At 64.4% G+C, this 45937-nt stretch carries 46 protein-coding genes and 1 riboswitch (1 of these 47 running past the window's edge); of the genes, 32 read left to right on the top strand and 14 right to left on the bottom strand.

What is annotated here, in order from left to right; genetic code table 11:
* From E1809_RS10495 to alr, 5 genes are all read right to left on the bottom strand, one after another.
* The coding region (locus tag E1809_RS10495) for a helix-turn-helix domain-containing protein (RefSeq protein WP_133204173.1) at positions 1-244 on the bottom strand (244 nt) is incomplete at its 3' end.
* 128 nt (positions 245-372) lie between these two features.
* Positions 373-1608 (bottom strand): MFS transporter, encoded by a 1236-nt coding sequence (locus E1809_RS10490; RefSeq protein ID WP_133204172.1) that lies wholly within the window; start codon positions 1606-1608, stop codon positions 373-375.
* A 23-nt stretch (positions 1609-1631) separates the two neighbouring features.
* Positions 1632-2009 (bottom strand): VOC family protein, encoded by a 378-nt coding sequence (locus E1809_RS10485; protein ID WP_133204171.1) that lies wholly within the window; start codon positions 2007-2009, stop codon positions 1632-1634.
* 52 nt (positions 2010-2061) lie between these two features.
* On the bottom strand, positions 2062-3675 hold the full coding sequence (locus E1809_RS10480) for a PucR family transcriptional regulator (RefSeq protein ID WP_133204170.1): 1614 nt from the start codon (positions 3673-3675) through the stop codon (positions 2062-2064).
* Positions 3665-4888 (bottom strand): alanine racemase, encoded by a 1224-nt coding sequence (gene alr / locus E1809_RS10475; RefSeq protein ID WP_133204169.1) that lies wholly within the window; start codon positions 4886-4888, stop codon positions 3665-3667. The genes E1809_RS10480 and alr overlap by 11 nt, the downstream gene beginning before the upstream one ends.
* Before the next feature lie 203 nt (positions 4889-5091).
* On the opposite strand from alr, the gene E1809_RS10470 reads away from it, so the two are divergent.
* Both E1809_RS10470 and E1809_RS10465 read left to right on the top strand, forming a co-directional pair.
* On the top strand, positions 5092-6522 hold the full coding sequence (locus E1809_RS10470) for an amino acid permease (RefSeq protein ID WP_235835545.1): 1431 nt from the start codon (positions 5092-5094) through the stop codon (positions 6520-6522).
* Positions 6519-8234 (top strand): flavin monoamine oxidase family protein, encoded by a 1716-nt coding sequence (locus E1809_RS10465; RefSeq protein ID WP_205754156.1) that lies wholly within the window; start codon positions 6519-6521, stop codon positions 8232-8234. The genes E1809_RS10470 and E1809_RS10465 overlap by 4 nt, the downstream gene beginning before the upstream one ends.
* Positions 8235-8247: 13 nt before the next feature.
* On the opposite strand, the gene E1809_RS10460 is transcribed toward E1809_RS10465, so the two are convergent.
* The 3 genes from E1809_RS10460 to purU are packed head-to-tail and all read right to left on the bottom strand — an operon-like array spanning position 8248 to position 10267.
* Complete coding sequence (locus E1809_RS10460; RefSeq protein WP_133204168.1) at positions 8248-8769, bottom strand: gamma carbonic anhydrase family protein; 522 nt, start codon at positions 8767-8769, stop codon at positions 8248-8250.
* Between the two features lie 40 nt (positions 8770-8809).
* On the bottom strand, positions 8810-9379 hold the full coding sequence (locus E1809_RS10455; RefSeq protein WP_133204167.1) for a class I SAM-dependent methyltransferase: 570 nt from the start codon (positions 9377-9379) through the stop codon (positions 8810-8812).
* Between the two features lie 27 nt (positions 9380-9406).
* Positions 9407-10267 (bottom strand): formyltetrahydrofolate deformylase, encoded by an 861-nt coding sequence (purU, locus tag E1809_RS10450; protein WP_133204166.1) that lies wholly within the window; start codon positions 10265-10267, stop codon positions 9407-9409.
* Positions 10268-10302: 35 nt separating this feature from the next.
* A riboswitch (ZMP/ZTP riboswitch) is annotated at positions 10303-10388 on the top strand.
* Positions 10389-10494: 106 nt separating this feature from the next.
* Between purU and glyA the strand changes: the two genes are divergently transcribed.
* From glyA to E1809_RS10385, 13 genes are all read left to right on the top strand, one after another.
* Entirely contained in the window at positions 10495-11793 is a 1299-nt protein-coding gene (gene glyA / locus E1809_RS10445) for a serine hydroxymethyltransferase (RefSeq protein ID WP_133204165.1), read from the top strand.
* A gap of 129 nt (positions 11794-11922) precedes the next feature.
* Positions 11923-12819 (top strand): bifunctional methylenetetrahydrofolate dehydrogenase/methenyltetrahydrofolate cyclohydrolase, encoded by an 897-nt coding sequence (locus tag E1809_RS10440; RefSeq protein WP_133204164.1) that lies wholly within the window; start codon positions 11923-11925, stop codon positions 12817-12819.
* Between the two features lie 99 nt (positions 12820-12918).
* Positions 12919-14043, top strand: coding sequence for a sensor histidine kinase (locus E1809_RS10435; protein WP_133204163.1), 1125 nt, complete (start codon positions 12919-12921; stop codon positions 14041-14043).
* Entirely contained in the window at positions 14040-14705 is a 666-nt protein-coding gene (locus tag E1809_RS10430) for a response regulator transcription factor (protein WP_133204162.1), read from the top strand. The genes E1809_RS10435 and E1809_RS10430 overlap by 4 nt, the downstream gene beginning before the upstream one ends.
* A 134-nt stretch (positions 14706-14839) precedes the next feature.
* The gene (locus E1809_RS10425) at positions 14840-15136 is read left to right on the top strand and encodes an SHOCT domain-containing protein (RefSeq protein WP_133204160.1); all 297 of its coding nucleotides are present in this window, start codon (positions 14840-14842) and stop codon (positions 15134-15136) included.
* 131 nt (positions 15137-15267) lie between these two features.
* The gene (locus E1809_RS10420; protein WP_133204159.1) at positions 15268-16197 is read left to right on the top strand and encodes an ABC transporter ATP-binding protein; all 930 of its coding nucleotides are present in this window, start codon (positions 15268-15270) and stop codon (positions 16195-16197) included.
* A 21-nt stretch (positions 16198-16218) separates the two neighbouring features.
* A complete protein-coding gene (locus tag E1809_RS10415; RefSeq protein ID WP_205754155.1) occupies positions 16219-17073 on the top strand; it encodes an ABC transporter permease in 855 nt (284 codons plus the stop codon).
* Positions 17070-17915, top strand: coding sequence for an ABC transporter permease (locus tag E1809_RS10410; protein ID WP_133204158.1), 846 nt, complete (start codon positions 17070-17072; stop codon positions 17913-17915). Before E1809_RS10415 ends, E1809_RS10410 begins: the two co-directional genes overlap by 4 nt.
* A gap of 67 nt (positions 17916-17982) precedes the next feature.
* The gene (locus E1809_RS10405; RefSeq protein ID WP_133204157.1) at positions 17983-18555 is read left to right on the top strand and encodes a hypothetical protein; all 573 of its coding nucleotides are present in this window, start codon (positions 17983-17985) and stop codon (positions 18553-18555) included.
* Positions 18556-18565: 10 nt separating this feature from the next.
* Positions 18566-19399, top strand: coding sequence for an exodeoxyribonuclease III (locus E1809_RS10400; protein ID WP_133204156.1), 834 nt, complete (start codon positions 18566-18568; stop codon positions 19397-19399).
* A gap of 19 nt (positions 19400-19418) precedes the next feature.
* The gene (gene trpS / locus E1809_RS10395) at positions 19419-20510 is read left to right on the top strand and encodes a tryptophan--tRNA ligase (RefSeq protein WP_133204155.1); all 1092 of its coding nucleotides are present in this window, start codon (positions 19419-19421) and stop codon (positions 20508-20510) included.
* A gap of 3 nt (positions 20511-20513) precedes the next feature.
* On the top strand, positions 20514-21281 hold the full coding sequence (locus E1809_RS10390; RefSeq protein WP_133204154.1) for a 2'-5' RNA ligase family protein: 768 nt from the start codon (positions 20514-20516) through the stop codon (positions 21279-21281).
* Between the two features lie 133 nt (positions 21282-21414).
* Positions 21415-22329: a YihY/virulence factor BrkB family protein gene (locus E1809_RS10385; protein ID WP_165962267.1), complete on the top strand. Its 915-nt coding sequence runs from the start codon at positions 21415-21417 to the stop codon at positions 22327-22329.
* Here E1809_RS10385 and E1809_RS10380 read toward each other — a convergent pair.
* Positions 22326-23090, bottom strand: a complete 765-nt coding sequence (locus E1809_RS10380) for an alpha/beta hydrolase family protein (protein WP_133204152.1) — start codon at positions 23088-23090, stop codon at positions 22326-22328. The two genes, E1809_RS10385 and E1809_RS10380, sit on opposite strands and share 4 nt — an antisense overlap.
* On the opposite strand from E1809_RS10380, the gene E1809_RS27720 reads away from it, so the two are divergent.
* A complete protein-coding gene (locus E1809_RS27720) occupies positions 23077-23211 on the top strand; it encodes a hypothetical protein (RefSeq protein WP_268908673.1) in 135 nt (44 codons plus the stop codon). The genes E1809_RS10380 and E1809_RS27720 overlap by 14 nt on opposite strands.
* Before the next feature lie 10 nt (positions 23212-23221).
* Here the strand turns inward: E1809_RS27720 and E1809_RS10375 are convergent, their stop codons facing one another.
* The 4 genes from E1809_RS10375 to sdhC form a co-directional block, all read right to left on the bottom strand.
* On the bottom strand, positions 23222-24004 hold the full coding sequence (locus tag E1809_RS10375; RefSeq protein ID WP_133204151.1) for a succinate dehydrogenase iron-sulfur subunit: 783 nt from the start codon (positions 24002-24004) through the stop codon (positions 23222-23224).
* Positions 24004-25803 (bottom strand): succinate dehydrogenase flavoprotein subunit, encoded by a 1800-nt coding sequence (gene sdhA, locus E1809_RS10370; protein WP_133204150.1) that lies wholly within the window; start codon positions 25801-25803, stop codon positions 24004-24006. The genes E1809_RS10375 and sdhA overlap by 1 nt, the downstream gene beginning before the upstream one ends.
* 94 nt (positions 25804-25897) lie before the next feature.
* Positions 25898-26377, bottom strand: a complete 480-nt coding sequence (locus E1809_RS10365) for a succinate dehydrogenase hydrophobic membrane anchor subunit (RefSeq protein ID WP_133204148.1) — start codon at positions 26375-26377, stop codon at positions 25898-25900.
* A 3-nt stretch (positions 26378-26380) separates the two neighbouring features.
* Positions 26381-26761: a succinate dehydrogenase, cytochrome b556 subunit gene (gene sdhC, locus E1809_RS10360; RefSeq protein ID WP_133204147.1), complete on the bottom strand. Its 381-nt coding sequence runs from the start codon at positions 26759-26761 to the stop codon at positions 26381-26383.
* A gap of 238 nt (positions 26762-26999) precedes the next feature.
* Between sdhC and E1809_RS10355 the strand changes: the two genes are divergently transcribed.
* From E1809_RS10355 to E1809_RS10335, 5 genes are all read left to right on the top strand, one after another.
* Complete coding sequence (locus E1809_RS10355; protein ID WP_133204146.1) at positions 27000-28133, top strand: mannose-1-phosphate guanylyltransferase; 1134 nt, start codon at positions 27000-27002, stop codon at positions 28131-28133.
* A gap of 70 nt (positions 28134-28203) precedes the next feature.
* Positions 28204-29403, top strand: coding sequence for an amidohydrolase (locus tag E1809_RS10350; RefSeq protein ID WP_133204145.1), 1200 nt, complete (start codon positions 28204-28206; stop codon positions 29401-29403).
* 83 nt (positions 29404-29486) lie between these two features.
* Positions 29487-29921 carry a MarR family winged helix-turn-helix transcriptional regulator gene (locus E1809_RS10345; RefSeq protein WP_133204144.1) on the top strand — a complete coding sequence of 145 codons (435 nt, stop codon included), beginning with the start codon at positions 29487-29489 and terminating at the stop codon, positions 29919-29921.
* A 47-nt stretch (positions 29922-29968) separates the two neighbouring features.
* Positions 29969-30400, top strand: a complete 432-nt coding sequence (locus E1809_RS10340) for an organic hydroperoxide resistance protein (protein ID WP_133204143.1) — start codon at positions 29969-29971, stop codon at positions 30398-30400.
* Positions 30397-31416, top strand: a complete 1020-nt coding sequence (locus tag E1809_RS10335) for an NADP-dependent oxidoreductase (protein WP_133204142.1) — start codon at positions 30397-30399, stop codon at positions 31414-31416. Before E1809_RS10340 ends, E1809_RS10335 begins: the two co-directional genes overlap by 4 nt.
* 176 nt (positions 31417-31592) lie before the next feature.
* Here the strand turns inward: E1809_RS10335 and ltrA are convergent, their stop codons facing one another.
* Positions 31593-33071, bottom strand: coding sequence for a group II intron reverse transcriptase/maturase (ltrA, locus tag E1809_RS10330; protein ID WP_133204141.1), 1479 nt, complete (start codon positions 33069-33071; stop codon positions 31593-31595).
* A gap of 728 nt (positions 33072-33799) precedes the next feature.
* Here ltrA and E1809_RS10325 point away from each other — a divergent pair.
* The 11 genes from E1809_RS10325 to eno form a co-directional block, all read left to right on the top strand.
* Positions 33800-34909 (top strand): BMP family lipoprotein, encoded by a 1110-nt coding sequence (locus tag E1809_RS10325; RefSeq protein WP_133204140.1) that lies wholly within the window; start codon positions 33800-33802, stop codon positions 34907-34909.
* A gap of 173 nt (positions 34910-35082) precedes the next feature.
* Positions 35083-36633 (top strand): ABC transporter ATP-binding protein, encoded by a 1551-nt coding sequence (locus tag E1809_RS10320; RefSeq protein WP_133204139.1) that lies wholly within the window; start codon positions 35083-35085, stop codon positions 36631-36633.
* Positions 36626-37978, top strand: a complete 1353-nt coding sequence (locus tag E1809_RS10315; protein WP_235835543.1) for an ABC transporter permease — start codon at positions 36626-36628, stop codon at positions 37976-37978. The genes E1809_RS10320 and E1809_RS10315 overlap by 8 nt, the downstream gene beginning before the upstream one ends.
* A complete protein-coding gene (locus E1809_RS27060; protein WP_235835542.1) occupies positions 37975-39483 on the top strand; it encodes an ABC transporter permease in 1509 nt (502 codons plus the stop codon). Before E1809_RS10315 ends, E1809_RS27060 begins: the two co-directional genes overlap by 4 nt.
* A 2-nt stretch (positions 39484-39485) precedes the next feature.
* Complete coding sequence (locus E1809_RS10305; protein ID WP_133204138.1) at positions 39486-39905, top strand: cytidine deaminase; 420 nt, start codon at positions 39486-39488, stop codon at positions 39903-39905.
* Positions 39902-41212 (top strand): thymidine phosphorylase, encoded by a 1311-nt coding sequence (locus tag E1809_RS10300; RefSeq protein ID WP_133204137.1) that lies wholly within the window; start codon positions 39902-39904, stop codon positions 41210-41212. The genes E1809_RS10305 and E1809_RS10300 overlap by 4 nt, the downstream gene beginning before the upstream one ends.
* A 63-nt stretch (positions 41213-41275) precedes the next feature.
* Positions 41276-41929 (top strand): DedA family protein, encoded by a 654-nt coding sequence (locus tag E1809_RS10295; RefSeq protein ID WP_133204136.1) that lies wholly within the window; start codon positions 41276-41278, stop codon positions 41927-41929.
* Positions 41930-42151: 222 nt separating this feature from the next.
* The gene (locus E1809_RS10290; RefSeq protein WP_133204183.1) at positions 42152-42856 is read left to right on the top strand and encodes a DedA family protein; all 705 of its coding nucleotides are present in this window, start codon (positions 42152-42154) and stop codon (positions 42854-42856) included.
* A 28-nt stretch (positions 42857-42884) separates the two neighbouring features.
* Entirely contained in the window at positions 42885-44036 is a 1152-nt protein-coding gene (locus E1809_RS10285; RefSeq protein ID WP_133204135.1) for an adenosine deaminase, read from the top strand.
* Between the two features lie 79 nt (positions 44037-44115).
* Positions 44116-44751, top strand: a complete 636-nt coding sequence (locus tag E1809_RS10280; protein ID WP_133204134.1) for a MazG nucleotide pyrophosphohydrolase domain-containing protein — start codon at positions 44116-44118, stop codon at positions 44749-44751.
* Positions 44752-44883: 132 nt separating this feature from the next.
* A protein-coding gene (gene eno / locus E1809_RS10275; RefSeq protein WP_133204133.1) for a phosphopyruvate hydratase crosses the window boundary here: on the top strand, positions 44884-45937 show its 5' portion. Its footprint extends 227 nt past the window's final position; 1054 of the gene's 1281 nt are visible here — the first part of the coding sequence; the start codon lies at positions 44884-44886; the stop codon falls past the right edge of the window.

Here is a 45937-nt window from a genome sequence, read left to right as displayed (position 1 = left end):
GGTCCTGATCATGCAGCCCGGCAATCCCTGCGGACTCGTACCGGCTGCGCCACCCTATGACCGTCGTCCGTGTCGCCCCGACACGCTCGGCGATCACGGTGTTCGACAGCCCCTCCGCGGCCAGCAGCACGATCCGCGCCCGCTGGGCGAGTCCCGCCCGTCCCGCCGAGGACCTGGACAGACGATTCAACGCCTCAAAATCACCATCACGAAGACCCAGGGCAGCAGCAGGACGATTGGCCATAACCAATCCTCCCAAACACCCAAACGTCTAGCTATTAACGACACGCGACACTAGTTAAGGGTCGAGTTTTTGGCCTCAACACCTAGATAGATGCCCCAAAACACCTAGACGACCTTCCAAACGTGAGTTCAGTGCTGGTGAAGCCTACGCAGGACGAGGGTGAGGCTGGCGGAGGCCAGTACGTTGGCGGCGAGGATTACGATGATGGCCGCGACCGGGCTGATGCTGTAGGCGGCGCCGAGGATGCCGCCGGCGGCGAGGAGGCCGAGCCCGCGGACGAGGGCGAGCCAGCCGAAGGCGACCGGGCGGGAGTCGGAGGGGACAAGTTCTGTCACGACGGCTTTGACGGTGGAGTCCAGGACACCGTTGACGATGCCCCAGACGGCTGCGCCGGCCCAGACGAGGGCCACAGTGTTGGCGAAGGAGATCGCGGCGATGGCCGCGGCGGCGGGAACCGCGAGGAGGACGAGGGGACCGCGGCGGTCGTAGAGGCGTCCGACAATGAGGCCGCTGAGGCCGTCCACTGCCATGGCGACGGCGAACACGACCGGGACCAGGGCATCGCTGAGGAGGCCAGCGGTCTGGGCGTGGAAGGCCATGAGCGGGAAGGGCGCGACCCCGCACGACAGGACGGCCACGGCCGCGGTGTACTGCCAGAACCGTGCTGGCAGCTGCACGCGGGTTTCCTTCGCCTGTGGACTGTGGGTCCGTTCGCTGGTGGTGGCGGTTGGGGCGCCGTGTTCGTAGGCGGCCGGATTCGGTACGCGGGTCCTGAGCCAGAACAGCATGGCAAGGACTAGCACGCCCGGGACGGCGAGTATGCCGAACGCGAGCCTGTAGTCGCCTTCGTGCCAGGCCAGGACCGCGGCCAGGAGCAGGGGTCCGAGCATGGCACCGGTCTGGTCCAGGGCTTGGTGGACCCCGAACGCGGATCCGCGCCCGGTGCTGGTCGAGGCATGGGAGAGGAGGGTGTCCTTGGCCGGTGAGCGGACGGCTTTGCCGAGCCGTTCGGTGCCGTAGAGGAGCAAGGCCGGGGCGATGAGGCCGGTTGTTCCGATCAGGGGAACGCTCAGGACGGTGAGGGCGTAGCCGGTGATGGTCCAGGCCCAGTAATGCTGGGTGCGGCGGACGGCGAGGCCGGAGAGGACGCGGAGCCCGTAGCCGATGAACTCGCCGGCTCCGGCAACCAGGCCGACGACGGTGGCGCCCGCGCCCAGGGTGCCCAGGTACGGTCCGATGATGCTGCGGGCGCCTTCGTAGACCATGTCCGCGAGCAGGCTCACGATGCCGAAGGCGACAACAAAGGGCCAGGGGCGCAGCAGGGGCGGGCGTTCCTTAGGGGTGGCGGATTGGCCGTTGGGCATGTGGGGGAGCACCGACGTCCGGCCTAGGCCTCCAGCCGCTTGCGCAGCAGGCAGAACTCGTTCCCCTCCGGGTCGGCGAGGACGTGCCATGGTTCGTCGCCGGTTTGGCCGACGTCGGCAGGGCGGGCGCCGAGGGCGAGCAAACGTTCCAGCTCGGCGTCCTGGTCCCGATCGACTGGGTTGACATCGATGTGGAGGGGGAGCCTGCCGGTCCGCGGATTGGTGCTCGGGCTCAGGAAGATGGTGGGCTGCAGGCCTCCGAACCCGGCGTCGGACGGACCGATCTCGATCGCGCCCTGGTCCCGGTCGAGCTCTACGTAGCCGAGGACTCCGCACCAGAAGCGCGCGAGGAGCTCCGGGTCGGCGCAGTTGAGGACAAGTTCGCTGATGCGGGATGCCATGCAGCCCAGTGTACGGAGAAGCCAGCACCGACGTGGCCGACTCGCGGAAGCCTCAGGAAACCTCGGAAATCCCGGCCACTACGTCGTCGGCATACTGCAACGCGATCCAGAGTTCCGCGCGCACTTGGGCCTGGTTGAGGTCGGCTCCGAGAAGTTCGGCCACTAGTCCGATCTGGCGGCGGACGCTATTGCGGTGGAGTCCCAGCACCTTGGCGGACGCGTCCCAGCTCCCGTTCTCACTGAGCCAGCCACGGAGCACAGCGAGCAATGCATCGCGACGATCCGCCTCCAAGGAAAGCACGGGTTCGAGGAGCCTTGCCGCCAGCATGGTCCCGGCTTCGCGTCCCAGGAGGCCGGTGACCGACCACGTCACTTCGTCGACCCGGGCACTGCGGCCACTCGACTGGACACGCGACCGGAGCGACGTCACCCGCTGATGGGCTGCGGCAAGCCCGGTCAGCTCCGTGGGATCGCCGATGACCAGCCGCCAGCCGAGCTTTTCGACATCCGCCAACAACGCGTCGTCCACCTTGAGCCTGGTGATCGCCGCGAATCCGTAGTCCGTGATTTCCACGAGCTTGGTGTCGAAGAGGCGCCGCCACTGCAGGACCTCCCGCACCGGGCCGTCGTCGGCAGGCCAGTCAGGGGAGTCCACTTTGATGCCTTGGACCACGCGCAGGGGAGCGGATCGCGTCGAAGAAAGGCTTTGGGCCAGGAGGTCCTTAAGCCCGTTGATGTGCCGGGTCCCGCCGCTCGCGAGGGTTTCAGGATGCAGGAGGAGGGCCGTGGCCAGTTGGCTCGGCGCGAGCGAGCCGCTGGTCCGTTGTCGCACCAGCAACTCGAGGAGGCCCACCACCGACTGGACCACGATGTTCTGCGCCGGAGCCAGCGCGGTGTCCGACCCCAGGACCAGTGCGCCGAGGTTCGCATCCTTGGTGCTTCGCAGCGGGTGGCCGAAGACCATCGCCGAGCCGGGCTGCTCAAAACCGTCCATCTCAACCCGCGGACCCCTCCCGGAAAGGAGCCGTTCCAACATCGGTTCCAGCAGTGAGTGCTCGACGCCGCTGCTGCCGCCGGCTGCGTGGGCGCGCGCACGGACGCGCCCGTCCGCCCCGATGAGCAGCGCCCAGACCGGAACTTTCTGGACGAGCGCGGCAAGGAGTTCGTGTTCCGGGCGCGGCGACAGGACGGCCCGCATCAGTTGGCGGTTGGTCTCCGCGAGTTGGCGGAACACCCTTGCGTTGTCCGATTCCAGGAGCTGGGAGAACTCAAGGCCGATCGCTGCGAACGGGATCGATTCCGGGATGCCGATCAAGGTGAGCTCGTGCCGCCGGCACGCGGCAACGAGTTCCGGCGGAACGGCGTCGAAATACGGCTTGATTCCAAAGCCCAAGGCGGCCACCTTGGCCCCCACCAGCCGCTTGACGTAAGCATCCACCCTGGCCGGCGTTCCGCCGTCGCCCAGGAAGGGGAGCCCGGCAGTCAGCAGGAACTCCCCTTCCGGGAGATAGGGGGTGGGGTCGTCCAGTTCGCTTGGTTCCACCCAGCGCAGCAGTTCTCCGCCGCTGCCGCCGTCGTGGAGCATGTCCAGTTCCGGCGGCAGTTGCGTGAGGAACTGATCGAGGGTGACGAAGCTCAAGCGCCCTGGACTCGGCTCAGTGGACATGGCTCGGGGCCTCCTCCTGGTAGTCGGGGCACTCGTACGCGCTGCTTTGGTAGACGCGTGGCAGGCGGGGCGCGATCCGACTAATGATCTCGTCACCGTGGCTGCCGATCGCCGCGCCCCAATCGTCGGCGCTCGCCGCTCCGCTGGCCGGATCCCCGAACAGGACTGCGATATCTCCGACGTCGATTCCGGCGGCGTCCGGCCCGAGGTCCACCATGAATTGGTCCATGCACACCTTTCCGATCACGGGGACTTTCCGTCCGGCGATCTGGACCAGGCTCCGTCCGCTGATGCCTTTCGGAATACCGTCCGCGTAGCCGAGCGGAATGAGGCCCAGGTATCGCGGTTCGTGGGTAATGGCTTGGTGTTCGTAGCTGACGCCGGTTCCGGCGGGGACCTTCTTGACCATGACAAGAGGCGCCGTGACCGTCAGCGCCGGGCGGAGCCCGAAGTCCGCCGGGTTCAGGTGGTCCGCGGGAGCGAGCCCGTAGATTGCCAGGCCGGCCCGGACCATGTCGAAGTGGAACTCGGGCCGGTCCAGGATATTGGCCGAGCTTGAAACATGCCGCAATTGTGGCTCGAGGCCGGCGGCATGGGCTTCACGTACCGCGTCCTCGAATTCGGCGACGGCGGCGGCGTTGCCCGGGTGGGCGGGAACATCGGCCCACGCCAAATGGGTCCAGATGCCGCGGACCTTCAGCGTTCCGTCCTTTTCGGCCGCGCGGGCCTTGGCTACCAGCCCTGCCCAATCCTCCTTGCGAGCGCCGCCGCGGCTCAGCCCGCTGTCCAGTTCCAAGTGCACGACGGCGGGCCTGCCCACGTGCCTCGCGATACCGGCCAGCACCTCAAGTTGACGGACGCTCCCAAGCGACACATCGACGTCGTGCTCGAGCGCTTCCCGAATGGTCGCGCTCGTCTGGGATGCCAGATATAGCCACGACAGGACCGGGACTGTGATACCCGCCCGCCGCAAGGCAACGGCTTCGCTCAACTGTGCGGTGCCGAGCCAGTCCGCGCCTGCTTCGAGGGCTGTGCGGGCAACGTCGATCAGGCCGCGGCCGTAGCCGTTTCCCTTGACGACGGCCATGAAATGCGGGGCGTCGGTGCGCTTCCTGAGGGCTTTGATGTTGTCTGAAATCGCAGACAGGTCAACGTTGACCTGTCCCGAAAGCGCCGCTTCGGGCGCTGTTTCAAATGGTGCAATACGTCTCATGGATGAACACTATAGGTCATTTTGCACACTTTGAGAGATGGCTCACAGGCTTACGGTGGACAGGGGAAACCGAAAACTACTCTGAAGGGACGTCAACGGTGACTGTGCCTACTTCCACCCGAACCGAAGCAACACGTGACACCCGGGCTATCAGCCGTCCGGGGCTCGGAGCCCAATTGCTGCGGCGCAAACCGATCGGACAAATGGTCAGCGAATCCGGCAGCGGCGAAGGCGGTACTCCGCTGGTCCGCAGCTTCGGAGTCCTGCAGCTCACGATGATCAGCGTCGGCGCCACATTGGGCACCGGCATCCTGGTGATCCTGGGCGAATCCGTTCCCTTGGCCGGCCCGGCTGTGTGGATCTCGTTCGTCGTGGCCGGCCTCGCGGCACTGCTGTCCGCGGTCTCCTACGCCGAGATGGCCGGCTTGGTGCCCGTCTCCGGTTCGAGCTACTCGTACTCCTACGCGACCATGGGCGAAGGCATGGCCTGGATCTGCGGCTGGTGCCTCGTCCTCGAATACGCGGTGTCCGTGGCCGCGGTGGCAGTCGGCGCGGGGCAGTACGTCAACGAAACCCTCGCTGCCTTCGGCCAGGTCCTGCCGGACGCGATGTCGCAACCGCCCGGCAGCGGCGGCGTCGTCAACATCCCGGCCATGGTCATCGTGGTCCTCGCCATGATCCTGCTGGTGCGCGGAGCCCGCGAGAGCGCTTGGATCAATACAGCGATCGTCACCGTCAAGATCGTCATCCTGCTGTTCTTCTGCGCAGTGGCCTTCACGGCTTTCAACGCCGGAAACTTCGATCCCCTCATGCCGATGGGCGCCGCCGGAGTCTCGGCAGCCGCATCACGGGTGTTCTTCTCGTACATCGGCTTCGACGCCGCCTCCACGGCCGGCGAAGAAGCACGCAACCCGAAGCGCGACCTTCCCCGGGCCATCCTGCTGTCCATGGTGATCGTCACCAGCATTTACGTCCTGGTTGCCGTCGCGGCCATCGGTGCCCGTCCCTGGGGCTGGTTCGGCGGCACGGAAGCTGCCCTCGTCCAGATCCTCGAAGAGACCACCCACCAGCCGTGGATTGCGCTCGTCTTCTCGGTGGGAGCAGTGCTCGCCATCGCCAGCATCGTATTGACTGTGCTGTACGGCCAGACCCGCATCCTGATGTCCATGTCCCGTGACGGACTCGTGCCCCGGGTCTTCGGTCGCGTCTCCCGCCGGACCGGCACTCCCGTTGCCGGAACGCTCATCGTGGGCACCGTCGTCGCACTCACCGCGGGCTTGGTCCCGCTCGGTGCGCTCGCCGACGCCACCAGCATCGGCACCCTCTTCGCCTTCGCACTCGTCAACGTCGCCGTCATTTACCTCCGGCGCAACCAACCGGCCCTCAAGCGGAGCTTCCGCGTGCCGCTGTACCCGGCCGCGCCAATCCTCGGCACGCTCATGTGTGCCTACCTCATGGCCAACCTCGGCGCCGACACCTGGGTGGTGTTCGGCGGCTGGATGCTCGTGGGGATCGCCCTGTACTTCGGCTATGGACGCCGGAATTCCAAAGTAGCGGCCCTGACAGAACAGGAATACCGTGAACTATCCGCAAGGGTCCCCGACCCGGAAACTGTGAAGGCAGAACTTTCATGACCATCGCCACCGAATTGCCCGCGGAACACACCCTCGACAGGGGAGCGGACCAGGCGACGCCGTCCGAGGCTCCCATCACTATGCTGAACCCGGACTTCCCGTTCAGCTACGACCACTACCTGGCCCACCCGGACGGCCTGGCCGTGGTCCCGCCGGAACTGTACGGAACCGAAGTCGCCGTCATCGGCGCCGGCCTTTCGGGACTCGTCACGGCCTATGAGCTGATGAAGCTCGGCCTTCGCCCGGTTGTCTACGAAGCGGACCAGATCGGCGGGCGGCTGCGCACTGCGAGCTTCCCCTCCGCGCCCGGAGTCGTCGCGGACCTTGGCGGCATGCGCTTCCCGGTTTCGGGTAAGGCTTTCTACCACTATGTGGACCTCCTCGGGCTCGACACCCGGGAATTTCCGAACCCGCTCGCACCGGCAACGTCGAGCACCGTGATCGAACTGGCAGGAGAGAAGCACTACGCGGCCACCGCCGCCGAGTTGCCTGAGTTCTTCCACGAAGTCGCAGCAGCGTGGAAAGCCGCGGTCAACGACGGCGCAGCGTTCCAGGAAATGCAAGAAGCCATCCGGGCCCGCGACACCGCCCGAATCAAGCAATTGTGGAACGAACTGCTCCCCAAGCTGGACGAACAGACCTTCTACGGCTTCATCGCGGCCAGCGAGTCCTTCAAGAAAGCCGGCTTCGCGCATCGCGAAGCATTCGGGCAGGTCGGTTTCGGCACCGGTGGCTGGGACACCGACTTCCCCAACTCCATCCTCGAAATCCTCCGCGTTGTCTACACCGACGCCGATGACCAGCACCGGCTCATCACCGGGGGAGCGCAGCGGCTACCGGAGGCACTCTGGAACCACGCGCCGTCGGGCATGGCTCACTGGCCCGAAGGCACCTCACTGGCATCCCTGCATTCCGGATCTCCGCGCGGAGCCGTGGACCGCATCCAGCGCGGGGCTGACGGCGACCTCCTGGTGCGTGAGCGCTGGGGCCGCGAGACCGGGTACCCGGCCGTCGTCACCACCTGCCAGTCCTGGTTGCTCTCAACCCGTATCCACACCGAGGAAGCGCTGTTCCCCGCCGAGCTGTGGACCGCGATCGAACGTTCGCACTACATGCAGTCCTCCAAGACGTTCGTCATGGTGGACCGGCCGTTCTGGAAGGACATCGACCCCGAAACGGGACGCGAAGTGCTGTCCATGACGCTGACGGACCGGCTCAACCGGGCAACGTACCTGCTCGACGACGGCCCTGACAAACCGGCCGTCATCCTGCTTTCCTACACGTGGAACGACGACGCCTTGAAGTGGCTCGCACTCAGCGCCGAAGAACGCGTCAAGCTCATGTTGCACTCGCTCGAACAGATCTACCCCGGCGTGGACATCGCGAGCCACATCATCGGCCAACCGATCACGGTGTCCTGGGAAGCCGATCCCAACTTCATGGGTGCCTTCAAAGCCAACCTGCCCGGGCACTACCGCTACCAACAGCGCCTGTTCACCCACTTCAAGCAGGACAGGCTCCCCGAGGGCCAGCGCGGCATCTTCCTCGCCGGCGACGACGTCTCCTTCACCGCCGGCTGGGCGGAAGGGGCAGTCACCACGGGACTCAACGCCGTCTGGGGCGTCGTGAACCACCTCGGCGGATCGTCGGTCCCGGGCAACCCCGGCCCCGGCGAACTATTGGACGAGTTGGGGCCGATCATCCTGGACTGAGGTTCTCCTGACGCTACCCCGCGTGCATTTCCCGGTGCGCCGCGGCGAGTTCGCGGTAGTGTGCGGCGTTGCGCTTGACGCCGTCGAACTCTTCCTCGCTCAGCTCGCGGCGCACCTTGGCGGGCACCCCGGCCACGAGCGAGCGCGGCGGAATCACGGTGCCTTCAAGCACGACGGCGCCTGCCGCCACGAGCGAGCCCGTACCGATCACGGCGCCGTTCAGGATGGTCGCGCTCATGCCGATGAGGCAGTCGTCCTCCACCGTGCAGCCGTGCACGACGGCTGAGTGCCCGACGCTGACGCGCTCGCCTACGGTGCACGGGAACCCGGGATCGGCGTGGAGGACCACGTTGTCCTGCAGGTTCGAGCCGGCACCGACGCTGATCGCCGCGGTGTCGGCCCGGACGGACACGCCGTAGAACGCGCTGGCGCCTTCGCCGAGCGTGGCCTTGCCGATGATGGACGCCGTCGGCGCCACGAAGGCTGAGTCATGGATGACCGGAGTGTCCCCGGCAAAAGTGTGAATGGGAGCCATGGGGCAAGCCTAAAACACGCGTAGGGCAGATGACCGCAGGTCAGCCATTGTCTGGCGTCCGCAGGACCAGGAACTGATAATGCCGGTTTCCCGCTCCCGTCTCCTCGGGCCAGGTTTCAAAGTGTTCCACTACGCCGTGTTCGCCAAAAATCCGCCGTACGGTGTCGTCGCTGCGGAGGCTGAAGAACCTCCGCGGCTCGTCCAGGTCATCCGGGTTAAGCACTTCTTCATCGTCACCGGACCAGAGCCCGACGGCGATCGCCGCACCTGGTGCGGTGACCCGCACAAGTTCCCTGACGACGTCGTGGATCCCGCTGTTGGGGACATGAAGTAGCGTGCTCATGGTCCACGCAGCCGGAAACGCGTCGTCGGGAAACGGCAGGTCCCGGCCGCTCGCCACTGTGGCGTCAAGCCGCTTGGCCCGGGCCTCATAGATGCTTTCCTCGGAGAGGTCGACGCCGGTATAGTGCAGGCCCGCGCGAACGAATTCCACGCCCTCGATGCCCGTGCCGCAACCCAGCTCGAACAACGCATGGCGGTGTTCCTCCTTGAGGAGGCGGATGAACCATTCACGGCACCGCACGCGGTGCGTCCCTGGAATGCCTTCCATTGGCCCAGCGTAGTTTGGCAGGCCTGCCTAGTTGAAGACCACCGTGCGGGTGCCATCCAACAGGACGCGATGCTCAGCGTGCCATTGCACTGCCTTCGCGAGGGTCCTGCCTTCGACATCGCGGCCCATCTGCACGAACTGCTCGGCCGTGCGGGCATGGTCCACCCGAATGACTTCCTGCTCGATGATGGGACCCTCATCCAGATCGGCCGTGACGTAGTGCGCCGTGGCGCCAATGATCTTCACGCCGCGCGCATGTGCCTGGTGGTACGGCTTGGCGCCCTTGAAGGAGGGCAGGAAGGAATGGTGGATGTTGATGGCCTTGCCGCTGAGTTCGGTGCAGAGATCGTTGGACAGGACCTGCATGTAGCGTGCCAACACGGTCAATTCGACGCCGTGCTCACGGATCAGCTCGAGGAGTTTCCCTTCGGCCTGGGGCTTCGTGTCCGCAGTGACCGGGATGTGGTGGAAGGGGATGCCGTAGAAGTCGGCGAGGCCTTCCAAGTCCCTGTGGTTGGACACAATGGCCGGAACCTCGATGGGCAGGGTGCCGGAGCGTTGCTGGAAAAGGAGGTCGTTGAGGCAGTGTCCGTCCTTCGAGCCGAGGATCAGCGTGCGCACTTTCCCGGCCACGGGGTTGATTTCCCAGGTCATTCCGAATGCTTGCGCCACGGGTGCCAATGCTCCCCGCAGCTCTTCTTGGCTCGACGACGTCGTGGCTTCCACCCGCATGAAGAAGTTCCCGGTGCTCGGGCTGCCGTACTGCTGGGAATCGGCGATGTTGCAACCCGCTTCCAACAGGGCGCCCGCGACGGCGTGCACAATTCCGGGCCGGTCCGGGCAGGACAGGGTTACAACATAAGACGTAGGCAGGGTGGAATCAGTCACACGCCAAGCCTACCGTTGCCGACCTGCTGTACTGTTTAAGTCGTCGCGACTGGCGTTGGGTGGTGTACCACCAGGGAGCGGCACTGATGAAGACCACGGATCGTACGCCTGGGCCGAGGGTCACGTTTTACCGATGCTGTGCCATGCCTCGTAACCAAAGGGCATGGAAAAAACCCAGCCGGTAGCCTGACCTGTAGAAATACCCGTTGCCTATCCAGGAGATCTTCGTGACTACAACCACCATCACCTCCGCGACCATCAGCAACCAGCCGCTGTCCGAACTCGACCCCGAGATCGCAGCGGTTCTGGAACAGGAACTCGGCCGCCAGCGCGGCACCCTGGAAATGATCGCCTCCGAGAACTTCGCACCCCGCGCCGTCATGGAAGCGCAGGGCTCCGTCCTCACGAACAAGTACGCCGAAGGCTACCCGGGCAAGCGCTACTACGGTGGCTGTGAATACGTGGACGTTGCCGAGCAGTTGGCCATCGACCGGGTCAAGGCACTCTTCGGCGCCGAATACGCCAACGTCCAGCCGCACTCCGGCGCGCAGGCGAACGCCGCAGCCCTCTCCGCCCTCATCAACCCGGGCGACAAGATCCTCGGCCTGTCCCTGGCCCACGGTGGCCACCTGACCCACGGCATGAAGCTGAACTTCTCCGGCAAGCTGTACAAGGTCGCCGCGTACCAGGTCGAAGAAGACACCTTCCGCGTGGACATGGACAAGCTCCGCGAGCAGGCCATCGCTGAGAAGCCCCAGGTCATCATCGCCGGTTGGTCCGCCTACCCGCGCCACCTCGACTTCGCCGCCTTCCGCTCCATCGCCGACGAAGTCGGCGCACTGCTCTGGACCGACATGGCTCACTTCGCCGGACTCGTGGCAGCAGGCCTGCACCCGAGCCCGGTGCCGCACTCCGACGTCGTCACCTCCACGGTGCACAAGACGCTTTCAGGACCCCGCTCCGGCGTGATCCTGGCCAAGGAAGAGTGGGCCAAGAAGCTCAACTCCAACGTCTTCCCGGGCCAGCAGGGCGGCCCCCTCATGCACGTCATCGCTGCCAAGGCTGTCGCGTTCAAGATCGCAGCAGGCGAAGAGTTCAAAGAGCGCCAGGAGCGTGTCCTCGAAGGCGCCAAGATCATCGCTGACCGCCTCAACCAGGCCGACGTCGCCGAGGCCGGCGTCTCCGTCCTCACCGGCGGCACGGACGTGCACTTGGTCCTCGTTGACCTCCGCAACTCGCAGTTGGATGGCCAGCAGGCCGAAGACCTCCTGCACTCCGTTGGCATCACCGTGAACCGCAACGCCGTTCCGTTCGACCCCCGCCCGCCGATGGTCACCTCCGGCCTGCGTATCGGTACTCCGGCTCTCGCGACCCGTGGTTTCGGCGCTGCCGAGTTCACCGAGGTTGCCGAGATCATCGCCTCGGCGCTGAAGTCCGGTTCCGCTACCGACGTCGAAGCCCTCCAGGCCCGCGTCGACAAGCTTGCCGCCGACTTCCCGCTGTACCCGCAGCACGAGCAGTGGTAGGCCACAGGCCATAAGCACGTCCGGCCGGACCAACGTCCGGTCACTTCACTGGATCCGCCGCCGTCACCCGGCGGCGGATCCAGTCCCTTTCGCCGCCTCGCAGCTCACCCACGAGAAAGAACTGATGGAATGACAGCACAGTCCACCGCGCAGGTTCTTGACGGCAAGGCTACCGCCGCCGCCATCAAGTCCGAATTGACCGAACGCGTCTCCGCCCTGCGCGCCAAAGGAGTAACGCCCGGACTCGGTACGATCCTGGTCGGTTCCGATCCCGGAAGCACGTGGTACGTCGGCGGAAAGCACAAGGACTGCGCCGAGGTGGGAATCACGTCCATCCGCCGCGACCTGCCCGAGGACACCAGCCAGGAGGCCCTCCTCGAAGTGGTCCGCGAGCTTAACGAGAACCCGGAATGCACCGGATACATCGTCCAGTTGCCGTTGCCCAAGCACATTGACCAGGACGCGATCCTCGAGGCCATGGATCCGGAAAAGGATGCCGACGGCCTCCACCCGATGAACCTTGGCCGCTTGGTGGCGAACGTCGGCGGCGAGATGAAGTCTCCGCTGCCCTGTACGCCCAAAGGCTGTGTGGAGCTGCTGCGCCGACACGGAATCGAGCTCAAGGGCAAGCGTGTCCTCGTGGTTGGCCGCGGCGTCACCATCGGTCGTCCGATTGGCCTCCTGCTCACCCGCAAGGACGTCAATGCGACCGTTACCCTCGCCCACACCGGGACGGTGGACCTGCCCGCCGAACTCAAGCTGGCCGACGTCGTAATTGCCGCGGCCGGTGTGCCGCACATGATCAAGGCCGAAGACCTCAAGCCGGGCGCGATCGTACTCGACGTCGGTGTGAGCCGCGTCGACGACGGCAACGGCAAGGCTGTTGTCACCGGTGACGTGGATCCCGCGGTTGCCGGCGTCGCCTCGTGGCTGTCGCCCAACCCGGGTGGCGTCGGCCCGATGACGCGTGCCATGCTGCTCGCGAACGTGGTGGAAACGGCTGAACGCCAGGCCGGCATCGCCTAGGCTTCGAATTCACTGTGTAGGGCGCCTACTCCCGCGGGAGTAGGCGCCCTACACCGTTATACCGACGACGCCGCAGCCCGCCGCCGCTAGGCTCGGAGCATGCAGCGGCGTTTCCACGGTCCTCCGACGAGTTTCATCGTAATTGCGGTGGCGTTCGTCCAGATCATGGGAACGGTCTTCTCCGCGAGCCACCAGGCGGGCGCGAGACACCTGGATCCCTTGGCCTTCCTCCTGTTGCTGGCGGGACCGGCCGCCCTGGCCTTCCGCAAGGTCAGGCCCGTGGTCATGCTGCCGGCCACCCTGGCCGTTACAGCCCTCTACCTTTTCCTCGGCTACGCCTGGGGTCCGATTGCCCTCTCGCTCGCGTTGTCGATCATCCTGACCGCCGCCGCCGGCCTCCGTTGGCAAGCGTGGCTGGGGGCGGGCGTCGTTGCTGCCGCCGTCGTCCTCTGGTCCGTCCTCGCGGGCGACGAGGCCGGGATTGTGCGGTCCTCTGCCGTTGTCGCCTGGGCCGCGATCCTGGTGCTGATCGGCGAAGGATTCCGACGGCGGCGCGAACGGATCGCCGAATACCGCCGCCGGAGCGAGGCCGCCAAACAGGCCGAACGGGACGAATACCGGCTCACGCTGGCCCGGGACATCCACGACGTCGTGGCCCACTCCTTGTCCATGATCAACGTCCAGGCGTCCGTGGCCCTCCACTTGGGAACGAACGATCCCGAGAAGCTCCGCCCGGCGCTTGAAGCCATCAAGGCGGCGAGCAAGGATTCGCTGGCCGAAGTCCGGCAGCTTCTTGGCGTGCTTCGGGACGACGCTCCTCTGGCTCCCGCGGCCCCGCCGAGCCTGGCACGGATCGCCCAGCTCGTGGAGGATGCCCGGCGCAGCGGCTTGGACGTGCGTTTCGACGGCTTCGAAGAGTCTGTGCCCGTCGCAACGCCCCAGCAGGAAACGGCTTACCGCGTGGTCCAGGAAGCGCTCAGCAACGTGCGCAGGCACTCCGGTGCGGCGTCCGCCGTCGTACTCCTCCACCACGAGGGGAACGCGCTCAAGGTGAGGGTCGACGACGACGGGACAGGCATGCGAGGCGCGCCGCCGGGAAATGGCCTCAGGGGCATGCGCGAGCGCGTCGAGGCCCTCGGCGGAACCCTCGTCATTGTGCCGCTCGGTCCCGGTTTGCGCGTCGAGGCAAGCCTCCCGCTCAACCCCTCGGAAGGAGAGCCATGATCCGCCTGCTGCTCGCCGACGACCAGACCCTCATCCGCGCCGGATTCCGCGCCCTCCTGGACGCCGAACCTGACATGGAAGTAGTGGCCGAGGCCGGCACCGGCAAGGACGCCGTCCGCCTGGCAGAACGCGATGCACCGGACGTCATCCTGATGGACATCCGCATGCCGGACGGCGACGGGCTGGCCGCAACCCGCCAGATCCTCGCGAATCCCCGACTGGCCCACACGCGGATCATCATCCTGACCACATTCGAGCTGGACGAATACATCGCCGAAGCCGTCCGGGCCGGTGCCGCCGGATTCCTTGTCAAGGACACCGAACCGGAAGAACTGATCCGCGCCGTCCGGGTGGTGCACGACGGCGATGCCCTCCTCTCGCCGTCTGTGACGCGCCGCATCATGGCCCAGCTGGCCCTCCACAGCAAGGCTGCATTCCCGGCGGTACCGCTGGACCAGATCACCGAACGCGAGAGGGAAGTGCTGGCCTTGGTGGGCGAGGGATTGAACAATGCCGAGATCGCCGAGCGCTTGTTCATCACACCGCTGACGGCAAAGACACACGTTTCCCGCATCATGACCAAGCTCCTTGTCCGGGACCGGGCGCAATTGGTGGTCCTGGCCTATGAATCGGGCCTCGTCCGTCCCGGCTGGAGTAGCTAGCCCTGCGTCCGGGCCTCCCGCGGGAGTAGGCGGTGGCGGGCAAGAGACTCCCTGGGGCAGACGCCGCGATCCACCCCGAAAACCAGACTGGAACCAGGAGCCGAGATACGGCCTGTTGAGAGTTTGGACGAGACATGTTGACATCACTGAGCACCACCATCGCGGCCGCGGCAGCCCAATTGCCCGCCGACACTGTCGCCCACGGGAACGGCTTTGTCTTCTGGCCGTTCTTCCTCGTGTTCCCGCTGTTCTGGATCCTGGTCATCGGATTCTTCGTCTTCTTTGGACGCAGGATGTGGCGCCGGAACCGCAACTGGGCAGCCACCCAGGGCGCGGAAGGCGTGCTGCGGGAACGCTATGCGCGGGGCGAAATCGACGAAACCGAGTACCGCCAACGCCTCGAGGTGTTGCGAGCTCACACGGAGGCGTGAGTTTTTGCGGGATCGCGGGGTTTCTCCAGAAAATTGTGCAATGGCTCTTTCAGGTATTCCCGGGCTCAACTAGTGTGCTGTGGGTGCACAATGAAGCCACCCGCTCTTTCGCCACACCAAGCAGCTCCCAGATGAACCCAGCCGCAGTCATCACAGCCGAAAAACTCACCAAAACCTACGGTGACCTCACTGCCGTCGACGCCATCTCCTTCGAGGTTCCGGCGGGCGAGTCCTTCGGCCTGCTGGGTCCCAACGGCGCTGGCAAGTCGACCACCATGAAAATGATCGGCGGGGTGTCCCAGCGGACGTCCGGGAAGCTCAGCATCATGGGACTGGATCCCGAAACCCACGGTCCCGAAGTCCGCGCCCACCTGGGCGTTGTGCCCCAGCAGGACAACCTGGACGAGGAATTGAAAGTCCGGGAGAACCTGATTGTCTATGGCCGCTACTTCGGCTTGCCCTTGAGCTATTTGCGTCCCAAGGCCGATGAACTGCTGGAATTCGCCCAATTGAGCGACAAGGCCAAGTCCCGGGTCGATGCCCTCTCCGGCGGGATGAAACGCCGGCTGACGATCGCCCGCTCGCTGATCAACGAACCTAAGATCCTGCTCCTCGACGAGCCAACCACGGGGCTGGATCCGCAAGCCCGGCATATCCTGTGGGATCGTTTGTTCCGGCTCAAGGAGCAAGGAGTCACCCTCATCCTCACCACCCATTACATGGACGAAGCGGAACAGCTCTGCGACCGCCTGATCGTGGTGGACAAAGGCAAGATCATGGCCGAAGGTTCACCTTCCAGCCTCATCCGCGAATATTCCACGCGCGAAGTCCTGGAGTTGCGTTTCGGCTCGGAGCGCAACGCGACTATCGGGGCTGAACTCGGTGGCATCGGCGAACGAGTAGAGACCCTGCCTGACCGCGTGCTCATCTACGCGGACAACGGCGAATCGGCGCTTGAACAGGTTTCCGCGCGGCACCTGAGGCCATTGACCTCCCTGGTGCGGCGGTCCTCGCTGGAAGACGTCTTCCTGCGGCTGACCGGGCGGAGCCTTGTTGACTAGGGCCGGGGGTGAGGAGGGCCCATGACAGATAACCAGCTCCCGACGGCGGCAGGGACCTTGCGGGCACACGCGCCGGAGGTGTCGGCCGGCCGGGCGCGACGATGGGGATCGTTCTACTATGCCGAACAGGTCCTGCGGGTGATGCGTGGCTACGGCTGGTCTGTTTTCCTCTACAGCGTGGGCCAGCCCGTGGCATACCTCTTCGCGATGGGGATCGGCCTCGCGAGCCTCGTGGATGCGAACAACCTGGCGGCATTCGGCGGGGTGAACTACCTGACGTTCATCGCTCCCGCGTTGTTGGTTTCGTCCGCGGTCATGACGGCGTCGGGAGACTTCTCCTACCCGATCATGGATGGCTTCAAATGGCGCAGGGTTTTCTATGGTCCACACGCCTCGCCGCTCGTCCCGCAACAAATCGCCGCTGGCCACATCATGGCGAGCGCCTTGAAGTTCCTGCTCCAATCGGCCGTCTACTTCGCCATCGTGGCCATGTTCGGAGCATCGCCGAGTCCGTGGGGATGGGTGTCGGCAATAGTGGCCACAGTGGCGGGGCTGTCCTTTGGATTGCCGCTCATGGCCTATGCCTCAAGCATCACGAAGGACTCCGGCCAGTTCGCGCTGGTCCAAAGGTTCATCGTGGTGCCCCTGTTCCTGTTTTCGGGCACCTTCTTCCCCTTGGATTCGCTGCCGCTCGGGGTTCGCTGGATCGGTTGGATCTCCCCGGTGTGGCACGGCACGCAGCTGGGCCGCGTCTTCACCTACGGCTTGGAGGAAAGCCCGGTGCTCACCCTGGTCCACGTGGTTTTCCTCCTCGGAACGGCCGCCGCGGGGTGGACACTGACCCGGCGCCGGTTCGTCAGGAGGATGGGAGCATGAGCACCTTGTCTGAAGGGCAGGCCCAAGCCCGCAGTGCTACCGAGGCTGCGCGCGAACGTACCTTCGGCCCGCTGTACTCGCGCAATGCGCTGGCCGTGGTGGCCCGCGGGCTCATGGCGGCCAAGAGCAGCACGTGGCTGGTCCTGGTCTCGGGGTTCTTCGAACCGGTCCTGTATTTGGTCTCCATGGGCGTCGGCCTTGGACCGATCGTCGGCAACGTGGCCGGTCCCGGCGGGCAGCAAATCAGCTACGCGGCCTACATCGCGCCTGCCCTGCTGGCTGTATCCGCCATGAACGGCGCGATCTATGACTCCACCTGGAACGTCTTCTTCAAGATGAATTTCGCCAAGCTGTACCAAGGAATGCTGTACACCTCGCTGGGACCGCTCGATGTGGCGATCGGTGAGATCTTCCTCGCCCTGCTGCGCGGCCTTTTGTACGCGACAGGCTTCACGGCGGTCATGGCCGTCATGGGACTTGTCACTACGGTGTGGGCAATCCTCATCATTCCGGCGTCCGTGCTGATCGCCTTCGGCTTCGCGAGCTTCGGTATGGGGATCACCAGCTTCATGAAGACGTTCCAGCAAATGGACTGGATCAATTTCTTCCTGCTGCCGATGTTCTTGTTCAGTGCCACGTTCTACCCGCTTAGCGTCTACCCGCAGTACATTCAGTGGCTCATCCAGGCGTTGCCCTTGTGGCACGGGGTGGAGCTCCTCCGCCAGATCAGCATCGGCTCCTTCAGCGCGGCCACGGCCGTGCACGTGGCCTACTACCTCGTGATGATCGTCCTTGGAATCATGCTCACCACGGGGCGGCTGCGGAAGCTCTTCCTGAAATAGCGCAACCGGCTGTTCGCCCGGGGTGGAAGCGTCGGGACGGGCTCCGGGAGTTTGCGAGAATGGGTACATGCACTCTCTCGGCGACTCCACGTCATCTGTCAACTCGTCGGCTTCCGCGAGGAGCCCTTTCAAAGGCTTCCGGATCGGCGGCCTGGGCATGACTGTAGTGCTCATCGCATTCCTGGTCGCCGTGATCTTTGCGGCGAACAAGAACGACGTCGTTGGCTGGATCGTTGCCGTGGTGTCGTTTGGCTGGCTTGCGCTCGCGACCTTCGTGGTGTTCAGCATCCAGAAAGCCGCCAAGCGTGCGGGGGAGAAGCTCGACGAAGCGAGGAACGCGTTCAACGCGGCAACCGGCCGGGCGCCGTCGTCGTCGAGCGTGGACCACGGCGGCACGCGGGTGGTCGCCGAACGCAGCGAAGCGGATGAAATCCGCGACCTCAAACTCGACCACTCGTTCAAGATCGTGCAGGTCCAGATCCGCGTCGTGGAAGACGAACGCGCCAAGGGGGACTCCGCGGACCAGGACACCATCAACCGTGCATTGGAGACCATCGCCATCACCGCCAGCAACGCCCGGGACATGATCAAGTCATCCGGCGGAAACGACGAGCCCGTTTCGGGCACCATCATCGACTAGAGTAGGCGGGGTGAGTTCGGCATTGAAGAAGGATTTCCTTCGCATCGCAACCGTCAACGTCAACGGCATCCGTGCCGCCTACAAGAAGGGGATGGCCGAGTGGCTGGAGCCGCGCGACGTCGACATCCTGTGCTTGCAGGAAGTCCGTGCGCCTGACGACGTCGTCCAACAGCTGATCGGCGAGGGTTGGCACATCCTCCACGCCGAAGCCGAAGCGAAGGGCCGCGCCGGAGTGGCCATTGCCTCCCGCCAGGAACCGACCGCGACTCGCGTCGGCATCGGCGACGATTACTTTGCCACCACAGGACGCTGGGTCGAAGCCGATTACGCCGTGAAATCGGTCAACGGCTCGGATACCACCTTGACTGTGGTGAGCGCCTACGTGCATTCCGGTGAGGTGGACACACCCAAGCAAGTGGACAAGTACCGCTTCCTTGACGTGATGAGCACACGGCTTCCCGAACTCGCCAAGCACAGCGACCACGCGTTGGTGGTCGGCGACCTCAATGTGGGCCACACAGAGCTCGACATCAAGAATTGGAAGGGCAACACCAAGCGTGCTGGCTTCCTTCCTGAGGAGCGGGCTTACTTTGACCGCTTCTTCGGCGACGAGATCGGATGGAGGGATGTCCACAGGGGCCTGGCAGGAAATGTCGATGGCCCCTACACGTGGTGGTCTCAGCGCGGTAAGGCCTTTGATACAGATACAGGCTGGCGCATCGACTACCACATGGCTACTCCCGGACTCGCGGCTTCGGCATTCTCCGCTGTCGTCGACCGGGCGCCTTCGTGGGACACCCGCTTCTCCGACCACGCCCCGCTGGTAGTCGACTACCGGCTCTAAGCTCTCGAAAGTTGTCCTCATGACCAGTTCCCCCACGACTGAAACCGCCACGGCCCCAACCATGGCAACCTCCACCAAACTTGCCGCCGGCGCGAAACACCGCGTGTTGTCCGGCATGCAGCCCTCCGCCGACTCCCTGCACCTCGGCAATTACCTCGGTGCGCTGGTCAACTGGGTGCGCATGCAGGACGAATACGACGCCATTTTCTTCATCCCGGACCTGCACGCCATCACGGTTCCGCAGGACCCGGCCGAACTGGCCCGGCGCACGCGCGTCACCGCCGCGCAGTACATCGCCGGTGGCGTTGACATCAACAAGTGCACCCTGTTCGTCCAGTCCCAGGTTCCTGAACACGCGCAGCTTGCCTGGGTGCTGGGCTGCATCACGGGCTTCGGCGAGGCCTCGCGCATGATCCAGTTCAAGGACAAGTCCCTGCAACACGGCTCGGATCACGCCAGCGTCGGGCTCTTCACTTACCCCATCCTGCAGGCGGCCGATATCCTCCTGTACCAGCCGCATGGAGTGCCGGTGGGTGAAGACCAGCGGCAGCACATCGAACTCAGCCGCGATCTCGCCCAGCGTTTCAACAGCCGCTACGGCGAGACGTTCCAAGTACCGGAAGCCTTCATCCAGAAGGAATCGGCGAAGATCTACGATCTCCAGAACCCCACCGCCAAGATGTCCAAGTCCGCGGAATCACCCGCGGGCCTGATCAACCTGTTGGACGACCCCAAGGTCACCGCCAAGCGCATCAAGTCGGCGGTCACGGATACCGAAACGGAAATCCGATTCGACCGTGAGGCCAAGCCCGGTGTGTCCAACTTGCTGAGCATCTATTCGTCCATCAGTGGGCTGTCCGTGGACAAGATCGTCGCCGACTACCAAGGCAAGATGTACGGCCATTTGAAGGTGGACCTCGCGGAACTTGTTGCCAGCCATCTCGGGCCCATCAGGGACCGTGCCAATGAGCTGTTGGCGGATCCGGCCGAGTTGGACAGGCTCCTGGCCCACGGAGCGGACAAGGCCCGCGAAATCGCTTCGGCAACCCTGACCGATGTCTATGCCAAGGTTGGCTTCCTGCCTTACGGCGGACCACAAGGAATCCGCTAAGGCATGTGCGCTGCCGGCAAGCTCAGCGTCCAAGCCGGCTCCCGTTCAAGGGGAGCCGGCCAGGCCCCTGATTCCCGCCGGGGCGGAGCCGAGAGCCAGCCAGCCACTGCGGGCAGGACCCCGCAGGCGTGCAACGCAGCGCAGGCCGCTGACGAAAGCATGTGCGTGGGCATCATCCTCGGATTCCCGCCGGAAATAGCCCGGGAACTGCAGGAGTGGCGCGCTTCCTTCGGCGATCCCATGGCTGGGGTCATCCCCGCGCACATCACGCTGGTGACCACCACTCCGGCCCGCGATTGGGAAGCCGCGCGGAAGCACGTCCGTGACATAGCCCGACGCCAGGCGCCGTTCACCATCACCATTTCCGGCACGGGATCCTTCCGGCCCGTCTCGCCGGTGGTGTTCCTGAACGTCGAGGACGGCTTCGAAGAGTGCGTCGGCCTGCACGAACAACTGCAGAGCGGACCACTCGAACGGGAGCTCCCCTTCCCATACCATCCGCACGTGACGGTAGCGCACGACGTCGCCCCCGAGAGCCTCGACGAGGCCGAAACGGTCCTCAAGAACTACACCGCAACCTTCCCTGTGGTTAGCATGGGACTCTACGAGCATGACAGCAATGGCATCTGGCAGCTACGGGAAGAGCTGGACTTTGGCGGCGACACAGGGCAATCAGACACAAGGCAATCAGACACAAGGCAATCAGACACAGCACAATCAGTCACGGCGGAACGACCCTCGGCAAGCAGCGAAGCCACCCCTGCCGACTGATGGTGCGCAGCTGAGGCTGCAGCTCATCCAACGGCAGGTCGAATGGGGCAAGGCGCGCCGCTCGGGCAAGGGCGGTTCGAAGCTTCCCGCGTACATCAACCTTGCCCTCGCCCGGTTGAACTCATTCAGGCCGATGCGCGCCTTCAACCTCTATAACCTGCGCCACGGCCCGCTCATGAGCGCAGGCATCGGGTTCACGATGTTCTTCTCCGTCACCGGCCTGTTGACCACCGGATTTGCCATCACCGGGCTGGTCCTCAGCGGGGAACCGAAACTGGTGGACTCCATTGTCTCCAGCGTCGCCACTGTGGCTCCCGGCCTGCTGAAGGTCGACGGAGGCACCGGGCTAGTCGATCCCCACGAGTTGCTCAACCCTTCGGGGCTGGGGTGGACCGCGGTCATCGCCGCGGCTGTCACAGTATTTACGGCCTTGGGTTGGATTGCCGGCGTCCGGGAAGGCCTGCGGGGAGTTTTCGCCTTGGACGCGGTCCAGGAAAACCCCATCCTCACCAAGGCTTACGACGCCGGTACCCTCCTGCTGCTCGGCGTCGCCCTCGTCGGCAGCGCGGGTGCGTCCCTTGTGTTTGGCACGGCTGCCGGATGGATCATCGACCGCCTCGGCGTGCCCGACGCTGTTGGCGAACCCGTCACATGGCTGGTCCGGACCGCTGTGCCGCTCGTGCTGAACTGGGCTACGGCCGCCATCATGTTCCGTTTCGCCGGCCGCTTGAGGCTTGAGCGGCGGGCGTTCATTGAAGGCACAGTGCTTGCGGGAATCGGAACGACCGTCCTCCAGATTTTCAGCACGCAACTGCTGGCGAATGCCGGACGGAACCCCATCCTGGCGTCATTCGCGATCATCATCGGACTTCTGATCTGGTTCAACCTGGTGAGCCAGGTGTACCTGGTCACCGGGGCCTGGTCAGCCGTTCGCGAGGCGGATCAGCGCTCCGCCGCAACGCAACACAAGACCCTTGGCTCGCGGCCAGTCCAGCCGCGGCCGTTCACGAGCCGGCACACTTCCGACGGTTTGGGTACCTCGCACTAGCTGCCCAGGTATTGGTCCGCCCAGGCCGAGATTATCCTGGCCACCCGGGCGGCTTGTCCTTTGCCGGTCAACAGGTGGTCGCTGCCCTCGATCGAAACGAAGCTGCGGGGGTGCCTGGCCGTCTGGAAGATGGTGCTGGCGTTTTCGATCCCCACAGTGTTGTCCGTGGGGGAGTGGAGCACCATGAGCGGCTTGTGCAGGGTACGGATGCAATCGCTGAGGTCGGCGTTTTGGAGGTCCTCCACGAAGTGGCGGCGGATCTCAACACGCTTGCCACCAAGGTCCACCTCGGCGCTTCCTTCATTGAGGATCTTGTCCATCGCGGAATCGAAGACGTGCTCCACATGTTTGGGGGAGAAAGGAGCACCGACCGTTGCCACTGCGCGAAGGTCCGGTATGTTCCGTGCCGCGGCGAGGACGGCGGCTCCGCCGAAGGAATGCCCCACGAGCAGGGAAACCGTGCGTCCCTCGGCGCGCATGAACTCGGTAGCGCGGACGGTGTCGGCCACCTTGTGGCTGAACGAGCCCTGCGACCATTCGCCGCCCGAGCCGCCCAGGCCGACGTTGTCGAATCGAAGCATCCCGACTCCTTCCGAAGCCAGGCCTTTGCATATCCGAGACGCAGCGGGACTGTCCTTCCCCAGCGTGAAGCCGTGGGAGAAGACGCCCCAGCCGCGCACGGGGCCGTCAGGGACGTCCAGCATCCCGGAGAGCATTTCGCCCGTGGTGCCTTCGAAACTCACCTTCATGGATGTGGTCACTTACTCGCCTTCCACCGCACTGTTGCCTTCCACCGCACTGTTGCCTACCACCGCACGGTTGCCTGCCACCGCGCACGACGACGGCGCCCCCTTGGTGAGGGCGCCGTCGTCGTTGTTCTGAAATTCCGGGACTAGATCTTGCGGGCCAGGATGGCCTGCTTGACCTCGGCGATGGCCTGGGTCACCTGGATGCCGCGGGGGCAAGCCTCCGAGCAGTTGAAGGTGGTGCGGCAGCGCCACACGCCTTCCTTGTCGTTGAGGATCTCCAGGCGCATATCGCCGGCGTCGTCACGTGAATCGAAGATAAACCGGTGTGCGTTCACGATCGCGGCGGGGCCGAAGTACTGGCCATCCGTCCAGAAAACCGGGCAGGACGAGGTGCACGCGGCGCAAAGGATGCACTTGGTAGTGTCGTCGAAGCGCTCACGGTCCTCCACGGACTGCAGGCGTTCCTTGGTGGGCTCGTGGCCCTTGTTGATGAGGAACGGCATGACTTCGCGGAAGGACTGGAAGAACGGTTCCATGTCCACGATCAGGTCCTTCTCCACGGGGAGGCCCTTGATCGGTTCGACAGTGATGGGCTTGGACGTGTCCAGGTCCTTCAGCAGGGTTTTGCAGGCGAGGCGGTTGCGGCCGTTGATGCGCATTGCGTCGGAGCCGCACACGCCGTGGGCGCAAGAGCGGCGGAAGGACAGCGTACCGTCGATCTCCCACTTGACCTTGTGCAGGGCGTCCAGCACGCGGTCCGTGCCGTACATGGTCAGCTGGTGGTCTTGCCAGACGGCCTCTTCGGAGATCTCCGGGTTGTAGCGGCGAACGCGCAGGGTGATGTTGAAGGTGGGGATTTCCCCGCCTCCGCCGACGCCTGCAGGAAGCTCGATCTTTGAGGCCGGCTCAGCCATTTCGGCAGTCATTAGTACTTACGCTCCATTGGCTCGTAACGGGTAAAGATGACGGGCTTGGTCTCGAGACGGATGCCCGCTACGGATTCGGCTGACGATGCGGCGGTGACCGAGTTGTCCTTGTAAGCCATGGAGTGCTTCATGAACTTGACGTCGTCGCGGTCCGGGAAGTCCTCGCGGTAGTGGCCGCCGCGGGACTCTTCGCGGTGCAGCGCACCGACCGTCATGACCTTGGCCATGTCGAGGAGGAAGCCCAGTTCCACGGCTTCCAGCAGATCCAGGTTGAAGCGCTTGCCCTTGTCCTGGACAGCCACGTTCCTGTAGCGCGCTTCGAAATCAGCGAGGTCGTTGAGCACCCGCTCCAGGGATTCCCTGGTGCGGAACACCTGCATGTTGGCGTCCATGGTGTCCTGCAGTTCCTTGCGGATCTGGGCGACGCGTTCCGTTCCGGTGCCGTCCAGCAGGCCGGTCAGCATGGAACGGGTGAAGGCCTCGGGATCCTCCGGCAGTTCGACGAAGTCCGCCGTCTTGGAGTATTCCGCCGCAGCCACGCCGGCGCGCTTTCCAAAGACGTTGATGTCCAGGAGGGAGTTGGTGCCGAGGCGGTTGGAGCCATGCACCGAAACGCATGCAACCTCGCCTGCAGCGAACAGGCCGGGGACGACCGTGTCGTTGTCCTGCAGGACCTCAGTAGCGATGTTCGTCGGGATACCGCCCATGGCGTAGTGCGCGGTCGGGAACACCGGGACGGGCTCCGTGAACGGTTCCACGCCAAGGTAGGTGCGGGCGAACTCGGTGATGTCCGGAAGCTTGGCCTCGATGTGGGCCGGTTCCAGGTGGGTCAGGTCCAGGAGGACGTAGTCCTTGTTCGGGCCGCAGCCACGGCCTTCGCGGACTTCGTTGGCCATGGCACGGGCCACGATGTCACGGGGAGCGAGGTCCTTGATGGTGGGGGCGTAGCGCTCCATGAAGCGCTCACCTTCCGAGTTGCGCAGGATGGCACCTTCGCCACGCGCGCCTTCCGTCAGGAGGATGCCCAGGCCCGCGAGGCCGGTCGGGTGGAACTGGAAGAACTCCATGTCTTCCAGCGGGATGCCTCGGCGGAACGCGATGCCCATGCCGTCGCCTGTCAGCGTGTGGGCGTTGGACGTCGTCTTGAAGACCTTGCCCGCTCCGCCGGAAGCGAAGACCACGGACTTGGCCTGGAAGACGTGCAGTTCGCCGGAAGCGAGGTCGTAGGAAACAACCCCGGCAACGCGCTTCTGCTTGTACGGTGTCCCGTCTTCGCGCACTGCGTCCTCTTCGACGAGCAGCAGGTCCAGGACGTAGTACTCGTTGTAGAACTCAACGTTGTGCTTGACGCAGTTTTGGTACAGCGTCTGCAGGATCATGTGGCCCGTGCGGTCTGCCGCGTAGCAGGCACGGCGGACCGGAGCCTTGCCGTGGTCACGCGTGTGGCCACCGAAACGACGCTGGTCGATTCGGCCTTCGGGCGTGCGGTTGAAGGGCAGACCCATTTTTTCCAGGTCCAGCACGGCGTCGATGGCTTCCTTCGCCATGACCTCGGCCGCGTCCTGGTCAACGAGGTAGTCGCCACCCTTGATGGTGTCGAATGTGTGCCACTCCCAGTTGTCCTCTTCGACGTTGGCCAAAGCTGCACACATGCCGCCCTGGGCTGCGCCGGTGTGGGAACGGGTGGGGTAGAGCTTGGTCAGTACTGCGGTGCGTGCGCGCTGACCGGATTCGATCGCGGCGCGCATGCCGGCGCCGCCGGCACCGACAATAACGACGTCGTACTTATGGACCTGCATACCAGATGCTCTTTCTCTCTAAGTCAGATGGTCGGCGGAGCCTGCTCCGCGGGTTTGCGCCCCGTTGGCCAGGGCCGGGGGCGCTGCGGAGCCGCTACGGGGCCGGGCAGAAGCCGCCGGGCAGCTGGACGCCGTTGGCGACGGGGCACGGGTTGAAGGTGAAGATCACCAGGGTGCCGAGGATGACGATGACCACGGTCGCTGCGTAGAGGACTACCTTGAGCCAGAAGCGGGTGGCGTCCTTTTCGGCGTAGTCGTTGATGATGGTGCGGACGCCGTTGGTGCCGTGCAGCATGGCGAGCCACAGCATGGCCAGGTCCCAGAACTGCCAGAACGGATCGGCCCACTTGCCGGCGACGAAGCCGAAGTCGATGCCGTGGATGCCTTCGCCGACCATGAGGTTCACGAAGAGGTGGCCGAAGATCAGCACGACGAGGACTACGCCCGAGAGCCGCATGAAGAGCCATGCGAACATCTCGAAGTTGCCTTTGGAACCGGCTCCGCGGCGGTACTTCGGAGCGATCTTTCCACTGCCGACTTTCCCGCTGCGCGGGCTCTGGATATCAGTAGTCATGGATTAGTGGCCTCCCAATGCGAGGGACAGGTGGCGGATGGCGAATGCGACGAAGACGATCAGCCACAGCACCAGGACGGTCCACAGCATCTGGCGCTGGTACTTGGCACCCTTCTTCCAGAAGTCGATGGCGATGACGCGCAGGCCATTGAATGCGTGGAAGACGATTGCTGCGACAAGGCCCGTTTCGCCCAGGGCCATGAGGGGGTTCTTGTAGGCGCCGATGACGGCCGTGTAGGCCTCCGGGGACACACGCACCAATGAGGTGTCCAGCACATGGACCAACAAGAAGAAAAAGATCACTACACCGGTAATGCGGTGTCCAACCCAGGACCACATGCCTTCACGGCCGCGGTACAAGGTGCCAGCTGGTTTTGTCGGCACTGAATAAACCTTCCTGCAACACAGCGGCGCTGGCACGGGATCCATGCGGGGGGAACGCCAGCTGTGAGAGCACTCGTAGCTCAGCCTAAATCTAGGCTTCGCTCACAGCTTATTCAATTTAGCCGCTCCTTCTTGTAACGAGCTCGGCACTAATTGGCTGAATTCCGGCCTTTTTGCGGGCCGGATGAGACTAAGACCACAAAGCGGCAGTTGTGGCGTCGTCGGTTATTGTGTTGCGGTGAGTACAGACAATGCTGCAAGCCCTACATCGCCCTTGCGCCACTTCCACGCCGTCATTCCCGCGGGTGGAGTAGGTACGCGCCTGTGGCCCCTCTCGCGTGCAGCTGCGCCCAAGTTCCTGCACGACCTCACGGGGTCGGGAAGCACGCTTTTGCGCGCCACGTTCGATCGCCTCGAGCCCCTCGCCGGTAACCGCGTCCTTGTTGTTACCGGCGTCGCGCACCGTGCCGCCGTGTGCCGCCAGTTGCCGGAGGTCGGCGAAGACGAGCTCGTCCTCGAAAGTGAGCCGAAGGATTCGGGCGCGGCGATCGGCCTGGCCGCCGCCATCCTGCACCGCCGCAATCCCGATACCATCATGGGTTCCTTCGCCGCGGACCAGGTGATCAGCCCGGACAACCTCTTCCAAGACACCGTCCGTGAGGCCATCTACACCGCCGCAGCCGGAAAGATCGTCACGATCGGCATCAAGCCCACGCACCCTTCGACAGGCTTCGGCTACATCCGCACGGGCGACTCCTTGAATATCGACTCCGCGCCCAATGCGCACTCAGTGGTCGAATTCGTCGAAAAGCCGAGCGAAGTCATTGCGAAGAAGTACCTCGAAACCGGCGATTACGTCTGGAACGCCGGCATGTTCGTGGCTCCGGTTTCGCTCATGCTCAAGCATCTGGAGGCCAACCAGCCCACGCTGTTCGCCGGCCTCCAGGAGATCGCGGACGCCTGGGACACCCCGCAGCGCGACGAGGTCACTGCGCGCGTGTGGCCCACCCTGCCCAAGATCGCCATCGACTACGCCGTGGCTGAGCCTGCCGCGGCGGCCGGTGATGTCGCCGTCGTGCCCGGAACCTTCCGTTGGGACGACGTCGGAGACTTCGCGGCGATCGGCCGCCTCAACAGTGCTGGCGACGTCGACGAAGTGACGGTCCTTGGCGAAGGCGCACGCGTCTTTACCGAGAACGCAAGCGGCGTGGTGGTGTCCGACACGAAGCGCGTTATCGCGCTCATCGGCATCAAGGATGTGGTGATCGTGGACACGCCGGACGCGCTGCTCGTGACCACCAAGGAACATGCGCAACGGGTGAAGGGCGCGGTGGACGCGCTCAAGGCCAGTGGCGATACCGACGTCCTCTAGCCGACGGGGCAATCCGTAACCAATGGACCCCTTTCACTCATCGCGGGCCGCGGATGGCTAGAGTTGTGAGGTGCGCAATTTCACTACTGAAACCGAGCCCACTCCCGTAGTGGGGCCGTGGCTTGAAGACCTCCTGCCGGAACTCATCGAATTCCGGCGGGACCTGCATGCGCACCCCGAACTTTCGTTCAAGGAATTCCGCACCACGGACAAGCTGGTGGACAGGCTCGAGGCCGCTGGTCTGAAGCCGCGCCGGCTCGAAGGCTCGGGTCTGACCGTGGATGTTGGCGAGGGGCCGATTGCGACCGCCCTGCGCGGGGACATCGATGCCCTTCCCATCATCGAGGAAACCGGCCTGCCCTTCGCTTCGAAGAACCACGGCGTGACACACGCTTGCGGGCACGATATCCACACCACGAGCATGCTCGGAATCGCCTTGGTGCTGCACGCCATGCACCAGGAATCCCCGCTCGGCGGAACGGTCCGCATCATTTTCCAGCCCGCCGAGGAAACCATGCCGGGCGGCGCGTTGTCCTGCATCGAGCAGGGCGTGCTGCAGGGCGTTCCTCGGATCCTGGCGCTGCATTGCGATCCGCGGATCAATGTCGGCCAGATCGGTACCCGCATCGGTGCCATCACCTCGGCGTCGGACACCATCAAGATCGAACTGACCGGGCGCGGCGGCCACACGTCCCGCCCGCACCTGACCGAGGACCTCGTCTTCGCCCTCGCCCAGATCGCCATCAACGTTCCCGCTGTTTTGTCGCGGCGAGTGGATGTCCGCAGCGGCGTCTCGGTGGTGTGGGGCCAGATCGTGGCGGGTTCGGCACCGAACGCGATTCCTGCCAGCGGCTACATGGCCGGCACGATGCGTTGCCTGGATCGCGATGCGTGGCATAGCGCGGGGGAGTTGCTCGACGACGTTGTCCAGCAGGTCGCCGCGCCGTACGGGGTGGACGTCCATTTGGAGCACACCCGCGGAGTGCCGCCGGTGGTCAACTCGGAGCATGAGACGGCCCTGATCGAAGCCGCGGCACGTGCGGAACTCGGGGAACACGCCGTCGTCCTGACCCCGCAGTCAATGGGCGGCGAGGATTTCGCGTGGTTCCTGGCGGACTTGCCGGGTGCCATGATGCGTTTGGGAACCCACACTCCGGGCGGCGAGGAGTACGACCTCCACCGCGGCGATTTTGTGGTGGACGAGCGGGCCCTCGGCTTCGCAATCCAGGTCCTGGCCGCCTCGGCGCTCCGCACCATCCGCGACCTCTAGGACAAAGTCCCGAAACCAGCCGAACACCTAGGCTTTCGACAATTGAGTTGTGCACAATTTAATTGTTGGCTATCGTTATAGCCATGAGTGAAGCTCCCCGCCTCAACCGCCAGGTCTGTTTTGCCCTCTACTCGGCGTCGAAGGCCGCGACGGCGGTCTACCGGCCCGTGCTGGAAGGGCTGGGTCTGACGTACCCCCAGTACCTCGTGATGCTGGTGCTCTGGGAAGACGAACCCCGAAGCGTCAGGGAGTTGGGCGCCGAACTTGGCCTCGACTCAGGCACGTTGTCGCCGCTGCTCAAGAGGCTCGAGTCGCTCGGTTTCGTGGAGCGTCGGCGTTCGGCCGAGGACGAGCGGCGCGTCGAGGTCCACCTCACGGAGGCGGGAAATGCCCTCAGCGAGCAGGCGAAGGCTGTTCCCCAGCGGCTCGCCGACGCCGCCGGCTTGAGTGCCCATGAGTTGGCCCAGCTTCACGACACCCTGGAGCGCCTTACCGCGGCCCTCCATTCGGCCATCTAGCCGCCAAGCACCCAACGGACATAAAACCCAACGAACAGGAAGCAATTGTGAAGACTCTCTACACAGCCGAGGCCCTGGCGTCCGGCGAAGGCCGTGACGGCAACGCCCGCACCAAGGACGGCAAGCTCGATGTGGTCCTCGCCAGCCCGGTGGAGCTGGGCGGAAACGGCCAAGGCACCAACCCCGAGCAATTGTTCGCCGCAGGCTACGCGGCCTGCTTCCATTCCGCCCTTCGCCTGGTGGGCCGCAAGGCCCGCGTGGACCTGAGCGATTCCGCCGTGGCTGCGAAGATCCACTTCGGCGCTCTGGACGAGGGCGAAGGCTATGGCCTCGCGGCCGAGTTGGAGATTGCCTTGCCTGCTTTGGACCGGGAGACCGCTGAACAGCTCGTTGCGAAGGCCCACCGAATCTGCCCCTATTCGAACGCCACCCGCGGCAATATTCGCGTGGATATCACGCTGGTGGAGGTGGCCGCATGAGCGCTGCGCTTCCCCTCCGCACCCGCGAAATCCAGCTCGCCTCGCGCCCGCACGGGCGTCCCGTCCCGGAGAACTTCCGGCTTGCGGAGACTGCGTTGCCGGATTTGCAGGACGGCCAGATCCTCGTCCGGAACGAATTCATGTCGGTTGATCCTTACATGCGCGGCCGCATGAACGACGCGAAATCGTACTCGGCGCCCTTCCGCTTGGACGCAGCGCTCGACGGCGGTGCGGTAGGTGAGGTGATCGCGTCCCGTTCTGCGGCGCACAAGGTGGGTGACGTCGTGGTGCACCAGCTCGGGTGGCGGGAATTCTCCGTGGTTGACGCGGCCGCGGCGACGCCGGTACCGGCCGGGCTCGCACCGGCGTCGGCGTTCCTTGGGGCGCTCGGCATGACCGGGCTGACGGCGTATGCCGGGCTGCTCAAAGTGGCCGAATTCAAGCCCGGCGATGCTGTCTTCGTGTCCGGCGCGGCCGGGGCTGTCGGGTCGATCGTGGGCCAAATTGCCAAGGCCATGGGTGCGTCGAAGGTGATCGGCAGCGCCGGATCCGCCGAAAAAGTGGCGCGCTTGCTGGAACTCGGCTTCGACGCCGCTTTCGATTACCACAACGGTCCTGTGGTCGATCAACTGCGGGAGGCTGCAGGGGAGCGGGGCATCGACGTGTACTTCGACAACGTGGGCGGCGAACACCTTGAGGCTGCCCTGTCGGTCCTCACGGTCGGCGGACGCGTGGCGATGTGCGGCGCCATTTCGCAATATAACTCGACGGCGCCCACCGCAGCTCCCCGCAACCTCGCTGTGGCGATCGGGAAGCAGTTGACGTTGCGCGGCTTCCTCGTCGGCGGGCAGCGTCAGCATGCCGCCGAGTTCTCAACGCGGATGGCGGGATGGCTGGCTGACGGAACCGTCCGTTACGACGAAACGATCGTTGACGGACTGGAGAACGCGCCGCAGGCCTTCATCGATCTCCTGGATGGCGCCAACACGGGCAAGATGCTGGTGAGGACCGGCTGAGGCAGGCTCCGCAGCGTCCCGGGAGCGGATAGTAGGCTGCGTTCCTGAAAGAACCCTGGTTGGGTCGGACCGCAGCGCCCTGCCGGGATTGCTCCCGGTGGGTTTCTGCGGCCCGCCCGCCGAACCCGGCGTGCGCCTCTCAACGCACCGGGCTCTCCACGTGTCTTGACCGCTGGTCAGCCGCTACTGGCGGCTGCCGGTTTGGTTGTCCAGGGGGCCGCGATGGTGCTGCCGCGGTAGCGGTAGCGGGTCACAGCGACGCTGGATGCGCCGGTGAACACGACCCCCGCATGGGCGATCCGCCATCCCCTGTCACAGAAACGACGGCGCACCTCCTTCATGCTGACCCGGCTCTTGCCCTTGTATTTCGTGCGTATCCAACTCACGATCCGCCACCACGCGTGGCTGTCGAGTTGCTGGAATACCCGCGAGGACACACCGTGCCGGAAGTACGTCGCCCATCCCCGCAACGTCCGGTTGAGACTGATAATCAACTCTCCCAGACTCATGTGCAGGGTCGACCTGCGCGTCTTGTGCCGTACCTTGTCCTTGGCCGACTGGACGGCCTTCTTCGAAGGTGTGGTGTAAACGCAGCGTTTCTGTGTTCCTCGTTTCCGTCGCCGATGGATATGAAAACCGAGGAAGTCGAAACCCTCGTCAATGTGGACCACACGGGTCTTCTCCGGCGACAGCCGCAACCCCATCGGGGCGAGCACCTCGGCCACCTCCTCCCGCAACGCCTCGGCGTGCCTGCGTTCTCCAGACACCATCACCACGAAGTCGTCCGCATAGCGGACAATCTTCCAGTTGCCGAGGCCATCGCGCTTGCGTTTGGCCCGCTGCTGGTCGGTTCCCATCTGTTCTCGCCGTTGCTCATCAAAGTGCTCATCCAACGTCGATAACGCGATGTTCGCCAGCAGCGGGGAGAGTATCCCGCCTTGTGGGGTGCCGCTCAGCGTTTCCTCGCGATGCCCGGCGGTCGTCATGACCCCGGCCTTCAAGAACGCCTTGACCAGCCCCAGAACCCGCTTGTCCTTGATCCGATGCCGTATCCGTTCCATCAACGGCGTGTGCCCTATTTCATCGAAACACGCCTGGATGTCGGCCTCCAGCACCCACTCATGCCAGTGACTGGCCAGAAAATGGATCTCGGCGATCGCGTCCTGGGCCCGGCGGTTAGGTCGAAACCCATACGAGCACGGTTTGAAGTCCGCCTCGAAAATGGGTTCCAACACCGCCTTGAGGCTCGCCTGGACCACCCGGTCCGCGACGGTGGGGATACCCAGCTTGCGGAGTTTCCCGCCCGCCTTCGGTATCTGCACCTGCCGCACTTCGACCGGCTCGAACTCGCCTGACTTCAGCAAGTCACGAACGCGGCCCAGGAAGGCCTCTACCCCAATCCGGGACTCGACCCAGGCCACCGTGGCCCGGTCCACCCCCGGCGTCCGCGCCCCGGCGTTGGAGGACACGCGTTTCCACGCGTGCACCAGAAACGCCGGGTCATAGACAAGGTTAAACAGGTCACCAAACTGGCGAAAGGAATCCTCCTTCGCCCAACGATGCAACTTGATCTGCATGCTTCGTACCGTCCAGAAAGCCGAATCAGCATCCGGCCACTGCACGGCGCCGGTATTCACCGGCGCTTCTTCGAACATTGCAACCTTTCGTTAACTGACACGCTGCCGCCCTTCCCCATGTGCGCGGGCTTTCCCCGGCCCGGAGTACTACGGCGGCTCCGCCCCACCCATAACCTTCGGCCGGCATCAGGCCCATCCATCTCCCCCTCCCTGGCCGGGAGCAGACAATGGAACGGTTACAGACGGTTCCCACGTTCACTGTCGTCCGATTGACGGGTTAGGCACCCGGCTCTACCCCTGCGGCATCGCCACGGCTACGCCGTAGACTTTCACCGTGGCCTCCTGGCCGCGAAGAGCAAGCCGGACCAGGAGTCCCCCGCCCGAAATGAGGGGCGGGCGTGCACCGCATACCAGCCCACATCCACCGGGTTGGAGCTGGCGTTGCCTGAAGAGGCGTAACGACACCGGTTCCTCTCGTATACCTTCCCGTCTCGCTCACCGGGCCCGACCCATCCGGCAGTCCTGAATCGGCCCGACTTTGTCGAGGCTGCTCCCACCGGTTCTCGGTGATCCCCGAGAACGGCTGCCTCCAGCTTCACCCCACCGCTACGACGGCGAAGCGACGAAGGTCTCCCACCTCCATTCGGAACAACAGCGCCTCGTGGCGCACTACTGATTGGTAACAAAAGCTCAACAATCTTCGGATTGTTGGGCTTTTGTGTTAGCGGGGTGTGTTCAATCCCACTAGTGTGGTGCCCAGCTTGACCATCTGTCGTAGCATCAATCACTTTCTTCCTGGAGGAAAATTGAAGCAGTCACTCCGCGCCAACCTGAAGCGCGGTTCATTTGCGGGCGTCGCAACAGCCGGCGCCGCTGCCCTTTTGCTGGCAGGCTGCGGGGCCGCGCCCTCCGCGTCCAGCTCCGGGAGTGCCACGAAGTCCGACTACACCGCGTGCATGGTGTCCGACTCCGGCGGCTTCGACGACAAGTCGTTCAACCAGTCGGGATTCGAAGGCCTCCAAGCGGCAGCCAAGGACCTTTCCATCCAGGAGAAGCACGTCCAGTCCAAGGCAGACACGGACTACGATCCCAACCTTCGCTCGATGGTCCAGCAGGGCTGCAAGCTGACCGTCACGGTCGGCTTCCTCCTCGGCGACGCGACCAAGAACATCGCAACGGCCAATCCGAACAGCCACTTCGCCATCATCGACTACTCCGACCCCACGTTCCCGAAGAACGTCAAGCCGATCGTGTATGACACGGCCCAGGCCGCATTCCTGGCCGGCTACCTGGCTGCGGGGACTTCCAAGACCGGCAAGGTGGCAACCTTCGGCGGCCTCAACATCCCTACGGTGACCATTTTCATGGACGGCTTCTCCGATGGCGTGAAGTACTACAACCAGAAGAAGGGCAAGTCCGTCCAGTTGCTCGGCTGGGACAAGGACAAGCAGGACGGCACCTTTGTTGGCGACTTCAAGCAGATCGACAAGGGCAAGGTCCTCACCCAAGGCTTCCTCGACCAGGGAGCCGATATCGTCCTTCCCGTCGCCGGACCCGTAGGCGCCGGCGCCGGAAGCGCGATCCTCGACGCCAAGTCCAAGGGCACGGACGCCAAGCTGATCTGGGTTGACTCGGACGGCTACCTGACCGCGACCGAATACAAGTCAGTCATCCTGACCTCCGTCCAGAAGACCATGGCAACCGCCGTCGAGTCCGTCATCAAGGACGACAAGGACGGCAAGTTCGACCCCAGCCCCTACATCGGCACGCTGGACAACGGCGGCGTGGCACTTGCTCCGTTCCACGACCTCGACTCTGCCGTTTCCGCGGACATGAAGAGCGACCTCGACCAGCTGAAGAAGGACATCATCTCCGGCGCGGTCAAGGTTGAATCGAAGTCCAGCCCCAAGCAATAGGTCCAAAGACCACTCCGGGCGAACCCGAGGCGCGCTGCCCTTCAGCCGGGTTACGGCGGAGGGCAGCGCGTTCTGCTTTGCCTCCATTACTGCTCTTCGACACTCTCCGGCCGCGCACTATGCTGGGAGCACGGCGATGACGAGGAGCCATCCTTCATAGATGGGTTGGGGTTTTGAAACTCGAACTTAAAGGGATCACGAAGCGCTTCGGATCCCTCGTAGCCAATGATCACATCGACCTCGTGGTGGAACCCGGCCAAGTCCATTGCCTCCTGGGCGAAAACGGCGCCGGAAAATCCACCCTCATGAACGTCCTCTACGGACTCTACGATCCCAGCGACGGCGAAATCCTGGTGAACGGCAAACCCGTGGTCTTCAAGGGACCCGGAGATGCCATGGCAGCGGGAATCGGAATGGTGCACCAGCACTTCATGCTGATTGCGGTGTTCACGGTGGCGGAAAACGTCGCGCTGGGCAACGAGGCCACCAAGGCCGCCGGTTTCCTGAACCTCGACGAAACCCGGCGCAAGATCCAGGCGATCTCGGAGCAATACGGATTCGACGTGGACCCGGACGCCATGGTGGAAGACCTGCCTGTGGGTGTCCAGCAACGGGTGGAGATCATCAAAGCACTCGTCCGGGATGCGGAAGTCCTCATCCTCGACGAGCCCACCGCCGTACTTACGCCGCAGGAAACCGACGAGCTCCTGGCCATCATCCGCCAGCTCAAGGCCGACGGAAAATCTATTGTCTTCATTTCGCACAAGCTGCGCGAGGTCAAGGAAATTTCGGACACCATCACCGTGATCCGCCGTGGCAAGGTGGTCGGTTCGGCCGATCCCTCGGCTTCCCCCACCGAACTCGCCTCCGCCATGGTGGGCAGGTCGGTCAGCCTTACCTTGGAAAAGAAGCCGGCAGAGCCCGGCGACGCGACCTTCAAAGTCCGTGACCTCGTAGTGGTGGACCAGAACGGCCAACACGTCGTGGACGGGCTGAGTTTCGATATTTCCCAAGGCGAAGTGCTTGCTATCGCCGGTGTCCAAGGAAACGGCCAGACCGAACTCACGGAAGCCGTCCTTGGAGTCCAGCCGCACGTCACGGGCTCCATCACCCTCGACGGCGTTGAACTCCTCGGCAAGAGCGTCAAGCAGGTCCTGTCCGCCGGCGTCGGGTTCGTTCCTGAAGACCGGAAGGTCGACGGCCTGGTGGGGACCTTCTCGATCTCCGAGAACATGGTCCTGGACCTGTATGACAAGGCACCTTTCGCCAAGGGAATCGGCATGAAGCCGGCACAGATCGCCTCCCACGCAGAGCAAAAGGTCGAGGAGTTCGACGTCAGGACGCCGTCGATCAACGCGGCAGTAGGCACGCTCTCCGGCGGCAACCAGCAAAAAGTGGTGCTCGCGAGGGAACTGTCGAGGCCTTTGCGGCTGTTCATCGCCTCGCAACCCACCCGGGGACTCGACGTCGGATCGATCGAATTCGTGCACAAACGGGTCATCGCCGAACGGGACAACGGAACACCGGTGATGATCGTTTCCACCGAGCTCGACGAAGTGCTTGAGCTCGCCGACCGGATCGCCGTCCTCTACCGCGGGAAGCTCGTGGGAATCGTCCCCGCGGGTACGTCGCGCGACGTTCTCGGCCTGATGATGGCGGGCGTCCCGGAGCACGAGGCAGAACTCACCGCCCAGAAGACCCACGAAGGAGGAACCCATGCCTGACGCCAAGACACCCCGTGACGAAGACGACGACGTCGCCACCGACGTCGCGCTCGATACCGCGGATGGTGCCATGGCACCTTCGCCGGTGCCGGCTTCCAGCCAGGGCGGCACCATCCCGCACGCGGCGGGCGGCTCGCTTTTCCGCCAGATCGTCACCGGGAACGCCATGGTTTCGGTGCTGTCAGTGCTTCTCGCCATTGTGCTGGGCGGCATCCTGATGGCGGTCACCAACCCCAGGGTGGCGGAGACCGCAGGCTATTTCTTCGCGCGGCCGGGGGACATGCTCAGTGAGGTCTTCAAGCCCTACGTGGCATTGGTGCAAGGCTCGCTGTTCAATTGGGCCGGAGCGGACACGGCTGCCCAGCTGTACCCGATCACTGAGACCCTGACGGTCTCTACGCCTTTGATCTTTGCCGGGCTCGGAGTGGCCTTGGCTTTCCGGGCCGGACTTTTCAACATCGGCGCCCAAGGCCAGATCATCTTCGGCGCCCTCTTCGGGGCCTATGTGGGCTTCACCTGGCATCTGCCGTTCCTGCTCCACCTTGTGGTGGTGATCATTGCAGGACTGGTTGGCGGCGCCCTCTGGGGTGGCCTCGTGGGCCTCCTCAAGGCCCGGACCGGTGCCCATGAGGTCATCGTGACCATCATGTTGAACTACATCGCCAACTTCCTGTTGTTGTTCCTCCTGACCACCCCGGCATTCCAGCGCAAAGGCTCGACAAATCCGATCTCGCCCTTCCTGGACCAAACGGCACTGTTTCCGGAACTCCTCGGACCCCAGTTCAGGCTCCATGCCGGGTTCCTTGTCGCAGTGCTGGCAACGGTGTTCGTGTGGTGGCTCCTCAACCGTTCGACCCTCGGCTTCGAATTCCGGGCGGTGGGCGCCAACCAGAGCGCGGCCCGCACTGCGGGAATCAATGTTCCCCGGGCCGTGGTCCTGGTCATGGCGCTTGCTGGAGCGCTCGCCGGGCTGGCGGGTATCGCCCAAGTGTCGGGGACGGAAAAGTACCTCTCCGGAGGTGTCGCCGCGTCAATCGGCTTCGACGCCATTACGGTTGCCTTGCTTGGTCGGTCGACGCCGTGGGGGACGTTCTTCGCGGGGCTGCTCTTCGGTGCGTTCCGCGCCGGAGGCGTCGCCATGCAGGCACAGACCCAGACTCCGATCGACATCGTATTGGTCATTCAATCGCTGATCGTCTTGTTCATCGCGGCGCCGCCTCTCGTGCGGGCGATCTTCGGACTTAATCCGCGGAAAAAGAAGAACGCAACGGGCGGCCACGGCTCAGGAACCGGCTCAGGAGCAACGGCCGGCGGGAAAATCGAGAGCGGAGCGGCAACGGCATGAGCACCACAACTACCCAGTCCGGCAGCGGAGCTCCGGCCGGCAACAGCCCCGGGCACACCGGAAAACCTGGCGCGAGCAGGCTCGTGAGCTGGAAGGCCGGAATCGGATTGTCCTTGCTCGCAATCCTCGGAACCATACTGTTCGCCTTCATGGCCGGCCCGAAGTCGGCGGGCTTCGGCATCGCCGAGGCGTCGAATACCGGCGCGTCAACCCTCGCGGCGTGGATCACCCTGATCCTGGCCTTGGTGATTTCTGCCGGGCTTGGTTACCTGTGGTTCGTGCGTCGTTCGGGGACAGGTAGCGGATACGCAACGGTCCCGCGTTGGATTCCAGCATGTACCGTGGCGGCAGTCATCGCGCTGTGCTTGGCGGCGCTCGGGGTGGCCAAGGTTTCCAAGATCACGCTTGAATCCGGCCCGGTCGGCTGGATTTGCGCCGTGGTCCTCCTTGCCCTGGCCGGCTACTCGGTGTTCTTGACGCAAGCGAAGAAGACCACGCCCCGTTGGGTGGGCGGTGTCTTCGCCACTGTCTTCCTGGTCGGATTCCTGGTGTGGATCGTGGCCCACGGGAACGACGCCGAACCGGCGATTTCCCTCGCGGGCTTGATCGCGGGATCGGTGACTTTGGCCGTGCCGCTGGTTTTCGGTTCGCTCTCCGGCGTCCTGTGCGAACGCGTGGGCGTGGTCAACATCGCTATCGAAGGCCAACTCCTCCTGGGAGCGTTTTCGGCGGCGGTTGTGGCGACGGTAACCCACAACGTGTATGCCGGACTGGTTGCTGCGGCGGTTGCCGGGGCGCTGGTTTCGCTGGTGCTGGCAGTGGTCAGCATCAAGTACCTCGTCAACCAGATCATCGTGGGCGTGGTACTCAACGTCCTGATCAGTGGCCTGACGAGCTTCTTGTTCTCGACGCTCCTGACGGCGGACCCGGATGGCCTCAACAAGCCGGGACACCTTCCGCCAGTGGATGTCCCGTTCCTGTCCGATATCCCCATCATCGGTCCGATCCTGTTTCACCAGTCGCTGGTGGGCTACCTGATGTACATCGCCGTGATTGTGGTCTACCTTGGCTTGTTCCACACGAAGTGGGGCCTTCGCGTGAGGGCAGTCGGCGAGCACCCGCAAGCTGCCGACACCGTGGGCATCAACGTCAACCGGACCCGGTTCTGGAACGTGCTCATGGGCGGCGCGATCGCGGGCATCGGCGGTTCCTTCTTCACGTTGGTCTCCGTGGATGCGTTCAGCAAGGACATGTCCGGCGGCCGTGGATACATCGCCTTGGCAGCGTTGATCTTCGGCCGGTGGAATCCGATCGGTGCGTTCCTGGCGGCACTGCTGTTCGGGTTCGCTGACAACCTCCAGAGCGTCATCACCATCATCGGATCGCCCGTGCCCAGCCAGTTCATGGCGATGCTCCCGTACGCCCTGACGGTCTTCGCCGTCGCCGGCTTGGTCGGCAGGTCCCGGCCTCCCGCGGCCAGCGGCATACCGTACGTCAAGGGCTGACCGTGGCACCTGGAGATTCCGACGTGGATTGGCCGGCCCTTGAAGCGGTCGCCGTCGCGGCGATGCGCAAAGCCTACGCGCCGTATTCGAACTTCCCGGTGGGGGCGGCGGCGCTCACCGACGATGGGAGGATCGTCAGCGGCTGCAACGTGGAGAACGCCAGCTACGGACTGACCCTGTGCGCTGAGTGCGCGCTTGTGGGCGACCTGCACATGAGCGGGGGCGGAAAGCTCAAGGCGTTCTACTGCGTCGACGCGAAGGGCAACGTCCTCATGCCCTGCGGGCGCTGCCGCCAGCTGCTGTACGAATTCCGCGCGCCCGGAATGCAGCTCATGACAACCCAAGGCATCAAAACGATGGACGAGGTCCTGCCCGATGCATTCGGCCCGGACAACATGGCACACCTGGAGGAAAACCGGTGACACAAACTGAAGCGTTCGACGCCGTCCAGATCATCAGCATCAAACGGGACAAGGGCACGCTCACCCCGGAACAGATCGATTGGACCATCGATGCCTATACCCGCGGCGCCATCGCCGACGAGCAGATGGCGGCATTGAACATGGCAATCCTGCTCAACGGAATGGACCGTGCCGAAATCTCGCGCTGGACTGCCGCGATGATCGCGTCCGGCGAGCGGATGGACTTTTCGAGCCTTCGGCGTCCCGACGGCGGCACGAAGGCGACTGCCGACAAGCACTCCACCGGTGGCGTCGGGGACAAGATCACCTTGCCCCTGGCGCCGTTGGTGGCGGTTTTCGGGGTGGCAGTGCCGCAGTTGTCCGGCAGGGGATTGGGCCACACCGGCGGCACGCTCGACAAGCTCGAGGCCATCCCGGGCTGGCGGGCGAACCTCGGAAACCAGGAAATCCTGGCGCAATTGCAGGACGTCGGTGCGGTGATCTGCGCGGCCGGCGCCGGCTTGGCTCCCGCGGACAAGAAACTCTATGCCCTGCGGGACGTTACCGGCACGGTTGAGGCGATCCCGCTGATCGCGTCGTCCATCATGAGCAAGAAGATCGCCGAAGGCACCGGCTCCTTGGTCCTCGACGTGAAGGTGGGTTCCGGCGCGTTCATGAAAGATGAAGCCGGCGCCCGCGAGTTGGCCGAAACCATGGTTGCCCTCGGCAAGGACGCCGGCGTCAAGACGGTCGCACTCCTGACCAACATGGCCACACCGTTGGGCTTGACAGCTGGGAACGCCATTGAGGTGGAGGAATCGGTGGAGGTCCTCGCCGGCGGCGGTCCGGAAGACGTCGTCGAACTGACTATCAGGCTCGCCGAAGAGATGCTCGAAAGCGCCGGAGTGCGCGACGCCGATCCGGCGGCCGCGCTGAAGGACGGCAGGGCAATGGACGTCTGGAACCGGATGATCGAAGCCCAAGGCGGCGATCCGCGCGCGGCCTTGCCGGTGGCGAAAGAGTCCGAAGTGATCCCGGCGCCCGCCGACGGAGTGCTGGTGGAGTTGGACGCGTTGTCCGTGGGGGTGGCGGCCTGGCGGCTCGGCGCCGGCCGTGCCCGCAAGGAAGACACGGTGCAGGCCGGAGCGGGAGTCCGGATGCACGCCAAGCCCGGCGCTCTGGTACGGGCAGGTGAGCCGCTCCTGACGCTCCTGAGCGATACTCCGGAGAAGTTCGGCAGGGCCAAGGAGGCCCTTGAAGGTGCCGTGGTCATCGCACCGGAAGGCTCACGTCCGGCGCAGCGCCTCATCATCGACAGAATTTCGTAGCTCGTCCTCCCGGGCGCTTCGTGCGCCCGGGAGACTATCCCGAGAGCCGTTCGTTAGGAAACCGTGCAGGCAATCAACGATTTCATCCTCGCCGCTGCCGGGCAGCCGTGGGTTTTGCTCCTGGTTTTTGCGTGCTGCCTGATTGATGGCTTCTTCCCGCCCATCCCGAGCGAGTCGGTAGTTGTGGGCCTTGCGGCCGTCTCAGCGACCGCAGGCGTGCCCAATGCGTGGTCCCTGATCCTCGTGGGTGCGCTCGGTGCCTTCGCGGGAGACAACCTGGCTTACCTGATCGGGCGGAAGATCGGAGTCCGGCGATGGCGGTGGATGCGCTCCCAGAGGATGCAGGGCGCCTTCCGCTGGGCCGGACGGGAACTTCGACGGCGGGCGGCTTCCCTGATCATGGTGGCCCGCTTCATCCCCATCGGCCGCGTGGCGGTGAACCTCACCGCGGGTGCGACCCGCTTTTCCCACGGCACTTTCGTAGCACTCACGGCCCTGTCCGCAGTGATGTGGGCGAGCTATTCGGTGGCAATCGGCGTGTTCTTCGGCCAATGGTTCGAGCACAACCACGTGCTCGGTGCCGTCATCGCGATCATTGCTGCCGTCATCCTCGGAATCGTTGTTGACCGCGTCATCAGCAAGGTCCGCGGACCCCTTCCAGCCGAGTCCGAAGACGCGGACGAGCCCGGGGAAACCGAAGCGGAGTCCGTCAAATAGCCCTCCCGTCCTCATCCTCCGGTATGACGCCTGGCAAGCGCGGATATCCGCCCGGAGGGGGACGCGTTGCGTGTGACTTGCGAGTTAGCCTTAAGTTGTGATCCCCTTCGGCCGGGGCGTAGCGAACGACACTCCGGCCATGGGACAATTGAGAGCGATCTATGTCACGCAACCGTGTGACTTTCCTTGAGGAGCAATGCCTGCGTGGAATTCATGAACCACATGCTCGAGCATGCCGCCGGGCAGCCGTGGATCTATCCAGCGCTCCTGGTTTTTTTCTTCATCGACGGCTTTGCCACGATCCTGCCAAGCGAGACCGCGATCGTGGGCCTGTCGGCGTTGGCGATGCACCATGGTGAGCCGAACCTGTGGCTCCTCGGAGCTACGGCCCTCATCGGCGCGATGGCCGGCGACAACACGGCCTACTTGCTGGGACGCAAGATCGGCCATGACCGGTGGAAATGGATGCGCAGACCAAAGGTCCAGAAGATGTTTGCCTGGGCCCACTACGAGCTGGACAAGCGTGGCGCGGTACTCATCTTCACAGCGCGCTACATTCCCTGGGGCCGCGTTGCGGTGAACTATGTCGCCGGGCAAACCGGCTTCAGCCGCAAGACCTTCTTCTGGCTTGATGCCTTCGCCTGCCTGACCTGGGTGGGTTATTCCGTGGGTATCGGTGCGCTCGCCGGACGCTGGGTGCACAACAATCCGCTCCTTGGCGTGGGAATCGCGATCGCGTTCGCCGTCGTGGTGGGCTTCGTGGTTGACCACGCCCTGCGCTGGTGGCACAAGCACCTCGAAAAGAAGGATGCCGAGAAAAGCGGTGCGGCGGACGGTGGAGTAGCTTCTCCTGCGGGGACCACCGCGGAAGGCCGCTCCGGGATCAACGCGACGGCCGGCGTCGAACGCTCCCACCCTGCTGGCTAAGCTCCTCCCGTCCCCCTAGAGTTGAGGGGTGACTGAGCCAATTGTTGACGCCGCCCCAGCCCTTGACTTCGACCTGAAGCGACTTCCGAAGGTTTCCCTTCACGACCATTTGGACGGGGGACTGCGCCCGGCCACCATCATCGAGCTTGCCGACGCCGTCGGCCACGTCCTGCCATCCACCGATCCCGTTGCGCTGGGCCAGTGGTTCCGCGAGTCGGCCGACTCCGGTTCGTTGGTCCGCTACCTCGAAACTTTCGACCACACGGTCGCCGTCATGCAGACGAAAGAGGGCTTGGCCCGGGTCGCCAGAGAATTCGTTGAGGACCTCGCGGACGACGGCGTGGTGTACGGCGAGATCCGCTGGGCGCCCGAGCAGCACCTGCAGAAAGGCCTCACCCTGGATGAGGTTGTAGAGGCCGTGCAGGAGGGCCTCGACGCCGGTGTTGCGGTTGTTGAGGAATCCGGCCGCCAGATCAGGGTCGGCCAGCTCATCACGGCCATGCGCCACGCGGACCGCGGCCAGGAAATCGCGGAACTCGCCGTCCGCCACCGCTACAACGGTGCCATCGGTTTCGACATCGCCGGAGCCGAAGACGGCTTCCTCCCCTCCCGTTTCAAGGACGCCTTCACTTACCTCGCCGAGCACAACTTCCCGGCCACCGTGCACGCCGGCGAGGCAGCGGGGCTGGAGAGCATCCAGTCCGCCCTTGTGGACGGCCGCGCGTTGCGCCTCGGGCACGGCGTGCGGATCGCGGAAGACATCAGTGTCGAATTCGAGGACGCCGACCAAGATTCCGACGACGACGCCGAAGACACCGTAGGAATGGTCACCCTGGGTGAAGTGGCGGGCTGGGTCCGCGACCGCGGGATCGCATTGGAGATCTGCCCGTCGTCCAACCTCCAGACCGGAGCGATCGCGAACTTCGGCGAAGGCATCGAGAACCACCCGCTGGACATGCTCTACCAATTGGGCTTCAACGTGACCATCAACACGGACAACCGGCTCATGAGCGGAGTGACCCTGACAGAGGAATTCGAACTGCTCGTCGAGACCTTCGACTACGACCTCGACGATCTCCTCGAACTGACCCTGAACGCAGCCGAATCCTCCTTCTTGCCGCTGGACGAAAAAGAGGCCCTGGTGGAGTACATCAACGACACCTACGCCAACCTTGCCTAGCGGGCATTCAGGTGCACAGGGCGCAGCCGTAGCCGCGCTTGTCCAGACCATCGCGTCCCTTCGCGAACATTGCCCTTGGATGGGGGCCTTGACGCACGAATCGCTCGTGGAGTACCTGATCGAGGAAGCCTACGAAGTGGTTGATTCGATCGAGGCCGGTTCCCGGGGCGGTTCCGAGTCCGGTTCCGAAAGCGCCGGTTTCGCCGATGAACTCCGCGGCGAGCTGGGCGATGTACTGCTCCAAGTAGTACTTCACGCCCGGCTCGCCGAGGAGCGCGGCCAGTTCGCGTTCGACGACGTTGCCCGGACCATTACGGAGAAGATGATCCGGCGCAATCCGCACGTCTTCAGACCGGACGGAACGTTGCAGGACTCCTTTCCGGCTACGGTCGAAGAGATCGTCGAGAAGTGGGATGCCGTCAAAAAGGCCGAAAAGCCTGGACGGACAGATCCATTCGAAGGCATACCACCCCATCTCCCGGCGCTGGCGCTGGCACAGAAATCCCTCGACCGGGCCGATCGGGCGGCGCGTTCCGGCGTCGTCGGGCACCCCCGCCCGGACGTTGTCCCGGCGGAGGTTCCCAGCTCCGAAGGCGACCTCGGCGACCTCCTGCTCGCCGTCGTCGCAGGCGCGCGGGAGAAAGGCCTCGACGCCGAACGGGCGTTGCGCGGCGCGGTTCGCCGCTACCAACAAAATGGAAGCGAAACCGCATAGAAGCCACACGAAAGGCCCGGGTCCGTCGCCGTTCCGTAACGTTGGCCCGTCTCGACTAGGCTAGTGGCGACGAGGACGTCGAGAAGTTCCCTCTAGATTCCCAGTAAATCGCTTCACCATAAGGAGCAGTCCATGGCGCTTATCGATGCCATCCACGCCCGCGAGATCCTTGACTCCCGCGGAAACCCGACAGTAGAAGTTGAAGTTCTGCTTTCCGATGGCCAGATCGGCCGCGCGGCAGTTCCGTCCGGCGCATCCACCGGCGAACACGAGGCCGTTGAACTGCGCGACGGCGACAAGGGCCGCTACCTCGGCAAGGGCGTCCAGAAGGCCGTTGACGCGGTCATCGACGAAATCGCCCCGGCTCTGATCGGCTTCGACGCAACGGACCAGCGCAGCATCGACCAGGCCATGATCGACCTCGACGGCACGGCCAACAAGGGCAAGCTCGGCGCCAACGCCATCCTCGGTGTTTCCCTCGCCGTGGCCAACGCCGCAGCCGCTTCCGCGGACCTGCCCCTCTACAAGTACTTGGGCGGCCCGAACGCCCACGTCCTGCCCGTCCCGCTGATGAACATCCTCAACGGTGGCTCGCACGCCGACTCCGACGTCGACATCCAGGAATTCATGATCGCCCCGATCGGCGCCGAGACCTTCTCCGAGGGCCTCCGCTGGGGCGTTGAGGTCTACCACAACCTCAAGTCCGTCCTGCACGCCAAGGGCCTCTCCACCGGCCTCGGCGACGAAGGCGGCTTCGCACCGAACCTGCCGTCCAACCGTGCCGCACTGGACCTGATCCAGGAAGCCATCAAGAACGCCGGCTACACCCCGGGCCAGGACATCGCCCTGGCGCTGGACGTCGCTTCCTCCGAGTTCTACAAGGACGGCGCTTACCAGTTCGAAGGCAAGGCCCTCTCGGCCGCCGAGATGAGCGCCTACTACGCAGAACTCGTTGCCGACTACCCGCTGGTCTCCATCGAAGACCCGCTGGACGAGAACGACTGGGAAGGCTGGAAGACCCTCACCGACACGATCGGCGACAAGGTCCAGCTGGTTGGTGACGACCTCTTCGTGACCAACCCCGAGCGCCTGCAGCAGGGCATCGACGCCGCCACGGCGAACTCCCTGCTCGTCAAGGTCAACCAGATCGGTTCCCTGACCGAAACCCTGGACGCCGTTTCCCTGG

Source organism: Arthrobacter terricola (assembly GCF_004354015.1).
GTDB classification, from domain to species: Bacteria; Actinomycetota; Actinomycetes; order Actinomycetales; family Micrococcaceae; genus Arthrobacter; species Arthrobacter terricola.
The sequence above is the reverse complement of the archived record's forward strand: the minus strand, read 5'-3'. Positions and strand labels throughout refer to the sequence as shown.

What these genes read in the sequence shown, in the direction of transcription:
- E1809_RS10490 (WP_133204172.1), bottom strand. Translation starts at nt 1,608, where the DNA reads ATGCCCAACGGCCAATCCGCCACCCCTAAGGAACGCCCGCCCCTGCTG.
- E1809_RS10485 (WP_133204171.1), bottom strand. Translation starts at nt 2,009, where the DNA reads ATGGCATCCCGCATCAGCGAACTTGTCCTCAACTGCGCCGACCCGGAG.
- E1809_RS10480 (WP_133204170.1), bottom strand. Translation starts at nt 3,675, where the DNA reads ATGTCCACTGAGCCGAGTCCAGGGCGCTTGAGCTTCGTCACCCTCGAT.
- alr (WP_133204169.1), bottom strand. Translation starts at nt 4,888, where the DNA reads ATGAGACGTATTGCACCATTTGAAACAGCGCCCGAAGCGGCGCTTTCG.
- E1809_RS10470 (WP_235835545.1), top strand. Translation starts at nt 5,092, where the DNA reads ATGGTCAGCGAATCCGGCAGCGGCGAAGGCGGTACTCCGCTGGTCCGC.
- E1809_RS10465 (WP_205754156.1), top strand. Translation starts at nt 6,519, where the DNA reads ATGACCATCGCCACCGAATTGCCCGCGGAACACACCCTCGACAGGGGA.
- E1809_RS10460 (WP_133204168.1), bottom strand. Translation starts at nt 8,769, where the DNA reads ATGGCTCCCATTCACACTTTTGCCGGGGACACTCCGGTCATCCATGAC.
- E1809_RS10455 (WP_133204167.1), bottom strand. Translation starts at nt 9,379, where the DNA reads ATGGAAGGCATTCCAGGGACGCACCGCGTGCGGTGCCGTGAATGGTTC.
- E1809_RS10440 (WP_133204164.1), top strand. Translation starts at nt 11,923, where the DNA reads ATGACAGCACAGTCCACCGCGCAGGTTCTTGACGGCAAGGCTACCGCC.
- E1809_RS10435 (WP_133204163.1), top strand. Translation starts at nt 12,919, where the DNA reads ATGCAGCGGCGTTTCCACGGTCCTCCGACGAGTTTCATCGTAATTGCG.
- E1809_RS10430 (WP_133204162.1), top strand. Translation starts at nt 14,040, where the DNA reads ATGATCCGCCTGCTGCTCGCCGACGACCAGACCCTCATCCGCGCCGGA.
- E1809_RS10425 (WP_133204160.1), top strand. Translation starts at nt 14,840, where the DNA reads ATGTTGACATCACTGAGCACCACCATCGCGGCCGCGGCAGCCCAATTG.
- E1809_RS10420 (WP_133204159.1), top strand. Translation starts at nt 15,268, where the DNA reads ATGAACCCAGCCGCAGTCATCACAGCCGAAAAACTCACCAAAACCTAC.
- E1809_RS10415 (WP_205754155.1), top strand. Translation starts at nt 16,219, where the DNA reads ATGACAGATAACCAGCTCCCGACGGCGGCAGGGACCTTGCGGGCACAC.
- E1809_RS10410 (WP_133204158.1), top strand. Translation starts at nt 17,070, where the DNA reads ATGAGCACCTTGTCTGAAGGGCAGGCCCAAGCCCGCAGTGCTACCGAG.
- E1809_RS10405 (WP_133204157.1), top strand. Translation starts at nt 17,983, where the DNA reads ATGCACTCTCTCGGCGACTCCACGTCATCTGTCAACTCGTCGGCTTCC.
- trpS (WP_133204155.1), top strand. Translation starts at nt 19,419, where the DNA reads ATGACCAGTTCCCCCACGACTGAAACCGCCACGGCCCCAACCATGGCA.
- E1809_RS10390 (WP_133204154.1), top strand. Translation starts at nt 20,514, where the DNA reads ATGTGCGCTGCCGGCAAGCTCAGCGTCCAAGCCGGCTCCCGTTCAAGG.
- E1809_RS10385 (WP_165962267.1), top strand. Translation starts at nt 21,415, where the DNA reads ATGCGCGCCTTCAACCTCTATAACCTGCGCCACGGCCCGCTCATGAGC.
- E1809_RS27720 (WP_268908673.1), top strand. Translation starts at nt 23,077, where the DNA reads ATGGATGTGGTCACTTACTCGCCTTCCACCGCACTGTTGCCTTCCACC.
- E1809_RS10375 (WP_133204151.1), bottom strand. Translation starts at nt 24,004, where the DNA reads ATGACTGCCGAAATGGCTGAGCCGGCCTCAAAGATCGAGCTTCCTGCA.
- sdhA (WP_133204150.1), bottom strand. Translation starts at nt 25,803, where the DNA reads ATGCAGGTCCATAAGTACGACGTCGTTATTGTCGGTGCCGGCGGCGCC.
- E1809_RS10365 (WP_133204148.1), bottom strand. Translation starts at nt 26,377, where the DNA reads ATGACTACTGATATCCAGAGCCCGCGCAGCGGGAAAGTCGGCAGTGGA.
- E1809_RS10345 (WP_133204144.1), top strand. Translation starts at nt 29,487, where the DNA reads ATGAGTGAAGCTCCCCGCCTCAACCGCCAGGTCTGTTTTGCCCTCTAC.
- E1809_RS10335 (WP_133204142.1), top strand. Translation starts at nt 30,397, where the DNA reads ATGAGCGCTGCGCTTCCCCTCCGCACCCGCGAAATCCAGCTCGCCTCG.
- ltrA (WP_133204141.1), bottom strand. Translation starts at nt 33,071, where the DNA reads ATGTTCGAAGAAGCGCCGGTGAATACCGGCGCCGTGCAGTGGCCGGAT.
- E1809_RS10315 (WP_235835543.1), top strand. Translation starts at nt 36,626, where the DNA reads ATGCCTGACGCCAAGACACCCCGTGACGAAGACGACGACGTCGCCACC.
- E1809_RS27060 (WP_235835542.1), top strand. Translation starts at nt 37,975, where the DNA reads ATGAGCACCACAACTACCCAGTCCGGCAGCGGAGCTCCGGCCGGCAAC.
- E1809_RS10290 (WP_133204183.1), top strand. Translation starts at nt 42,152, where the DNA reads ATGCTCGAGCATGCCGCCGGGCAGCCGTGGATCTATCCAGCGCTCCTG.
- E1809_RS10280 (WP_133204134.1), top strand. Translation starts at nt 44,116, where the DNA reads ATGGGGGCCTTGACGCACGAATCGCTCGTGGAGTACCTGATCGAGGAA.